The following is a 57,671-nucleotide window of genomic DNA, read 5'->3' as shown; positions in this document are numbered from 1 at the left end:
ACCAGCAGGGCGAGCGCCACGAGCACGGAGCGCCGGCGTCCTCGGCTCCGCACCCGGGCGACGGTGCGCACGGCGTCCGCGAGACGGGCGTCTGGTGCCTCCCGCAGGGCGGTCCCGGTCACAGCTCCACCTGCTTCCTGCGGCGGACGAGCCAGATGAAGGGGACACAGCCGATCGCGGCGGTGACCACGCCCACCTGGACCTCGCCGGGCGGGGCGACGACCCGGCCCACGATGTCGGCGACGAGGAGCATGACGGGGGCGAGCACCATGCTGTACGGGAGCACCCAGCGGTAGTCGGGGCCGGTGATCAGCCGGGCCGCGTGCGGCACCGCGAGACCGACGAACCCGCCACCACGGTCGCCGCGCCGCACAGCAGCACCACGGCGAGCGCCGAGACCAGCCGGGCGACGCCCACCCGCTGACCGAGGCCGCGGGCCAGGTCGTCACCGAGTGACAGGGCGTTGAGCTGCGGGCCCAGCAGCAGCGCGAGCAGCACGCCGGCCGCGACGAACGGGGAGACCTGCCACAGCACCTCGGAGTCCCGGGCGGTGAGCGCGCCGAGCTGCCAGAAGCGGAAGCGGTCGTAGCTGTCACGGTCCTGGAGCAGCACCGCGCTGGTCACGGAGGTGAGCACGGCGCTCGTCGCCGCCCCGGCCAGTGCGAGTTTCACCGGGGTGGCGCCCTCCCGGCCCAGCGAGCCGACGCCGTACACGAGGAGGGCGGCGAGCAGCGCGCCGAGGAAGCCGAACCAGATGTACTGCGTGGCGAGGGTGAATCCGAAGAAGCTGATCGAGCACACCACGGCGACCGAGGCGCCCGCGTTGATGCCCAGCAGCTGCGGATCGGCGAGCGGATTGCGGGCGACGCCCTGCATCACCGTGCCCGCGAGACCCAGCGCCGCACCGGCCAGCAGCCCGGCCACAGTACGGGGGACACGGACCTCCTGGACGATCAGCTGGCCCTTCACGTCGAGGTCCGGGTCGAACACCCCGTCCAGTACGTCGCGGAAGGAGACGTCCCCCGAGCCGACGGCGAGGCTCGCCAGCACGGTCAGCAGGAGGAGGGCCACGGCCCCGAGCAGCCCCAGGGCCAGGGCGGGGCGGCTGCGTGTGCGGCGGCGCCCGGGGGTCCCGGCCTCACGTTCCTGTACGCCCTGGAGGACCGGGCCGCTCACAGCCCGTGCACCCGGGGCTGCGGCATGCGGTTGCGCACTGGTTCCTCGCCCTTGTTCCACGCCCCCGGGACGGGGAACACCCGCGAGCTTAAGTAAGGTGAGCCTAACAGTGCCAGGTCAGCGATCCGCTGACGTGCCCCCTGAGGTCCGGAGTACCCCTTGTCGAATGCCGCGCCCATGGCCCCCGGCACCGCCCCCTCCCCCGTCGGCGACCCTCTGGCCGGAGCCGTGCCCCTGGAGTCGTCCGAGCAGCTGCGCGAGATCCTGGGCGAACCGTGGCCGCTCGTCATCGACAAGGTCCACGACGAACTCACCGAGGCGGACCTCGACCTCCTGGCCCGTGCGCCGTTCTGCGCCGTGTCGACCTCCGACGCCGAGGGCAACTGCGACACCTCCCCGCGCGGGGGCGAGCCCGGCTTCACCCGGGTCCTGGACCCGCGCACCCTCGTGCTGCCCGACCTGCCGGGCAACCGGCGCGGTGACAGCTTCCACAACATCCTGTCCAACCCGCACGTGGGTCTGCTCTACCTGATACCCGGCGTCATGACGGTCCTGCGGATCAACGGGCGGGCGCGCATCCTCACGGACGCCCCGTTCTTCGACGAGATGGCAGTCAAGGGCCGGCGCCCCGACCTGGCACTGGTCGTGGACATCGACGAGATATACCTGCACTGCCCGGCCTCGCTGAAGCGCTCCGGCGTGTGGGCCCCGGAGACCTGGGAGGGCGCGGCGGGCTGAGGCCCGGGGCTCGCCGGTCCGGTCCCGGCACACGGTGTGTGCCGGGAACCATGAGGCGGGACCGGCGCGGAACGCGCCGCACTCGTCGGCCGCCTCAGCTGGCGCGGGCCTCCTCCACCGTGCTGACGACCGTGGTGACGGTGGATGCCGTGGCTCCGGCGGCGCCGTCGACCAGCCCGCCGAGTCCCCCGGCGTCGTCGAGCGCTCCGAGCGAGACGGGCTGTCCGGCCGCGCGTGCCACGTCCCCGTCTCCCGGGTGCGGACTGATCGCGGCGATGACCGCGCCGGTGGCGAACGTGAGGACGGCGAGTGCGCTTCGCTTCTTCATGCCGGATCAACGGCTCACGGCCCCGGAAGACACGCCGGATCTCCGCGCCACCCGCACCTTCCCGCCGTGGTCCCACCTCGCCGCCCCGCCGGCTCGGCGCGCTGCCTACGCTGTGCGCATGGTGGTCTACGCCCCGGCGGCGCTTCTTCTTCTCACCTTCTGCGTCAGCGTCGCGCGTGAGCGCCGGAAGTTCAGCAACGCCGTGATCCTGGGACTGGCGGTCCTCTGCGCCCTGGCGGGCCTCCTGTACAGCCTGGTCTCGTCGGGGTCCGTGCCGGCACGGGTCGTGGCGGTGTCGCTGCTGGTTCCGGGTGCCGTGGCCGTCCTCGTCCTGACGTACTTCCTCTTCCTCAACGGCGTACGGATGCTGCGCAAGGAGGGCAGGAGCCCGTCCAACCTGCTGTCGTTGCTGAGCGCCCTGGCGATCCTCGCCGTGCTCGCCCTGCTGGCGGTCGCCGCCGTGCTGCGGACCCCGGTGCTGATCGGGGTGGCGGCCGCGGCCGGCGGGCTGGCGCTCTACTTCTCGTTCCTGTTCCTGTGCTTCGTCTGCTACGCCTTCCTCTACGGACGGCTGCTGGTACGCCGCAGCGCCGATTTCGTGGTGGTGCTGGGGTCGGGGCTCGTCGGCGGATCCACCGTGCCGCCGCTGCTCGCGAGCCGGCTGAAGCGGGGGCGGGAGGTCCACGCCCGGCTCTCCCGGCGCGGCGGTTCCCCCGTGCTCATCACCTCGGGCGGGCAGGGCCCCGACGAGGACCTGCCCGAATCCCACGCCATGGCGGACCACCTGGTGGCCGAGGGCTTTCCGGCTCACCTCATCCGGCGGGAGGACCGGTCGACGACGACGGAGGAGAACCTGCGGTTCAGCAAAGCGATCATGGAGGAGGCGAAACCCGGCTACCGGTGCGTCGTCGTGACGAACAACTACCACGCCTTCCGTGCCGCCCTCACCGCCCGACGGGTCCGGATCCGGGGGCAGGTGGTCGGCGCGCCCACGGCCGCGTACTTCTGGCCCAACGCGACGATCCGCGAGTTCGCGGCGGTCCTGATGGACTACCGGCGGAGCAACGCCGTGATGTGCCTGCTGATCCTCCTCGGCGGAGTGGCCGTCTGGTGGACCCGTCTGAGGTAGGAGCGCCGGCACGCCCCGAAGAGGCTCAGAACCCGCCGCCTCCGTCGAAGCCGCCGCCTCCGAATCCACCGCCGTCCCCGAAGCCGCCCCCGTCGCCGAAGCCACCGAAGCCGGACGAGTCGAAGTCGGAGCCGGAGACGTCACCGCCGCTCCATTCACCGCCCCCGCCGAAGTCACCGCCGCCGTACTCCGCCGCGTACGCCGGGGTGGAGAGCATCGAGCCGAGCATGGTGCCGACCAGCAGGCCGGGCAGCAGACCGCCGCCGAAGTAGCCGCCGGCCCAGGGGCCGTAGGCCGGGCCCGCCTCCCAGTAGGGGCGGCGGCGGCCGTCGCCGACGTCGACCGTACGGCTCATGGGGTCCTCGCCCTCGCGCAGCCGGACCTCGTCCGCGCCGCAGACCGGGACCTCGCGGGCCGCGCCGCCGGACGGCGTCCACAGGACGTCCGCGACCGAGGGGCCGTGGCGCGGGTCGAAGAAGCAGGGCGGGCGGCGTGCCGGCAGCGCGCGGCCGGTGCGCCTGGCCTCCAGGACCGCGAGCGAGAAGCGGCCGTCCTCCAGGGCCTGGGTCACCCCTCGCACGTCGGACGGGTGCTGGGCGTTGCCCATGCGGGACTTGGCGTCGTCGTAGGAGTCGAGCGCACGCTCGTAGTCGACGCGCATCGCGTCGTCGGCGCCCTTCTCCCCCGGATGGAAGTCCAGCCGGTCCAGGGTTTCGCCGTACGCGGTGATGTCCTCGTCCACGACGACCCTGAGCTTCTCCAGGGCGGCCCGCTCTTCCTCCTCCTTCCGCTTCCTGTTGCGGCGGACGACGGCGAAGGCCGCGCCCCCGCCGATCAGGACCACGCCGCCGAGGACGATCAGGCCGCCCACCGGGACGCCGTTCGCCGCGCCGTCGGCGGCGTCGTCACCGCCGGACCAGGAGGCCGGGGCGCTGCCCTTGGCCTCCTTGACGGCCCGGTCGACGAAGGCGTTGAGCTGGGTCGCGGCGTTCGTGTCGGTGCCGGGTGCCTTCACGGCGGTGGTGAGGTTGTCGACCGCCCGGACCGGCATCACCTGCGGGTCGGCGCCCGCGTCGAAGCCGTCGCCGAGGCGGACCGCGTAGACACCGGTGATCCCGGTGTCGGTCCGCAGGTTCCGGAGGAGGTTGTCGGCCGGGTACTCGGACGTCGCCGGCAGGACGGCCACGAAGACCGGCTTGTCGGCGTCGGTGATCTTCTTCTCCAGGGCGGCCTCCTGGGCCGCCGAGAGCTGGCCGGACGCGGCCGGGTCGACGTAGACGGGGCCCTGCCGCAGGGCGCGGGCGGCGTCGTCGATCGTGGCGGGGGCGGCATGGGCGGTGGAGGACATGGCCAGCAGTGCCGCCGAGAGCATCAGCAGCAGGCAGGCCCACAAGGGAGCGAACAGCCTGTTCCGCATACTCCGAAAGTAACCCGGACGGGTGACAAATGCGCCACCCGCCCGGGTCCCTTTCGTGCTGTTACGCGGCTACACGGCGCGGTACGCCGCTCGCAGCTTCGCCACCGCTCCGGTGAGATCGCCGGTGAGCAGCAGGTGGTCGGCCTCGGCGAACGGCTTGGAGACCGCCTGGGTCAGCTTTCCGCCGGCCCGCTGCTGGACCAGGAGCCTCGCCCTGTCGACGATCTCCTTGCCGGCCGCGGTCTTCCCGAGGCCCGCCCGCTCGGCGAGCTGGGCGGCGACGGCGAGGCCGGTGAGCGTGGCCTCACCGCCCGTGGGGACCTTCTTCAGCGTGGTGAGACCCCAGCCGTACGGGAACTGCGGGTCGTACACCGTGTCACCGACGTTGACCGGCAGCTGCGCCTCGGACTTCGGCCAGGTCACCGGGAGCTGTCCGGTGAAGGCCCGCTTGCCGTAGAGGACGTCGGCGACGCCGTCCCCCTCGGTGCCGGGCAGCCAGGAGGCGACCAGCGCGTCGATGTCGCCGAGCCGGTCCCCGATGAGCTGGGGGCGGCCGGAGACGACGAGGACCGCGCACTTCATGGCCGCGCAGACCGTGTCGATCGCCTTCTTGTCGGCGTCGGTGAGCTCCAGGTCGTGTCCGTTGCCGACGTCCCCGATGCCCTCGGCGTACGGCTTCTCGCCGACGACCACCACACCGGCGTCGTAGCCGTCGGTCGGGGCGGAGGCGTCCTGGGAGAAGGTGGCCGACGAGGTGTTCTTCTCGATGCCCTCCAGGATCGTCGTGCCCGTGGTGGTGGCACCGGAGGCCCCCTGCCAGCTGACGGTCCAGCCGCCCGCCTGGTTGCCGAGGTCGTCGGCGTTGGAGCCGGCGACGTAGACCTTCTGCGAGGCCTTGAGCGGGAGCACCGGGCCGTCGTTCTTCAGGAGCACCTGGGACTTGGCGGCTGCCTCACGGGCGACCGCGCGGTGCCCGGCCGAGCCGACGTCGTCCAGGTTGGACGTGTCGGCGTACGGCTTCTCGAAGAGGCCGAGGCGGAACTTCTGGGTGAGGATGCGCGACACGGCGTCGTCGATCCGGGCCTGGCTGATCCGGCCGGCGGTGACCTCGCTCTGGAGCGTCTTCGTGAAGTCCTGGTACGCGGTCGGGACCATGATCATGTCCAGGCCGGCGTTGACCGAGGTGCGGACGTCGCTGGCGTAGTCGCCGGGGATCTGGTCGATGGCCTGCCAGTCGCTGATGACGAAGCCCTCGAAGCCCATCCGGTCCTTGAGCACACCGTTGATCATCTCGGCGTTGGCGTGCATCTTCACCGGGCCGGCGTTGTCGCCGAGGACGTCCAGCGAGGAGTACGACGGCATGACCGTGCCGACGCCCCGCTTCACGGACTCGGCGAAGGGCGCGAGGTGGACGGCTTCGAGCTCCTCGCGGGTGACCTTGGTGACGCCCTGGTCGATGGTGTACGAGCCGGTGGTGGACGAGCCGAACTCCGTGCCGCCATCGCCGACGAAGTGCTTGGCGCTGGCCAGCACCTTGTCGTTGCGGTCCAGGTCCTTGCCGGACGGGCTGCCCTGCATGCCGTTGATGACCGTCTCCATGGCCTCGACCAGGGCGGGGTCCTCGCCGTACGCCTCGTAGGAACGGCCCCAGCGCTCGTCACGGGTGACGCAGACGCAGGGGGCGAAGTCCCAGGGGATGCCGGTGGCGCGGACCTCGCTCGCGGTGACGGCGCCGGTCTTCTCGGCGAGCTTCGGGTCGCGGCCCGCGCCGATGCCGATGTTGTGCGGCATGATCGTCGAGCCGATCACGTTGTTGTGCCCGTGCACCGCGTCCACGCCGTAGATCAGCGGGATCTGGAAGCGGGTGGCCTGCGCGCGCAGCTGGTAGGCGTCCACCATCTTCGCCCACGCCTCGGGCGTGTTCGGGGTGGGCACCGAGCCGCCGCCGGAGAGCAGCGAACCGAGGTCGTACGCGGCGATGTCGCCCTGCGACTTCAGCGCGTTGCGCTCGGCCTGGGTCATCTGCCCGGCCTTCTCCGCGGGGGACATCCGCGCCAGCAGGTCGGCGACCCGCTGCTTCACCGGCAGCTTCGCGTTCTGGTACGGCAGCCCGTGGGCGTCGATGACGACCTGCGGGTTCTCCTTGGGCGCCTTGGCCCCGGTGACGGTGAGCTCCAGCGGGATCGTCTCCGCGGACTCGGCGCCCCTGTCCTTGGCGGTGGCCACGGAGACGGTGTGCGTGGTGCCGGACGCGGTGCCGGCGGGGAAGGTGTGGGTGCCGGTGACCGGGGTGTAGTCCTTGCCGGACTCGGCGCTGCCGCCCTTGGTCGTGTAGGCGACGGTGACGGGCTCCTCGATGGGTACGGAGCCGGTGGTGGCGACGGAGATCCTGATGTCCGCCGTCCCGCCCTCCTTCACCGTGTGCACGGCGGAGTCGACGACGACGCTCGACTTCAGCGCCGGGTCGGCCTTGCCGTACAGCTCGACGGCGTCCATGGCGAAGGAGCCGGGGGCGCCGGTCGGCAGCGTGACGGCGTAGCCCCACATCTCGTTCAGGCCGAGGACCTGGTCGATGCCGCCGACGGGCTGGTAGTCCGCGCGGTAGACGAAGTCCGCGAAGGGGATCTCGACCTGGTGCCAGCCCTCCCAGTCGTCGGTGAAGGAGGTGGTCCACAGCTCGGAGGCGCCGCCGTTCGCGCCGCCGTCCTTGATCTCGAAGTTGATCCGCTTGCCCGAACCGGGCGGCAGGGGCGCGGTGTTCTGGCCGTACCACCAGAAGCGGATGCCCTTGTGGGCGGTCCAGTCCTTCGGGGGCTGGTCGACGGCGAACTCATGGCTGAGTCCGCCCCAGGCGCTGATGTCGTAGGTGCCCTGGAGGACCTTGGAGCCCTCGGGGGCGTCGGCGCGCTCCTTGAACTCCAGCGCCGGGTGGTCGTCCGCGTCGCCGCCCCAGGTGAACAGGGAGTCGGCGGGCGGGTTGCCGAGGGGCACCTCGCCCTCGAAGCGGTCGACGAGGACGGGGGCCGGTTCCTCGGCGTCGGCCGCCGCGCTGGGGACGGCCCCGGCGAGGAGTGAGGCGAGGACGGTGGCCGCGGCGAGCGCGGCGGTCGCCGGTCTCGCGCGATGGCGTGCGCGGGCGTGCGGTGTACGGGGCATGCGCGGCTCTTCTCTGCTCCGGTGGTCGGTGGACGGGGCTACTTCTGCTCGACCCGCACCCAGTCGATCTCCGCCTTGATGCCGCCCTGCGCGACGCGGTCGACGCTGGACTGCGGGAGGCCCCAGTAGGGCTGGGTGACCTTGTTCCAGCCGGCGGGATAGGCCCCGCCGAGGGCAAGGTTGAGGATCACGTACTGGTTGTGGTCGAAGACCCACTTGCCGCGGGTCGACTCCAGCTTCTGGCGGGAGGTCTGCTGGACGACGCGGTCGTCGACGGTGAAGGTCATGCCTTCGGGCGTCCACTCGACGCCGTAGGTGTGCCACTGGTCGCCGCGTCCGCCGTTCGGATACGTCTGCTGCTTGCCGATGTTGCCGTCGGCGGAGTACCCGGGGCCGTGCAGGGCGGAGCTGGTCCAGTCGCCGTAGCCGATGTTCTCCATGATGTCCGTCTCGCCGGAGCCGGGCCAGGAGACCGCCGGGTCGTCGACGTCGCTGCCCAGCATCCAGAAGGCCGGCCAGTACCCGTCGCCGACGGGCAGCTTCATGCGGGCGCTGACCCTGCCGTAGGTGAAGTCGAACTTCGTGTTGGTGTCGACGCGGCCGGAGGTGAAGTCGAACGTGCCGTTGGGCGTGGAGGTGCAGCCCTTGCAGTACTTCGACTCCAGGACCAGGGCTCCGTTCTCGGTCCGGATGTTGGCGGGCGAGTCGACGTACGCCTGGGACTCGCCGTTGACCGGGCCCATCTCCGTACCGGTGCGCACCACACGCCACTTGGAGCGGTCGAGGCCCGATCCGGTGAAGTCGTCGAAGAACTTCGTGGTGTACGCGCCGCCGGGGTTCGTGGGCAGGGCCGGGTAGGCGGCGTTCGCGCTGCCGCCGGTGCCCCACACCTGGAACTCGTAGAGGGAGTAGCCGAACTGGGCTGTGGAGGGAGCCGGGTTGTAGAAGGAGCGGCGCTCCTTGCCGAGCATCCGGACGTAGCGGCCGGTGGCGGGGGCGGACAGGGTGATCGTGTCGTGGCGGCCCACGGCGTCGCCGGGGGACTTCACGTCGGCGCGCCGGGCGGCGACCTCGGAGGCGGACGGGCGGTGCACGGTGCGCCAGGTCCTGTTGTCGTCGGAGACCTGGATCTCGTAGTCGACGGCGTAGGCGGCCTCCCAGTACAGGTCGAGGCTGCTGATGGTGGAGGTGGCACCGAGGTCGACGCCGACCCAGCGGTCCGCGTTCCAGTCGGAGGACCAGCGGGAGCGGTCCGCCTTGAGGTCGGCGGGCCAGCCGCCGTCGGTGACGTAGGCGGGTGAGTTGCCGGCGTGCTGGTAGAGGTTCCCGAAGGCGGGGTGGTTCAGGGCGAGGTTGGCGCGGGTCGTGGACGCGGGGGCCGGCTCGCCGCCGTACACCTGGAAGGAGAAGAGCGAGTAGCCGTAGGGGGTGGCGCGCTCCACGCCACGCATCCGGACGTAGCGGCCGGTGACCTCCTGCGGGTAGGTGTGGGCGGTGACGGTGCCGCCGGTGCCCTCCGTCTCGGTGTAGAAGGGCGTCCAGTCCGTGCCGTTCCTGGAGACCTCCAGGACGTACCGCTTGCCGTAGGCGGCCTCCCACTCCAGCTTGACCTGGTTGATGCGGATCGTGGCGCCCAGGTCGATCCGTATCCAGGCGTCGTCGGCGAAGTTGCTGGACCAGCGGGTGGCGGCGTCGCCGTCGGCCGCGGCCCCCGGGGCGACCCCGGCGTTCTCGCTGCCGGACGCGGTGACCGCGCCCGGGTTCGCGGTGTAGGCGGACGCCGCCCTGTCGGTGTCCCAGGCCGCAGCGGCGGCCCGCACCGCGGGGTCGGGGGCGGGGGCGGCGAGGGCCATGGGGGTGGTGAGGGCGATCAGGGCGGCGGTCGTGGCGAACAACGTCGTACGTGAGGGCATGTGGGGGTGCTCCGATACGGGTCAGTCGTTGCGGGATTCACGGGTCAGGTGGATCGTGTCGCGGTACCACTTGGCGCTGTCCTTGAGCGTCCGCGCCTGCGTGTCGTAGTCGACGCGGACGATGCCGAACCGCTTGTCGTAGCCGTACGCCCACTCGAAGTTGTCCATCAGCGACCAGGCGAAGTAGCCCCGGACGTCGGCACCCTGGGCGCGTGCCTCGGCCAGGGCGGCGATGTGGTCGGCGAGGTAGGCGGTGCGGTCGGCGTCGGGCACGGTGCCGTCGGCGGCGACGGTGTCGTCGAAGGCGGCGCCGTTCTCGGTGATGACGGTCGGCAGCGCGTAGTCGCGCTGGAGCCGCAGCAGGAGATCGGTGAGCTCGGTGGGGGTGATCTCCCAGTCCATGGCGGTGCGGGGCAGGTCGCGCTCCACCCCGCGCACGACGGGGAGCCCGTCGGCGTCGGTCGGCGATCCGTCCTCGGTGACTCCGGAGAACAGGGCGCCCCGGTAGAAGTTGACGCCGAGGACGTCGAGGGGTGTGGCGATGGCCTCCAGGTCGCCCTCCTGGACGGGCAGTTCGATGCCCTGGGCGGCGAGGTCGTCCACGACGTCCTGCGGGTAGCGGCCGTGGACGACCGGGTCGAGGTACAGGCGGGTGCCCATGCCGTCGGCGCGGCGGCAGGCCTCCCGGTCGGCCTCGCTGTCGGTCTCCGGGGTCGCGGTGCCGAGGTTGAGGGTGATGCCGAGTTCGAGCGGGTTGGCGCCCGCGGCCTCGCGCATCTGCCGGGCGGCGAGGCCGTGGCCGAGGAGCAGGTGGTGGACGGCGCCCATGGCGTCGCCCATGTCGGTGCGGCCGGGGGCGTGCGCCCCGTAGGCGTATCCGAGCATCGCCGAGCACCACGGCTCGTTGAGGGTGGTCCAGTGCTCGACCCGGTCACCGAGGGCCTCGTAGGCGAGCATGGAGTACTCGGCGAACCGCAGGGCGGTGTCGCGGGCCGGCCAGCCGCCCGCGTCCTCCAGCTCCTGCGGCAGGTCCCAGTGGTAGAGCGTGATCCAGGGCGTGACGCCCCTGCCCCGGAGCTCGTCGACCAGCCGCTTGTAGAAGTCGAGGCCCTTGGAGTTGGCGGGGCCCCGGCCGCCGGGCTGGATGCGCGGCCAGGCGAGGGAGAAGCGGTAGGTGTCGACGCCGAGGCCCGCGATCAGCTCCACGTCCTCGGGCATCCGGTGGTAGTGGTCGCAGGCCACGTCGCCGTGCTCCGCGTGGTGCACGGCGCCCGGGACACGGCAGAAGGTGTCCCAGATGGAGGGGGTGCGGCCGTCCTCCGCCACGGCGCCCTCGATCTGGTACGAGGAGGTGGCCACGCCCCAGCGGAAGTCCGCGGGGAGTCCCTGGACGGCGGCGGGCTGCAGGCTGCTGCGGGGCGTGACGAGATTCATGGGTCTCCGTAACTCCGGGTGTGCTGTGGGGTGGTGAGCGGTGGTGCGGTCAGTGGTGCAGCCAGCAGGCGACCTCGCGGTCCTGGCCTGCGTCCGGCGCGGCGAGGACCGGCACCCGTGCGGAACAGGCGTCGAAGGCCTTGCCGCAGCGGGGATGGAAGGCGCAGCCGGCGGGCATGGCGGACAGGTGCGGGGGTGAGCCGGGGATGCCGGTGAGCTCGCGCCGGGGGCCGTGCAGCGCGGGGAAGGAGTGCAGCAGGCCCTCGCTGTAGGGGTGGCGCGGGTCGCGGTAGATCTCGGCGGCGCCCGCCTGCTCCACGATCCGTCCGCCGTACATGATCGCGATGCGGTCGGAGAACTCGATGAGCAGCGAGATGTCGTGGGTGATGAACACGACGGAGAAGGAGAGGCGTTCGCGCAGTTCCACCAGCTTGCGCAGGATCTGCCGCTGCATCACGACGTCGAGTGCGGTGGTGGGCTCGTCCATGATGACGATCTCGGGCTCCAGGGCGAGCGCCATCGCGATCATCACGCGCTGGCGCATACCGCCGGAGAGCTGGTGCGGATAGGCGGCGAGCCGGTCCGCGGAGATGCCGACGAGGCCGAGCAGTTCCTCGGCGCGCGCGGTCCGCTCGGCGGCCCGCATGCCGGGGCGGTGCGCGGCGAGCACGTCGGTGAGCTGGCTGTGGACCGTGTGCACCGGGTTCAGCGAGTTCATCGCCCCCTGGAACACGATCGACAGCTCCTGCCAGCGGAAGGCGCGCAGCTCGTCGGGGCTCAGGGCGAGGATGTCGACGGCCTCACCGCCCGGCCGGTGGTAGTGGACGTCCCCGCCGGTGATCACCCCGGGCGGGGAGAGCAGCCGGGTGACGGCGTACGCCAGGGTGGACTTGCCCGAACCCGACTCCCCCGCCAGGCCGAGGACTTCACCCCGGTGGAGGGTGAGGTCGATGTCCCGCAGCGCGCGGACGCCGGTCTCGCCGGTGCCGTAGTCGACGTTCAGGCCGCTGATGGTGAGGATCGGCTCGGCGGTCATGCGCTGTGCTCCTTGCTGGGCGTGCCGGGCGATTCGGGGGTGCCGGACGGCGCCGGTTCCGTGGGGGTGCCGGACGGCGCCGGTTCCGTGGGGGCGCCCTCGCGGGCCACGGGGGTGAACGCGGGCGGCTCGGACGCACCGGGCGACCGGGGCTCGGCGGTGCGGACCACGGGGGTGAAGCCGACCCGCATCCGGACCTTCCGGGAGGAGCCCGTCGCGGTGCGCAGACGCGGGTTGACGAACTCGTCGATGCCGAAGTTGATGAGGGAGAGCGCCGTGCCCAGCAGGGCGATGCACAGACCGGCCGGGACGAACCACCACCAGGCGCCCTGGGCCAGGGCCTGGTTGGACTGCGCCCAGAAGAGGACGGTCCCCCAGTTCCAGTGGGAGATGTCGGCCACGCCGATGAAGGCGAGGGTGATCTCCGAGAGGACGGCGAAGATGACGGTGCCGACGAAGCCGGAGGCGATGACGGCGGTGAGGTTCGGCATGACCTCGAACAGGATGATCCGCCAGGTGGACTCGCCCGTGGCGCGGGCGGCCTCCACGTAGTCGCGGCGCCGCAGCGACAGGGTCTGGGCGCGCAGCACGCGGGCGCCCCAGGCCCATGAGGTGAGGGCGATGACGGCGGCTATCAGCAGGTCCCCGGTGTCCTCGACGAAGCTCGCGATGATGATGATCAGCGGCAGGCCGGGGATGACGAGGAAGATGTTGGAGAGCATCGAGAGGACCTCGTCGGCGGCGCCGCCGAGGAATCCCGCGCTGACCCCGATGAGCACGGACAGCACGGTCGCCAGGATGCCGGCGAGGAATCCGACGAGCAGCACGCCCCGGGTGCCGACCAGGATCTGGGAGAGGACGTCCTGTCCCGTCTGGGTCGTCCCGAACCAGTGCTCGGCGGACGGCGGTTGCAGCAGCTGGTCGCTCATCGCGTCCGGGTCGTACGGGGCGAGCCAGGGGCCCGCCACGGCGAGGAGCACGAAGAAGGCGAGGATCAGCAGCCCGATGCGGGTCTTCCCTCCGCGCAGGAAGCGGAACCTCACCCGGCCCGCGGCGGCGGGGGTGGGCGGGTCGTCCAGTACGGCGACGTCGGTGGCGGTGACGGACACAGTCGTCAGGCCTCCTTACGAGTGCGGGGGTCGAGGAGGGCGTAGGCCATGTCGGCCAGCAGGTTCGCGGCGAGCACGGAGAGCGTGATGATCAGGAAGACGCCCTGCATGAGCGGGTAGTCCTTGGCTCCGACGGCCTGGAAGAGCTGGTAGCCGATGCCCGGGTAGGAGAAGACCATCTCGACCAGCAGGGTGCCGCCGACGATGAAGCCCAGCGAGAGGGCGAAGCCCGAGATGTTGGGCAGGACGGCGTTGCGCGCGGCGTAGGAGAACATCACGCGCCGCTCGGAGAGCCCCTTGGCCTGCGCCACCATGACGTAGTCCTCGGAGGAGACCGTCACCATCATGTTGCGCATGCCGAGGATCCAGCCGGCGATGGCGCTCAGGACGATCGTCACCCCGGGGAGCACCCCGTGGTAGAGGGCGCTGGAGATGAACGGCCAGTCGAAGGCCGGGACCAGGGAGTTGTCGTATCCCCCGGCCGCCGGGAAGATCTGCCACTTGACCGCGAACACCGCGATGGCGATGAGGCCGAGCCAGAAGTAGGGGATGGCCGAGATGAAGGTGGTCACGGGCAGCAGCCCGTCCAGCCAGGAGCCTCGCCGCCAGCCGCTGTAGACGCCGATGCCGGTGCCGAGCAGGAAGCTGATCAGGGTGGTGATCCCGACCAGGGCGAGCGTCCAGGGCAGCGACTGGGAGATCACCTCGCCGACCGGGGTCGGGAAGAAGGTGAAGGAGAGCCCGAGGTCGCCGTCGAGCAGATGGGACCAGTAGTCGGTGTACTGCGCCCAGACGGACTGCTTCTCGTCGAGTCCGAACAGCGCCTTCAGCGAGGCGATGGCGGTGGTGTCGAGCTGCCCCTGGTACCGGCTCATCAGGGCGTCGACGGGGTCGCCCGGCATCATGCGCGGGATCAGGAAGTTGATGGTGATGGCGGCCCACGCGGTGATCGCGTAGAAGGCGAACCGCTGGAGGATGTACTTCACTTCGCTGCTCCCTCGGCGGTGGTGCCGTCGTACAGCCAGCAGGCGGCCCACTGGCCGTCCGCCAGGTCGAAGCGCGGCGGCAGCTCGGTGCGGCAGCGCTCCATGGCCTTGGGGCAGCGGGGGTGGAAGCGGCAGCCGGCCGGCGGGGTGATCAGTGAGGGCGGCTCGCCGCTCCCGGTCTCCTCCTGCGCCTCGGTGTCCGCCACCCGGTCGGGGTCGGGTGCGGAGGCGATGAGCAGCTGGGTGTAGGGGTGTGCGGGGTGCTGGGTGACGGTCTCGCTGTCGCCGCCCTCGACGATCCGGCCGGCGTACATCACCAGGGTCGTGTCGGCGAAGTAGCGGGCGGACGCGATGTCGTGGGTGATGTAGAGGATCGCCAGGTGCAGGCGCTCCTTGAGGTCGCGGAGCAGGTTGAGGACGCCGAGCCGGATCGACACGTCCAGCATCGACACCGGCTCGTCGGCGAGCAGCACCTGGGGGTCGGCGCCGAGCGCGCGCGCGATCGCGACGCGCTGGCGCTGCCCTCCCGACAGCTCGTGCGGGAACTTGTCCAGATACTGATGAGGAGGAGTCAGCTGGACGCGTTCGAGCAGAGCGGTCAGGTTCTTCTCCAGGTCCGCCTCGCCGTCCCCCGCCCTGCCGTGGATCTTCAGGGCGCGGGTGAGGTGGTAGCGCACGGTGTGCACCGGGTTGAGCGAGGCGAAGGGGTCCTGGAAGATCAGCTGGACCTGCTTGACGTATCTGCGGAAGGACCGGCCACGTCCGGCCTTCACCGCCGTGCCGCCCAGCTCGATCTCCCCCGCGGTGAGCGGGTACAGCTGGGCGAGCAGCCGCGCGACGGTGGATTTGCCCGAGCCGGACTCCCCCACCAGAGCCGTGACGGTGCCGCGCCGGAGCTTCAGCGAGACGTCGTCGACGGCGTGGACGGTACGGCGGCTGCGGGCGAGGAGGTCCTTGCCGGTGCGCCGTACGGGGAAGTGCTTGGTGACTCCGCGTGCTTCGAGCACCACATCGTTCGTGGTGCGCACGTCTGCGGACTGTTCGGTGGTCATGGCCGGTTCTTCCCGTGCTTACTTGGCGGGCTTCAGGTTCAGCACGACTTCCAGCGCGTCCTGCTGGGTGTGCTGCGGGGCTGCGTAGGGGTCCGCCTCGGTCGGCCAGCCCACCCAGTTCTTCGTGGAGTACTCGGCGCCGATGGGGGCGGCGGCCGTCGGGATCACCGGCGCCTGCTCGACCATGATCTTCTGGAGGGCGTTGATGGCCTTGGTGCGCGTGGCGTCGTCCGTGGCGTTGGCGTACTCCTTCAGCGCGGCGGTCGCCTCGGGGCTCTTGAAGCGGCCGAAGTTGCCGAGCTGGGAGGCCTTGCCGATGGGCTGGAGGATCGCCCCGTCCATGATGTTCTGGTACATGTCGTACGGGGTGGCGCCGCTGTTGGTCCAGTGCAGGGTGGCGTCGAAGTTGCCGACGGCGACATCGTTGGTCCAGGCCTCGGCGGTCTGGGTCTTGACCTTGGCCTCGATGCCGAGCTGCTTGATGCTGTCCTTGATGATCGAGAGCCCGGTGATGTAGTCGTTCCAGCCGGCCGGGTCGGTGAAGGTCAGCTTCACGGGCTTGCCGCTCGGGTCCTTCAGGACGCCGCCACTGAGCTTGAAGCCGGCCTCGTCGAGGATCTTCTTGGCCCCCGCGACATCGGGCTTCGTGGTGGCGCTCTTGTACTCCGGCGCGAGGAACGGCTCACCGGCGGGCAGCGGGATGCCGGTCGGGTTGGTGATCTCCGGGTAGAGCGTCGCCTGCGCCTGCACGTGGATCGCGTTGCGGTCGACGACCATGGCCATCGCCTTGCGCAGCGCCGGGTTGTCGAACGGCTTGCGGGCGGTGTTGAACCACAGGCCGTGGATGCCGAGTCCCGAGGGGAACCAGAGCTTGTGGTTCTTCGGGTCCTTGGCGACGTACAGCTGCTTGTAGTTCGGCATGAAGACGAACGACCACTCGAGCTTGCCGTTGGCCAGGGCCGTGGTCGCGGCGCTGTTGTCGTTGTACGTGCTGTAGCGCAGCTCCTTGACCTTGGTCTCGCCCTTCCAGTAGGTGGGCGTGGCGGTCAGGGTGGTGGTCTGCGGGGTGAAGGTCTTCAGCTTGTACGGGCCGGAGCCGACCGGGGTGCGGTTGGGCCAGGTCTCGGGGTTCTCGACCTTCTCCCAGATGTGCTTGGGCACGACATAGGTCGAGATGATCTTGTTCTGGTTGACGAACTGGGATTCCTTGAAGGTCAGGACGACCTTCTCGCCCTCGACGGCGATGCCGTCGTACGGGATGCCGTTGCCGTTGAGCGCCGGGTGCTTCTTCAGCAGCTCGAAGGTGAACGCGACGTCGGCGGCGGTGAGCGGCTTGCCGTCGGCCCACTTGGCCCGCTTGTCGAGGGTGAAGGTGAGCTTGGTGAAGTTGGACTCCCAGTCCCACGCGGTCGCGAGCCAGGGGTCGGCCTTGTCGGTGGGGCGGATCATGTTGGTCATCGCCAGCGGCTCGTAGATCATGTACCGGTAGCCGAGCGTGGCGCTCGCGGAGGTGGCGAGGAACGGGTTGCTGTTGTTCGTCTGCGGTCCGTCCGGCTTGCCGATGGTCAGCACGCCGGAGGCACCGGCTCCGCCTCCCTTGTTGGCGCCCGAGTTGGCGGACGAGCAGCCCGCGGCGAGCGCGACCACGGCAGTGGCGACTGAGAGCGCTCTCAGAGTGTGACGACGGCGTACGGACATGGCGACTCCAGGAGGACTGCGGGTCTGGGAGATCCGGTGTGGACAGCGCTCGACGCGCCGGGCGGGTGGTGCGGGTGCCGGTGGCGGCTGGTTCGGGGATGCGGACGGGTGACCGGCGGGGAGGCCGGGTCCGTTACGGCGCCGAGTGGCGCACGACCAGTTCGGTGGGCAGCACGACCGGTCCGTCCGGTACGGCGGTGCCGCCGAGGTGGGAGAGCAGCAGGCGGGCCGCCGCCTCGCCCATCTGCCGGGTGGGCTGATGCACGGTGGTCAGCGGGGGTTCGGTGTGTTCGGCCATCGGGATGTCGTCGAAGCCGACCACCGCGATGTCGTCGGGTACGCGGCGGCCGGCGGCTCGCAGGGCCCGCAGGACACCGGCCGCGCTGATGTCGTTGTGCGCGAAGACGGAGTCGAACTCGGTGCCCGACGCGAGGAGTTCCTCCACTGCGAGACGGCCCCGGCGTTCGGTGAAGTCCCCGTCCACCACCAGTTCGGTGGGCAGGACGGATTGGAATCCCGCGAGCCGGTCGCGTACGCAGCCGAAGTGCTTCGGCCCCGCGACGACCAGGGGTCTCGTGCGTCCCGAGTCCCGCAGATGGCGGGCGGCGGACGCGCCCCCCTCGTGATTGGTGGTCACGACGGAGGGGAATTCCGGGTGGTGGCCCCGGTCGTCGATCAGCACGATCGGCAGTCCGGACCTGTGCAGCGCGGTGAGCTGGTCGAGCGTGTTCTCGGGTTCCACGACGACGAGGCCGTCGAAGGCGCGCGCCGACACCTGGGTGGTGAAGCGCTCGACGGACTCGGCACCCCGGTTGCAGGTGAAGAGCAGCAGCCCGTAGTCGGCGGCCTCGACGGTGTCGACGACTCCCTGGAGCACCTCGCCCATCCACGGCCAGGTGAGCGAGGGCACCAGCATCCCGACCGTACGGCTGCTGCCGCGGGCCAGCCCGACGGCGCCCGAACTCGGCACGTAACCGAGGTCCGCGATCACTTCACGAACGCGGGCGGCCGTGGAACCGTCCACGTCGCCCTTGAGGTTGAGGACCCGCGACACCGTCGTCTTGCTGACGCCGGCCTCACGGGCGACATCGGCGATGGTGACGCGCATCGGAGCCTCCAGGGGCAAGGCAGGACAGGGGTACGGAACGGGCTTCGGTACCGGTTCCGCAACCGGTACCGGAACCGGTACCGGCGTTGCGGCTGGAGTTAACCCCGCTGGAACAGAGGCGTCAATACTTCACACCGAGATTGGTCCGTACCCATGCTCGAAGCAGCTTCGGAACACGATGCGTTCACCTCTTGAACAAGCGAACCTCTTGACGAGGCCGCGTAGGCGCAGTTCACCACCGGCTCGTCCGGCAACACCGCTCCACCCTGCCCGGAGAGGGAGCAGGCCGTGATCCGGACGCGAAGGACGGCCTGGGTTCCTGGGAGCGAGACCGGACGCCGGACACCGGCGACGACATGCCGGCCGGGCAGCGGATCCGCATCGCGGCTTCTCGATCGCACACGATGCGCAGGAACGGCTTCCGCTCACCGGACGGGCCGAACAGCTCACTCCCGAGAGCTGACGACGGTCGACTCGTCGTGGCACGCACCGGCCTCGTTGATCCACGGCGGTCTGCTCGACGACGGTTACGGCACGCGCGACGCACGGTCAGCGCGCACGACGCGGACAGCGGGCACGGCCGGGCCGACCGCGGGATCGAGCAAAGCCACGGCCTTACACCTGCAACAGGTCCGGGGGTGCGACGCCGGACGTACGGCGCCTCGACGGGGGACGTCGTGACACGGCGGCGGGCGAGCGTCCGGACGTGACCGGCCGGTCCACCGCGAGGGCCCGGGTCCGGACCCGCACCGGAGCCGCCGGCGCGACACGGCGGCTCCGGCAGGGGACGGCCGGTCAGTGGGCGAGGTCGGCCTTGAAGGTGTTGCTGGCGTAGTCCATGGAAACGCTGTACTCCGTGCCGTCCTTGACGTCGGTGGCAATGACCCGCCACTTGCCCAGGTCGCCCGACTTCGTGAACTCCTTCCAGGAGTTGCAGGTCGTGCCGCCGGAGGACGGGTGGAAGCACACCCGCACGGTCAGCAGGCCCGCATTGCCCCAGTCGGTGAACCTCACGTTGATGTCGTTGCACCGTGAGGTGGTGGTGTACCGGCCGAACCTGTGCTCGGACTGGTCCGTTCCCATGTTCCAGGTCTTGCTGACCGCGCCGCCGTAACAGGTCGCGGCAGCCGCATTCGACGCGGTTCCGACCGTGAGTCCGCCCGCCGCCATGACCAGTCCGCCCGCGACCGCCGCCGCCCGTTTCGTCGCTCTCCTCATGCCGTGTTCTCCTCTGACTGCCGATACGCGGAGTTCCGCACGAGGCGCCCGGGAGACCGATCCCCGGGCGCCTGTTCACCGCGTCAGCTTCTCCACTTCCGTCCTGGCCGGCCAGGCCGTTGCGCTCTGCCGCAACAGCCCGGGTCAGGAGCCGGTTCAGGCTGCGCCGGATCAGGGAGCGAGTCCGTCGACGTGCGTCACGAGGCGGAGGAAGGAGTCATGGCGTGGCCGCCCGTGCCCCGCCCCGCCGGTTCCGGTACGGCCGCCCCACCCCCCTCGCCCGCTCAGGGAGGCCACGCACGCACGAGGCCGTCGCGGTGGACAACAGGGCCCACCGGCGGGGGCGTTCAGGCGGCGCGCCCCCGGAGCGCTCCGTGATCCGCGCCGCCGGCCGGCGCTCCCCCTCCGTCACGCCGGGAACGTGCGACGGAGGAGGGTCGAGCCTAGACTGGAGTTCGAGGCTCGACCCAACACTGGCGCTTGCAGGACGTGTTGAACGCGCGCCGTGAAGCGTGCGGTTCGCCGATGGACCTCGAAGGCCGTACGGCCCCGGCGGAACCGGGGCCCGGCCCACAGCCATGGAGCATGTGACGGTGCCTCCCGGCCCGGCGGCCCGTCCTCCCTCTGCATGATGCCCCGGCGCGGACCGCTGCGGCGGGACAGCGGGGCCGCGGGCCGTCCCGATGCCGTGGCCCGGCGGTCCGGGGAAGATCCGTCGGTGCCTGCCCGGGAGACGGCGCGTGCGAGCCCCGTCCGGGGCCTTCCACGACCTCGTGCACATGTGTGGCCGGCGGGAACGGCCTCGTGCATATCGGTGGGCCGTCGGATCACCACCGAGGCCGCCGGTGCGGCCTTTCCCCCACGTCCGGAGGAGTTGATCAGGATGCCTGAAGTCATCGGTGCCATCAGGGACAAGTGGCTCGCACTCGGGGGCCCCGGAGGAACTCTGGGCGAGCCGCTCGATGTCGAACAGCCCACCTTCGACGGGGTGGGCAGGTTCGAGGAGTTCCAGCGCGGCACGGTCAGCTGGCATCCGCAGATCGGAGCCTTCGCGGTCTGGGGAATGATCCGGGACGTGTGGTCCGGGCTCGGCCGGGAACAGTACGGCTACCCCGTCACCGACGAGTCCGTCTGCCCGGACGGACGCGGACGCTTCAACCACTTCCGCGCCATGCACACCCCCGGCAACCCCGAATCCTCCATCTACTGGACCCCCGAAACAGGCGCCCACCCCGTCTACGGAGACATCCGACGCAAATGGAGCGAGCTCGGCTGGGAGACATCCCCCCTCGGCTACCCCAACGCCCCCGAAACCGACTGCTCCGTCGGCGGAGGCCGACGCCAGACCTTCGAAGCCGGAACCGCCGTGTGGCACCCCGACCACGGCACCTTCACCGTCCACGGCCTCATCGCCGCGACCTGGGCCGCCGCCGGAGCCGAACAGTTCGGCCACCCCGTCACCGACGAGACCGGCTGCCCGGACGGACGCGGACGCTTCAACCACTTCCGCGCCATGCACACCCCCGGCAACCCCGAATCCTCCATCTACTGGACCCCCGAAACAGGCGCCCACCCCGTCTACGGAGACATCCGACGCAAATGGAGCGAGCTCGGCTGGGAGACATCCCCCCTCGGCTACCCCAACGCCCCCGAAACCGACTGCTCCGTCGGCGGAGGCCGACGCCAGACCTTCGAAGCCGGAACCGCCGTATGGCACCCCGACCACGGCACCTTCACCGTCCACGGCCTCATCGCCGCGACCTGGGCCAACGCCGGAGCCGAACAGTTCGGCCACCCCGTCACCGACGAGACCGGCTGCCCCGACGGACGCGGACGCTTCAACCACTTCCGCGCCATGCACACCCCCGGCAACCCCGAATCCTCCATCTACTGGACCCCCGAAACAGGCGCCCACCCCGTCTACGGAGCCATCCGGGACCGCTGGGCGGGTCGCGGCTGGGAGAGGAGCTCGGTCGGATACCCCCTCGAAGCGGAACACGACCGGGCCGGCCTCCCGGGCCGGGAGCAGAACTTCGAGCACGGCCGGGTCACCTGGACACCGGAGACCGGTGCGTTCTTCGACCCGCTGGCGCTCAGCGCCCCCATCGAGACGGGCGGGCTCGCCGCGCTCGGCGGCTGGATCGCGGTGACCGTCAACGGCGACGGCTCGACCCGTTGGCAGGGCCACGCCCACGACAGCGGAGCGGACGGCTACGACTTCGGCATGTCCGCCGTCCTGCGGGCGTCGTCCGGTCGCGCTCTGGCCTTCGCCCACTCGGGGCACGTGGGAGGCACCTTCACCTCCGGGTCGCGCGACCACGACTGGGACCAGACCGTCCCACCGCACCCCGTCGTGACGGCCAATCTCGGCGCGTTCAGCGACGGACAGCTGGAGACCCACCTGGACTACTCCAGCGACATCGGCAGCACCCTCGAAGGCGCCCTCGAATGGCTCGTCAAATGGGGTGTGGGCAGCGCTCTCGGGCCGGTCGGCGCCGTGGTGTTCGTCGGGCTGGAGGTCGGGTCGCTCATCGCCACCGGATCGCTGGTCCCGGGGGCACGTCTCGCGGGAGGCATCCTCTGGATGGCCGGGCCGGCGAACACCCTCCTCGCCATCGCCGCCGAGGGGGTCGCCTCCCTCGGCAGCCGTACGCGTGAACTCACCCAGGAGGAGTACGACTGGGCGGATTCGAGGGTGTTCAGCGGTTCCCTCCCTCCGAGGGACCAGATCATCCTGACCGACACCATCGGCGGTGGGGACCGGGCCTTCACCTTCCCGCGCTACGACGGGAAGGTGACGCTCAACATGGGTGCCGGCGCGTTCGACGATCCGCGCCAGGGGACCCCGGGGGCGCTCGGGCAGACCTTCGTCCACGAGCTCGTACACGCCTGGCAGATCCGCCACATGTCGATGGAACTGAGCCTGCTGGCCGACGCCTTCGCGTCCAAGGTGTGCGAGGCCACCGGTGGCAATCCCTACACCTACGGGCCCGCGGGCCAGCCGTACGCCGAGCTGAACCTGGAGCAGCAGGCCCAGGTGGTCAGCGACTGGTTCGCCGGCCGGGCACCGGCCGGCACGAATCAGACGGGTGTCCCCGCCGACGTCAACAGCCCCTACTTCAGGTACATCACGGAGAACATCCGCACCGGTGCCGTCTGACCCGGGCCGGACCGGACCACCACAGGACGGAGGCAGTCATGCCACGGACCAACCCCCATCTCGGGAACGAGAACGCCTTCGGCCCGTCGCACGAGGCACGTGGCTGGCAGGCGGGATACGACGCGGGGATCGGCTCGCCGGACGGCGTTCCCCCGACGCCCCTGGTCCGTGTCGGCGGCTTCATGGACGCGTTCGCCGAGGGCGCCTCGGCGGGCAACGCCGACGGCGGGGCGGAGGGCTGGCGGCTGCGGGCCGTACGGGAGGAGGGTCCCGGCGCCGTGGCCCGTCCGCCGGGCACGGAACCGGTGGACAGTGGTGAGAGCGGTGGCCGGGCCCCGGACTTCCCGCTCGCGTGGCGGAGCGTGGGGCCGTTGCCGCTGCTGCCGATGCTGACGCACAGCGCGCCCGAGGCGCAGGCCACGTGGACCGCACAGCTCGCGGGCCTGGCCCTGCGACGGGCCCTCGCGGCGGAGGGCGGTGCCGAGCTCCTCTACCTGCCGGTCTGCCTCCAGCCCGAGCACACCCTCACCGGTGACTCCGTGCTCGACGCCGGCTACTGGCACGGGGAGACGTCCGGCTCCTTCGACACCGCGGCCCGGGAGGCCGCCGAGCACGCGCTGGTGCGCGTCCCCCACTTTCCGGGGCTGGTCCGCTACCGCCCCGAGGACGACCACAACTTCTGGGAGTGGCTCCCCCTGGCACAGGGGGACATGTCACTGCTGTGAGGGATAAGGCCGCTCGTGGTCCCGCTGCCCCCTGAGGGGTACCCCGGGGCACGAGCGGCCGGGGCGGCACTAGTCGGTGGGCTCCACCCCGGCCCGCAGCAGGCCGAAGGTGTACGCGTCCTCCAGTGCCTGCCAGGACGCGGCGATGACGTTCTCGGCCACGCCGACCGTCGCCCAGTCGCCGTTGCCGTCGCCGGTGGTGATCAGCACGCGGGTGGTGGACTCGGTGCCCGTGCGGCCCTCCAGGATGCGGACCTTGTAGTCGATCAGCTCCATCTTGGCGAGCTGCGGGTAGATCCGCTCCAGGCCGACGCGGAGCGCCCGGTCCAGTGCGTTGACCGGGCCGTTGCCCTCCGCGGTGGCGACGATCCGCTCGCCCTTGGCCCAGAGCTTCACGGTCGCCTCGTTGGCGTGGGTGCCGTCGGGGCGGTCCTCGACGATGGCCCGCCAGGACTCGACGCGGAAGTAGCGGCGCGGCCGGCCCTCCACCTCGGCGCGCAGCAGAAGCTCGAAGGAGGCGTCGGCCGCCTCGTAGGTGTAGCCCTTGAGTTCGCGCTCCTTGACCCGCTCCACGACCCGGCCGACCAGGGCGCGGTCGTCCCCCAGGTCGATGCCGAGCTCCTTGCCCTTGAGCTCGATCGAGGCGCGGCCCGCCATGTCGGAGACGAGCATCCGCATGGTGTTGCCCACGCGTTCGGGGTCGATGTGCTGGTACAGGTCGGGGTCGACCTTGATCGCGGAGGCGTGCAGTCCGGCCTTGTGGGCGAAGGCGGAGACACCCACGTACGGCTGGTGGGTGGAGGGCGTGAGGTTGACGACCTCGGCGATGGCGTGGGAGATCCGGGTCATCTCGGCGAGCGCGCCCTCGGGCAGGACGGTCTTGCCGTACTTGAGCTCCAGCGCGGCGACGACGGGGAAGAGGTTGGCGTTGCCCACCCGCTCGCCGTAGCCGTTGGCGGTGCACTGAACGTGCGTGGCGCCCGCGTCCACGGCGGCCAGGGTGTTGGCGACGGCGCAGCCCGTGTCGTCCTGGGCGTGGATGCCGAGCCTGGCGCCGGTGTCGGCGAGGACGGTGGAGACGACGGCCTGGATCTGGGCCGGGAGCATGCCCCCGTTGGTGTCGCAGAGGATGACAACGTCGGCGCCGGCCTCGTGCGCGGTGCGCACGACCTGCTTGGCGTACTCGGCGTTGGCGCGGTAGCCGTCGAAGAAGTGCTCGCAGTCGACGAAGACCCGGCGGCCCTGCTCCGTGAGGTGCGCGACGGTGTCGCGCACCATCTCCAGGTTCTCTTCGAGGGTGGTGCGCAGGGCCAGTTCCACATGGCGGTCGTGGGACTTGGCGACGAGCGTGATCACGGGGGCGCCGGAGTCCAGGAGCGCCTGTACCTGCGGGTCCTCAGCGGCCTTGCCGCCCGCCCTGCGGGTGGCGCCGAAGGCGACGAGCCGGGCGTGCCGGAAGTCGATCTCCTGCCGGGCACGGGCGAAGAACTCGGTGTCACGGGGGTTGGCACCCGGCCATCCGCCCTCGATGAAGCCCACGCCGAAGTCGTCCAGATGCCGGGCAATGGTCAGCTTGTCCGCGACCGTCAGGTTGATGCCTTCACGCTGCGCACCGTCGCGGAGCGTGGTGTCGAAGACATGGAACGTGTCGTCGGGGGCCGTGGCCGTGGTGGTCATGCTGATCTGACTCCTGTCGGGTGAGCGGATCCGGAAGACTCGGCTCCACTTGCCCCCATCATCTCGCGTGCCTCGCTCCGGCCGTGGTGGGGGCCGGAAAACGAAAAAACCCCTCGCGGGTGCGAGAGGTCTGCGCGCGGGTCTGGGGCACGATGTCCGTTCCGTACGTGGTGGTACGGGACGGTCACTGCGGACCGGCGCGCCTGCTGCCGATAATCATGGCGAACGAGGACACGGCAGCAGTCTGGCACAGGGGCACTCCCGGGTCCCCGGGTGTCTCAGGATGCGGGCGTGACGTCCGTCGCACCGGTGGAGGGACGCCCGTGCCCGAGCGTCTCGTCAACGTACCGGCTCATCTCGTCGAGGACCCGCTGCCGCCCGGTCCCCGGGATGCCGACGGTGACATGGACGCTGAACCCGTCCATCAGCGCCCGCAGCCGGGTCGCGGCCCGGTCGGTGTCGGCCGTGCGGAACTCGCCGCGCGCCACGCCGTCGGCCAGCAGCTCCACCAGATCGCGGTGCCAGGCGTCCTCGATCGCGGCCTGCCGGGCGCGCGCGTCGTCGTCGGCGTCCTGGGAGCGGTTCCAGACCTCCAGCCAGAGCGTCCAGTGCGGGTCCCGGTGGCCGTCGGGGACGTACAGCGCGATGTAGGCGCCGAGGCGTTCGCGCGCGGTGCCGGGCCCGGTGAGCAGGGCCCGGCGTTCGGCCCCGAGCCTGGCCTCGCTCCACTCCAGGGTCTGGAGCAGCAGCTCGTCCTTGGTGCGGAAGTAGTAGAGGAGGTGCCCGCTGCTCATGTGGACCTCGCGGCCGAGCCCCGCCATGGTCAGCCCGTCGAGTCCGCGTTCGGCGACGGTGGCCATGACGGCGGCGAGCACGTCCTCCCGGGGCGGGGCGATGTTGCGGCGGCGCGGGGTAGCGGTCACGGGTGTCAGATCCTGGGCTGTTGCTGCGTGATGCAGTGGATGCCTCCACCGCCGGCAAAGATCGTACGGGCGTCGACGAGCGTCACCGTACGGTCCGGGAACAGTTCGCCGAAGACGGCCGCCGCCTCCTCGTCCCTCGGGTCGTCGAAGGCGCAGAGGACCACGCCGCCGTTGCAGAGGTAGTGGTTGATGTAGGAGTAGTCCACCCACGCGCCGTCGGCGTCCCTGAGCACCGTGGGCGCGGGCACCTCGACCACCTCCAGCGGGCGGCCCCGGGCGTCGGTGGCGGCGCGCAGGACGCGTACCGTCTCGCGGGTGATCAGGTGGTCGGGGTGGGAGGGGTCGGGCTGGACATGGGCGACGACGACACCCGGACGGGCGAAGGCGGCGACGATGTCGACGTGCCCGAGGGTGCCGTACGTGCCGTAGTCCCCGGCCAGCCCGCGCGGCAGCCAGATGGCCTTCTCGGTGCCGAGCCGGGCGTGGATCTCGTCCTCGACGGCCTGCCGGGTCCAGCCGGGGTTGCGTTCCTCGCCCAGCTGCACGGTCTCGGTGAGCAGGACGGTGCCCTCGCCGTCGACGTGGATGGCCCCGCCCTCGTTGACCAGCGGCGAACCGTGCACGGGGACCCCGGCCAGCTCGGCGACGCCGCGCGCGATGTGCCGGTCGTGCTCCCAGCGGGCCCAGCCCTGGGCGCCCCAGCCGTTGAACGTCCAGTCCACGGCGGCGAGCCGGCGGCCGTCGGTGACGAAGGTGGGGCCGATGTCGCGCATCCAGGCGTCGTCGAGGGGGCGTACGGCGGTCTCGATGTCCGGGCCGAGGAGCTCGCGTGCGCTGTCCTCCTGGCCGGGTCCCACGACCACGGTGACGGGCTCGAAGCGGCGTACGGCGCGGGCGACGGCGGCCCAGGCGCGTCGCGCCTCGTCCAGCTCGTCCCCGTCGGCGAAGGTGGGGTTGGGGCCCGGCCAGGCCATCCAGGTGCGCTCGTGCGGGGCCCACTCGGGCGGCATGCGGAAGGTCATGGCGGTCCTAGAGGAAGTAGAGGCGGTTGAGGGTGACTGACTCGGCCGCCGGTGAGCGCAGCGGGTCGCCGTCGAGGGTGACCAGCCCGGTGTCGCCGTCCACGGAGACCTGTCCCGTACGGGAGTTGAGGCGCAGGTCCGCGGGGCCGATGCCGCGTGTGCCCCGGACCGCGACCCTGCGGCGGCGGGTGGGCATCAGGTCGGAGCCGAGCTGGGTGGCGGCCTCCGCGACGAAGGCCACGGAGAGATCGGCGGCCGTCGCCCCGTACGCGCCGAACTGCGGTCCGAGGACCAGGGGTTCGCAGGTGTCCGTGGCGGCGTTGGGGTCGCCGGTGACTCCGTACGCGGGAAAGCCGGACTTCAGGACCAGCTGGGGCTTCGCGCCGAAGAACTCGGGCCGCCAGAGCACGATGTCGGCGAGCTTGCCCGTCTCGACGGAGCCGACCTCGTGCGCGATGCCGTGGGCGATGGCGGGGTTGACGGTGAGCTTGGCGATGTAGCGCAGCACCCGGGCGTTGTCGTCGCCGGGGCCGTCGCCCTCCATCGGGCCGAACTCTGCCTTCATCTTCGCGGCCATGGCGAAGGTGCGGCGCACGGTCTCCCCGGCCCGCCCCATGCCCTGGGCGTCGGACGAGGTGATGCCGATGGCACCCAGGTCGTGCAGCACGTCCTCGGCGCCCATGGTCCCGGCCCTGATCCGGTCACGGGCCATGGCGGCGTCACCGGGCAGATCGGTCTTGAGGTCGTGGACGGAGACGATCATCCCGTAGTGCTCGGCGACCGCGTCGCGGCCGAAGGGGAGCGTGGGGTTGGTGGAGGAGCCGATGACGTTCGGGACGCCCGCCATCTTCAGGACGTTGGGCACGTGCCCGCCGCCGCAGCCCTCGATGTGGAAGGCGTGGATCGTGCGGCCTTCGAGCACGCTCAGGGTGTCCTCGACGGAGAGGCACTCGTTCAGGCCGTCGCTGTGCAGGGCGACCTGGACGTCGTACTCCTCGGCGACCCTCAGCGCGGTGTCCAGGGCGCGGGTGTGGGCGCCCATGTCCTCGTGGACCTTGAAGCCGCAGGCTCCCCCCTCGGCGAGCGCCTCGACCAGCGGCGCCGCGTGGGAGGACGAACCGCGGCCCAGGAAGCCGATGTTGACGGGCCAGGCGTCGAAGGCGTTGAACGCGTGGCGCAGGGCCCACGGGGAGTTGACGCCGACCCCCCAGACCGGGCCGAACTCCTGGCCGATGATCGTGGTGACGCCCGACGCGAGGGACGCCTCCATGATGCGCGGCGAGAGCAGGTGGACGTGGGGGTCGACCGCTCCGGCGGTGGCGATCAGGCCCTCGCCCGAGACGATGGTCGTGCCGGTGCCGACGACCACGTCGACCCCGTCGAGGGTGTCCGGGTTGCCCGCCCTGCCGATCGCGGCGATACGGCCCTCGCGGATGCCGACGGAGACCTTGCGGATGCCCAGCACGGCGTCGATGACCAGCACGTTGCTGATGACGACGTCGCAGGTCTCCCGGACGGCCGCCGCCTTGAGGTGCAGGCCGTCGCGGGCCGTCTTGCCGAAGCCGGCGAGGAACTCGTCGCCCTGCTTCTGGGAGTCGGACTCGACGCGGACGGTCAGCCCGGAGTCGCCGAGCCTGACCCGGTCCCCGGCGCGCGGCCCGTGCACGGAGGCGTACTCGTAGGGGTCCATCAGCTCTCCTCCCCCGCCCCGAGGTAGCCGCAGGCCGCCGCTCTGCGCAGGGCCTCCGCCCTGGCGCCCGGCGCGTCCAGCGGGCCGTCGACGAGTCCGGCGAAGCCGATCGCGATCCGGTCCCCTCCGATGGGCACGAGCGCCGCTTCGGCGGTCTCGCCCGGACCGAAACGGACGGAGGAACCGGCAGGAACGCCCAGCCGCATCCCGTACGCCGCCGCGCGGTCGAAGTCGAGCCGGGGGTTGGCCTCGAAGAAGTGGAAGTGGGACGTCACGCTGACCGGGACGGTCGCGGTGTTGCGGACGGTGAGCCGCACCGCGGGCTCCGGCCCGGGCGTGGCGGGGCCCGGGAGCAGCGCTCCGGGGGCCTCGCCGCCGAGCGTGGAGCCGCCGAAGGGGGCGCTGACGACGGCGAGCCGGGAGCCGTCGTCGAAGACGGCCTCCACCTGGACCTCGGTGACGACGTCGGCAACACCGGGCAGCACGTCGTCCGGCCCCAGCACGGCGCGGGCGGCCTCGACCGCCTCGGCCAGCCTGCGGCCGTCCCTGGCCGCCTCGCAGACGGTGTCCGCGATCAGCGCGGTCGCCTCGGGGACGTTGAGCCGCAGGCCACGGGCGCGCCGGGCCCTGGCCAGCTCGGCGGCGCCGAAGAGCAGCAGCCGGTCGCGTTCGGTCGGGGTCAGTCGCACGTCACGCACCTCCTGGTTGGAGCAGCACTCTAACCATGTTTTGAGCGGCGCTCAAAACTCGGGGCGGGCCCGGGCGCGGCGAAGGCCGCGCCCCCGGTGAGGGGCGCGGCCTTCGCCGTACGGATGCGGTGACTAGCCGAGCTCGTGCATCCAGCCGTGGGTGTCCTCGGCGATGCCGCGCTGGATGTCCAGCAGGCGCTCGCGCAGCTTGAGGGTGACCTCGCCGGGGGTGCCGTCGCCCTGGGTCCACTCGCCGCCCGCGGACTTCACGGTGCCGACGGGGGTGATCACGGCGGCCGTGCCGCAGGCGAAGACCTCGGTCAGCGTGCCGTTCTCGGTGTCGGCGCGCCACTGGTCGATGGAGACGCGGCCCTCCTCGGCGGTGTAGCCGAGGTCGCGGGCGACGGTGAGGAGGGAGTCACGGGTGACGCCGGCGAGCAGCGAGCCGGTGAGGGAGGGGGTGACGATCCGCTTGCCGCCGCCCTCCTGCCCGTACACGAAGTAGAGGTTCATGCCGCCCAGCTCCTCGACCCACTTGTGCTCGACGGCGTCGAGGTAGGCGACCTGGTCGCAGCCCTGCGCGGCGGCCTCGGCCTGGGCGAGGAGGGAGGCGGCGTAATTGCCGCCGGTCTTGGCGTCGCCCATGCCGCCGGGAACGGCGCGGACCCGGTCCTGGGAGAGCCAGATGGAGACCGGCTTCACGCCGCCCGGGAAGTAGGCGCCGGCGGGCGAGGCGATGACCAGGAAGAGGTACTGGTTGGCCGGGCGGACACCGAGACCGACCTCGGAGGCGATCATGAACGGACGCAGGTAGAGGGACTCCTCGCCGCCATGCGCCGGGACCCAGGCCTGGTCCTGCTGGACCAGGACGTCACACGCCTCGATGAAGGTCTCGACCGGAAGCTCGGGCATCGCGAGGCGGGCCGCGGAACGCTGGAAGCGGGCGGCGTTGGCCTCGGGGCGGAAGGTGGCGACCGTGCCGTCGGGCTGCCGGTAGGCCTTGAGGCCCTCGAAGATCTCCTGCGCGTAGTGCAGGGTCATGTTGGCCGGGTCCATCGACAGCGGGCCGTAGGGGACGAGCTGGGCGTCGTGCCAGCCGCGGCCCTCGGTCCAGCTGATGGTCACCATGTGATCGGTGAAGTAGCGGCCGAAGCCGGGGCTGGCCAGGATCGCCTCGCGCTCCGCGTCGGACAGCGGGTTCGAGGAGGGCTTGAGCTCGATCGTGGGCGTCGTCATGAGTGCGTGTCCTTCACCGGTCTTGTGTGTGATGGACCGCGCTCACGCCCGTTTGCGCCCGGCAGCGGCCGGACGTTTTGTAGGACGTCCGAGCTCTGCCGCGAGCCGCGGCCCCGCGTTCGATTATCTCCCGGGGGCGGCCCTGTACGAAATGGTGTGAATGCGAGATGTCGTTCACGGTGACGCGCACGGCGTCGCGAGAACGCGGTCCAGGGGTCGATGGTGGCACCCGGGGACCGCGAGGAGAAGCCGCCGGGTGCGATGTGCGACCCGGCGGCTTCGAAGTGGAGACGTCGGGTCAGCTCGCTACTCGTACCGCGAGCGCGTCGCCGATCTCGTCGGTGGTGCGCGCGCTCTGCCCGTCACGCTCCGCGAGGTCGGCGGAGACGGCCTCCTCGATGCGCACGGCCTCGGCCTCGTAGCCGAGGTGGCGCAGCAGGAGGGCGACGGAGAGGATCGTGGCCGTCGGGTCGGCCTTGCCCTGGCCCGCGATGTCGGGCGCGGTGCCGTGCACCGGCTCGAACATGGACGGGAAGGCACCCGTCGGGTTGATGTTGCCGGACGCGGCCAGGCCGATGCCGCCGGTCACGGCTGCGGCGAGGTCGGTGAGGATGTCACCGAAGAGGTTGTCCGTGACGATGACGTCGAAGCGCTCGGGCTGGGTGACGAAGTAGATCGTCGCGGCGTCGACGTGGATGTAGTCGGTGGTGACCTCGGGGAACTCCTCGGCGACCTTGTCGAAGGTGTTCTTCCACAGGTGGCCGGCGTACACGAGGACGTTGTTCTTGTGGACCAGCGTCAGCTTCTTGCGGGGGCGCGCGGCGGCACGCGCGAAGGCGTCACGCACGACGCGCTCGACACCGTGGGCCGTGTTGACGCTGACCTCGGTGGCGACCTCGTGCTCCGTGCCGGTGCGCAGGGAACCGCCGTTGCCCGTGTACGGGCCCTCGGTGCCCTCGCGGACGACGACGAAGTCGATCTCGGGGCGTCCGGCCAGCGGCGTCGCGGTGTTCGGGAAGAGCTTCGACGGCCGCAGGTTGATGAAGTGGTCGAAGGCGAAGCGGAGCTTCAGCAGCAGACCGCGCTCCAGGACACCGGACGGGACGGACGGGTCGCCGATCGCTCCGAGCAGGATGGCGTCGTGGCCCTTGAGGGCTTCGAGCTCCGCGTCGGGAAGGGTCTCACCGGTGCGGTGCCACCGCTGGGCGCCGAGGTCGTACTCCTTGGTCTCCAGCTTCACATCCTGCGGGAGAACAGCGTTGAGGACCTTGAGGCCCTGGGTGACGACCTCCTGGCCGATACCGTCGCCGGGGATCACTGCGAGATCGATGCTGCGAGACATGCATGCACCCTAGCCCTCCGTCCCACCCCATGACATCCGACGTCCACGATACGGACATCTGGAGGGCGTGCGCACGGGGCGGGACGCCGGACTCAGTGACCCGTCGATCCGCCGTTGTCCCGGCGGTCGAGGGCGCGCTGCAGGGCGGCGGCGGCGTTCTTGCGCTCCGGCTCGGCGGAACGGGGGGCGCGGCGGACGCGGCGGACGGTGGTCTCGGCCATGACGGATCGACTCCTTGAGATCGCGTGGATTTCGAGATCGGGATTTCGCACAACAGATGTCGAGATCGGGATTTCGAGGCGCCGGAAGGGGCGGGGAGCGGACGCCGCAGGGATTGCCTGCTTCGGGGCACGCGCTCACGACCGCCGGTCGCTGGTCATGCGAGTCGTTCGGCTCCTACAAAGCTAGGACAGCGGGAGCCATCTGTCTCTACAGATACTCGGACTTCCTACTATCTGAGACGGCGCGGTCCGCGAGCCCCGCCGGCGGCGGCCGTCACGGGGTCCCTCGCGGGCTCAGAAGTCCACGGTGAGCTGGGCCCGCACGTGGGCGCGGAGCACGCCGGCCATGTCCGTCGCGCAGTCGCTGAGCAGCCACTGCACCTGGAGGCCGTCCATCAGGGCGATCAGCTGCCTGCCCGAGGCCGCCGGATCGATCCCGTCCCGCAGCGCACCCTCGTCGCGCACCTGTGCGTACGCCCGCTGGGCGCCCGCGACGGAGTTCTCGTAGCGGCGTACGAAGTAGCCGTGCGCGGGGTGGTCGGCCGCCGTCGCCTCGGCGGAGACGACCGAGAACAGCTCGACTATCCCGCGCCGGGTGGAGTTCAGCACCGCCAGCTCGGCGAACCGGCGCAGCCGTTCGACGCCCGTGGTGCCGCCCAGCGAGAGCCACTCGTCGTCCACCTCGTCGCGGTGCTCCAGGACCGCGAGCAGCAGCGCCTCCTTGGTCGGGAAGTGGTGCAGCAGCCCGGTGTGCGAGATGCCGCTGCGGGTCGCGATCACCCGGAGCGACGCACCCCGGTAACCCGCCTCGCCGAACAGGGACATGGCCTGATCGAGGATCTCGCGCCGCTTCGCGCGGCCCTTCGCGTAGCCGCGCCGCGCTTCGGCCGTCACTCGCCACTCCCCGGTCCGCCGGCGCGGGTCGGGCCGGCTGTTCGGTGCATCGGATTCGTCCTCCGACCTCCCGGAGATACTTACCAGGTGGTCGGTATTGACTCTATGGTGAAGACGAACGATTCGCGAAAGGACCCACCGTGGCCCCCTCCCTGCCCTATCTCGACCCCGAGCTGTCCGTCGCCGAGCGGGTGGGCGACCTCCTCGGCCGCATGACCCTGGCCGAGAAGACCGGTCAGATGCTCCAGCTGAACGCCAAGGACGGGGTGCGCCACCTCATCGAGGACCTGCACGCGGGCTCGATCCTCCACGCCTCGCCCGAGCGCGTCCTGGAAGCCGCCGCGCTGACGGAGCGGACCCGGCTGCGCATCCCGCTGCTGGTCGCGGAGGACTGCATCCACGGCCACTCCTTCTGGGAGGGGGCCACGATCTATCCGACGCAGCTGGGCCTGGCCGCGACGTGGGACCCGGAGCTCGTGGAGCGCGTCGCCAGGGCCACCGCCGTCGAGGTCGCCTCGACGGGCGTGCACTGGACGTTCTCGCCGGTGCTCTGCATCACCCGGGACCTGCGCTGGGGCCGGGTCAGCGAGACCTTCGGCGAGGACCCCTTCCTGATCGGCGAGCTGGCCTCGGCGATGGTGCGCGGCTACCAGGGCGAGGGACTGGACGACCCCACGGCGGTCCTGGCCTGCGCCAAGCACTTCGCGGGGTACTCCGAGACGCAGGGCGGCCGTGACGCGAGCGAGGCCGACATCTCCCGGCGCAAGCTCCGCTCCTGGTTCCTGCCTCCGTTCGAGCGGGTCGCCCGCGAGGGCTGCCGTACGTTCATGCTCGGCTACCAGTCCATGGACGGGGTGCCCGTCACCGTCAACGACTGGCTGCTCAACGAGGTGCTGCGCGGCGAGTGGGGCTACACCGGCACACTGGTCACCGACTGGGACAACGTCGGCCGCATGGTGTGGGAGCAGAAGATCTACGCCGATCACACCCAGGCCGCGGCCGCGGCCGTCCGCGCGGGCAACGACATGGTGATGACCACCCCGCAGTTCTTCGAGGGCGCCCAGGCCGCGGTGGCCGCGGGCACCCTGGACGAGGCGGAGATCGACGCGGCGGTACGGCGCGTGCTGACCCTGAAGTTCGAGCTCGGCCTCTTCGAGAACCCGCGCCACCCGGACGCCGCCCGGCAGGCCGCGGTCATCGGCAGCGCCGGCCACACCGCGCTGAACCTGGAGGCCGCCCGCCGCTCCCTGGTGCTGCTCACCAACGACGGCACCCTTCCGCTGGCCGGCGGTCTCGCGGCGGGCGGGGACGGCCGCGCCCTCGCCGCCGCGGGCTCGGCTCCCCGTACGGTCGCGGTCGTCGGGCCCAACGCCGACGACGCGCAGACCCAGCTGGGCGACTGGGCGGGCTCGTCCGGCCAGGCTGACTGGCTGCCGGACGGCCATCCGCGCGCCATGATCCGTACGGTGCTCGACGGCTTCCGGGAGCACGTTCCGGACGGCTGGAGCGTCACCCACGCGCGGGGCGCGGAGATCCTGTCCGTGGGCCCCGACCCGGAGGGGGCGTTCTTCCCCGACGGACAGCCCCGCCCCGAGGTGGTCGTCCCGGCCGAGCCCTCCGAGGCCCTGATCGCCGAGGCCGTGGCCGCCGCGGAGGCCGCCGACTTCGTCGTCGCCGTCGTCGGCGACCGTATCGAGCTGGTCGGCGAGGGGCGCTCCACGGCGACCCTGGAACTCGTCGGCGGCCAGGTCGCGTTGCTCGACGCGCTGGCCGCGACCGGCAAGCCGCTGGTCGTCGTGGTCATCAGCTCCAAGCCGCTGGTGCTGCCGCCGTCCGCGCACGGCGCCGCGGCGATCGTGCACGCCTTCAACCCGGGCATGCAGGGCGGCCGGGCGGTGGCCGAGCTGCTGCTCGGGCTCGTCGAGCCCTCGGGCCGGCTGCCCGTCTCCTTCGCCCGGCACGCGGGCCAGCAGCCGACGTACTACAACCAGATCCGGGGCCAGCACGGCTCCCGCTACGCCGACCTGACCCAGCGGCCGGCCTTCGTGTTCGGCGAGGGCCTGAGCTACTCGACCGTGGAGTACTCCGGTCTGGAGGTGCTCACCGCGAGCGTCGGGGAGAGCGACACACTGCGGGCCCACGTCACCGTCCACAACACGGGGACGCGGCCGGCCGTGGAGACCGTGCAGATGTACGTCAGCGACACCGTGACCTCGGTGACCTGGGCCGAGAAGGAGCTGAAGGGCTACCGGCAGATCACGCTCGCCCCTGGCGAGGCCCGCGAGGTGCTCCTCGAACTGCCGGTCGCCGACTGCACCCTGGTGGACGCGGCGGGCCGGCGGGTCGTCGAGCCGGGCGCCTTCGAGCTGCTCGTCGGCCCGTCCTCCGCCGACGACGCGCTCCTGCGGGCGAGCTTCACCGTGAAGGGCTGAGGCCGCTCGTGGACACCCGGCACGTGCGGCAACGTGCCGGGGGCGGGAGCCGACGGCGGCCGGCCTCCGCGGGGACGTGGCGGGCAGCCGCCGCCCGGACGGGAGCGGGTCCTTACGCGGGCGACAGCGTGGTGCGGGTACCGCGGCGCCACACCTCGCGGAGATTGAGGGTGTCGCCGATCGTGACGGTGGGATCGCCGTCCACGAGCAGCAGGTCGGCCCGCAGGCCCTCGGCGACACGCCCACGGTCCTCCAGGCCGAAGCGACGCGCCGGGGTGAGGGTCGCAGCGCGCAGGGCCTGGACCGGGGTGAGCCCGGCGCGGACGAGGTACTGGAGCTCCTGGTGGACGCTCGCGCCGTGGACCATGCCGCCGAGGAACGGCAGGGGCATGGGGGCCGCGTCGGTGCCCGCCATCAGGTCGACGCCGGCGTCGTGCAGGGCCTTGACCGAGGCCAGGACCTCCTCCAGCTTCCCCTGGGGATAGCGGTTGTAGCTGCTGTTCAGGGTGTTCGTCCACGCCTCGTCCAGGCGTGATCCGACGCGCGGGTCCTCGGCGAGCGACGAGCCGGTGATGCCCGTCATGGAGGCGTTCAGGACGACGCAGGGGACGACGAACGCACCGGAGGCGGCGATGAGTTCGATGATCTCCTCGGTGTGCGGCCGGTCCATGAACAGGTGGGCGAAGCCGTCGACGCCGGCCTCGACCGCCATCCGTGTCGCGTCGACGGTCAGGGTGTGGGCGATGGCGAGCATCCCGTGCCGGTGGGCCTCGGCGACTCCGGCGGTCAGGGTCGCCTGGTCGAGCATGGGCAGACCGGGGTGGCCCTCGACCGTGCCGTCGTCGACCATGAACTTGATGTAGTCCGAGCCCGCGGCGACCAGCCGGGGGATGAAGGCGACCGCTTCCTCGGGGGTGGTGGAGAACGGCATCAGGGGCATCTCACGCGGAGCGGGCCGCTCGCCGTGACCTCCCGGTTCTCCGTGACCTCCCGGCTTGAAGCCCTTGGGCATGAGTTCGCTGGGGTGGCCACCGGGAGGAGTGATGCCGAACCCCGCGGAGCGGACATCGGCGAGGGAGTCGTTCTCCGTGATGTGCGCGCGCCTGTCCCTGGTGTTCAGGCCCTGCATCTCCAGTTCGGTGGTGATCCCGAACCGCAGCGCCAGCGCGAGAGCCTCGTCGGAGGTGTGCACATGGGCGTCGAACAGGCCGGGCAGGAGTGTGCCGCCCCGGGCGTCGACGATGTCCGCCCCGGTGGGCGGCTCGCCTCCGACCGCTGAGATCCGCGTGCCGTCCAGCACCACGGTGGTGGCCTCCAGCACGTGCTCACCGTCGAAAACCCGGCCGTTGATGATGGCTGTGATCATGACTCTCTCCTCACGGGCGGGCACGTCGCTCCGCTGGTGCCGAGTTCTCCCACCACGTCGACCACATTAATGCAAACTGCAAGTCCATGCACTTTTGCATGCATCTGCTGCCTGCAGATACATGCGATAAACTGCGGGGGTGACCAACAAGGACGCCTCAACGCCGCAGGGCCAGGACCTTCTGGACGCCGTCGGCACGGCCTTCGCCCGGTTGCGGCGACGCACGATGCAGGCGCCGGTGGACCCTCCGACGGGGCCCAAGGACCTGAAGCGCAACCTGGTCCTCAACATCGTCGACGAGGCGGCCGAGGCGGGGACGGAGATGACGGTCGGCGGGCTCGCCGACCACCTGCTGGTGGATCCGTCGGTGGCGAGCCGCATGGTGAGCGACTGCATCTCCCACGGCTACCTGGTCCGCGCGGCCTCGCAGCAGGACGGCCGCCGTACGGTGCTCCACCTCACCGATGAGGGCACCGCCCTCCTCCGTCGCTTCCGCGACCAGCAGCGGCAGGCATTCGAGTTCATCACCCGCGACTGGCCCGAGTCCGAGCGGCTCGAACTGGCGCGCCTCCTGCTCAAGTACGCGGACTCCACCGCCCGGCTGCCCGCGCCGGGCACCGCGGGCGGACCGCCGGTCACGCCGTAGGACGGCCCGCTCGCGCGGGAGCCGGGGCCGGAAATGGAAACCGCCTCCCGGCAGGCGGGGGGAGCCGGCCGGGAGGCGGAGTTCGGTGCGGGGCGCCCTCGACGGGCGCCCCGGGGGGCGTCAGCCCTGGTGGGGGTAGGTGTACTCGGTCGGCGGGACCAGCGTCTCCTTGATGGCGCGGGTCAGCGTCCAGCGCTGCAGGTTCTGCGGGGCGCCCGCCTTGTCGTTGGTGCCCGAGCCACGGCCGCCGCCGAAGGGCTGCTGGCCGACGACGGCACCGGTCGACTTGTCGTTGATGTAGAAGTTGCCCGCCGCGTAGCGGAGCTTCTCCATCGTGTACGCGGCTGCCGCGCGGTCGCCCGCGATGACGGAACCGGTCAGCGCGTAGTCGGAGACCGACTCCATCTGCTCCAGCATCGCGTCGTACTTCTCGTCCTCGTAGACGTGCACGGCGAGGATCGGGCCGAAGTACTCCGTGGTGAAGACCTCGTTGGCCGGGTCGTCGCAGACGATGACGGTCGGGCGCACGAAGTAGCCGACGGAGTCGTCGTAGGTGCCACCGGCGATGACCGTGCAGGACGGGTCGGCCTGGGCGCGGTCGATCGCGGCCTTGTTCTTGGCGAAGGAACGCTCGTCGATGACGGCGCCCATGAAGTGCGACAGGTCGGTGACGTCACCCATGGTGATGCCGTCGACCTCGGCCGCGAACTCCTCCTTGAAACCGGAGTTCCAGATGGAGGCGGGCACGTACGCACGGGAGGACGCCGAGCACTTCTGGCCCTGGTACTCGAACGAGCCACGGGTCAGCGCGGTCTTCAGGACGGCGCGGTCGGCGCTGGGGTGCGCGACGACGAAGTCCTTGCCGCCGGTCTCGCCGACCAGACGCGGGTAGGTGCGGTAGTTGGCGATGTTGTTGCCGACCGTCTTCCACAGGTGCTGGAAGGTGGGCGTCGAGCCGGTGAAGTGGATCGCGGCCAGGTCGCGGTGGTTCAGCGCCACCTCGGAGACGGCGATGCCGTCGCCGGTGACCAGGTTGATGACGCCCTTGGGCAGCCCGGCCTCCTCCAGGAGACGCATGAGCAGCACGGCGGCGTGGGTCTGCGTCGGGGACGGCTTCCACACGACGACGTTGCCCATGAGGGCGGGCGCGGTGGGCAGGTTGGCCGCGATGGCGGAGAAGTTGAACGGCGTGATCGCGTAGACGAAGCCCTCCAGCGGGCGGTGGTCCATGCGGTTCCACACGCCGGGAGAGTTCGCCGGCGGCTGCTCGGCGAGGATCTGGCGCGCGTAGTGCACGTTGAAGCGCCAGAAGTCGACGAGCTCACAGGGGCAGTCGATCTCGGCCTGCTGGGCGGTCTTGCCCTGGCCCAGCATCGTGGAGGCGGCCAGCGTCTCGCGCCAGGGGCCGGAGAGCAGCTCGGCGGCGCGCAGGATGATCGCGGCGCGGTCGTCGAAGGACATGGCGCGCCAGGCCGGGGCGGCGGCGAGGGCCGCGTCGATCGCGTCCTGCGCGTCGGCCTCGGTCGCGGCGGCGCCGGTGCCGATCACGGACTTGTGGTTGTGCGGCTGCACGACGTCGAAGCGGGCTCCGCCACCCATCCGCTTCTCCCCGCCGATGGTCATCGGCAGGTCGATGGGGTTCTGGCTGAGCTCCTTGAGCTTCGCCTCCAGACGGGCGCGCTCCGCGGTGCCGGGGGCGTAGGAGTGGACCGGCTCGTTGACCGGCGCGGGGACCTGGGTGACGGCGTCCATGAGTGCCTTGTCTCCTTGGTTGGGATGGGTGGTCGGCCGGGCAGGTCGAGCCTGGTTCAGCCGGGGTGCAGCCCTTGGTTCGAACCTCGGTTCAGCTGTTCGGCTCAGCCCTTGGTGAGGATGGACCGGCCGAAGAACAGCAGGTTGGCCGGCTTCTCCGCGAGGCGGCGCATGAAGTACCCGTACCAGTCGGTGCCGTACGCCGTGTAGACGCGCATCCGGTGGCCCTCGGCCGCGAGCCGGATGTGCTCCTCGCTGCGGATGCCGTACAGCATCTGGAACTCGTACTCGTCCAGTTTGCGCCCGGCCTGGCGCGCGAGCTCCTGGCCGATGGCGATGAGACGGGGATCGTGGGAGCCGATCATCGGGTAGCCCTCGCCCTGCATCAGGGTCTTCAGGATGCGGACGTACGCCTTGTCGATCTCCGGCTTGCTCTGGTATGCGACGGAGGCGGGCTCCTTGTAGGCGCCCTTCACCAGACGGACCCGGCTGCCCGCGGCGGCCAGGCGGCGGGCGTCGGCCTCGGTGCGGAACAGGTAGGACTGGATGACGCAGCCGGTCTGCGGGTAGTCCTTCCGCAGCTCCTCGTGGATGGCGAACATCGAGTCGAGGGTGGTGTGGTCCTCGGCGTCCAGCGTGACCGTGGTGCCGATCGCGGCGGCGGCCTCGACGACGGGGCGGACGTTGGCGAGGGCCAGCTCGTGGCCGCCCTCCAGCGCCTGGCCGAACATCGACAGCTTGACGGACATCTCGGCGCGGGTACCGAGGCCGAGCTCCTTGAGCCGGCCGATCAGCTCCAGATAGGCGTCACGGGCGGCGGCGGCCTGCTCCGGGGTGGTGATGTCCTCGCCCACGACGTCGAGGGTGACCTCGAGGCCCTTGTCGGCGGCGTCCTGGACGACCGGAACGACCTGGTCGACGCTCTCACCGGCGATGAAGCGGTCGACGACCTGCTTGGTGCCCGGCGCGGCCGAGATGAAACGACGCATCGTGTCGCTGCGGGACGCGGCGAGAATCACGGGACCCAGCACGGGGCACCTCCACGGAGTACGAATGAGGCCGGACCGGCGGATACATAAACAGACCGGGACGGCACGGAGAACCACTCTGAAATCTAGGGATCCCCGTACACCCGTGCCATCGACAGCTGTCACGCATCCGTGTACTGGATCTCAGACATATGTCTGAAGGGGTGCGAGAATGGCGGGGTGAAAGGCGATTACCAGGAGCTGGTCGACGAGATCTCCGCGCTGCTCAGCGCACCCGCGACCCTGGAGAACCGCGATTTCGGCCTGGTCGCCTTCGGAGCCCATGACAGCGACGACGACACGGCCATGGACCCGGTCCGCACGCGTTCGATCCTGACCCGGCGCTCCACCCCGGCGGTCCGCGCCTGGTTCGAGGGCTTCGGCATCACCCGTGCGACGGGCCCGGTCCGCATCCCGGCCGCCCCCGAGGCCGGGGTCTTCCGCGACAGGATCTGCCTTCCCGTACGCCATCGGGGTGTCGTCCTGGGCTATGTGTGGCTGCTGGACGCGGACCCCGGGCCCACCGACGAGCAGCTCACCGCCGCGATGGACGTGGCGGTCAGGATCGGCGCCCTGCTCTCCGACGAGGAGCGGGCCGGCGCGGACCTGTCCCGGGAGTTCGGCGCGGTGCTCGTCGCGGGGCGCGGATGGCAGCGCGACATGGCGGTGGCCGCCCTGCACGAGGCCCTGGGCGCCGACGCCGACGGGCTGCACACGGTGGTGTGCGTGACCCCCTGGCCCGGCGAGACCCCGTCCGTGCGTACGGTGCCCTCGGCGGCGGCCCTCGCCACCGCGGCCGGACCGGGCGGCGCCCACGCCCTGGCCGCGCTGGTCCGGCTGCGCGCCCCCGACGCCCTCGACCCGGCGACGACGGCCGCCACCCGGCTGCGCACCACGGCGGGGCCCGCCGCGACCGGCGGGATCGCCGCACCCCGCCGGGGCCTGACCGAGCTGGCCGACTCCTGGTACGAGGCACTCTCCGCGGCCCGCGCCGCCGCGGCGGAACCGCGCCACGGCCCGGTCGCCGACTGGTCCGCCATCGGCCCGTACCGCCTGCTCGCCGCCCTGCCCCACGTCCCGGACACCGCGCCCGACCACGCCGTCCGCACCCTGCTGACCCCTCCCCACGCGGAACTGGCCCGCACCGCCGAGGTGTTCCTCGACCGCGCCGGCCAGGCGAGCCGCACGGCCACCGAGCTGGGCATCCACCGCCAGACGCTCTACTACCGCCTCGCCCGCGTCCAGCAGCTCACCGGCCTCGACCTCAACGACGGCGAGGACCGGCTGCTGCTGCACATGGCGCTGAAGCAGGCCCGGCTCTGAGCGGGTTCCCGCACGGAGAGACACGGAACGGCCCGTGCCCGGCCGCAGATCGAGATCTGCGGCCGGGCACGGGCCGTCGTACGACCGGGGATCAGTCCGTGAGGTTCACCGAGCGGGCCGACGCGGCACCGATCTCGTCGGCGATCTCGGTCAGGACCGACTGCGGGATGGTGTCGTCGACGGTGAGGACGACCAGCGCCTCGCCGCCCGCGTCCTTGCGCGAGACCTGCATGCCGGCGATGTTCAGCCCGGCCTCACCGAGGATCTTGCCGACCGCGCCGACGACGCCGGGACGGTCCTCGTAGCGCAGGACGACCATGTGGTCGGCGAGCGCCAGGTCCACGTCGTGCTCGCCGATGGCGACGATCTTCTGGAGGTGCTTGGGGCCGGCCAGCGTGCCGGAGACCGCGACCTCCTCACCGCTCGACAGCGTGCCGCGGACGGTCACCACGTTGCGGTGGTCCGGCGACTCGGAGCTGGTGGTCAGGCGCACCTCGACACCGCGCTCCTGCGCGAAGAGCGGGGCGTTGACGTAGCTGACGGTCTCGTCGACGACGTCCTCGAAGACGCCCTTGAGCGCGGAGAGCTCCAGCACCTTCACGTCGTGCTGGGTGATCTCGCCGTAGACCTCGACGTCGAGACGGGCCGCGACCTCGCCCGCGAGGGCGGTGAAGATCCGGCCGAGCTTCTCGGCGAGCGGCAGGCCGGGGCGCACGTCCTCGGCGATGACACCGCCCTGGACGTTGACCGCGTCGGGCACGAGCTCACCGGCGAGGGCCAGGCGCACGGACTTGGCGACCGCGATGCCCGCCTTCTCCTGCGCCTCGTCGGTGGAGGCGCCGAGGTGCGGGGTGCAGACGACCTGGTCGAACTGGAACAGCGGGGAGTCCGTGCAGGGCTCCTTGGTGTACACGTCCAGACCGGCGCCGGCGACGCGGCCCTCCTTGAGGGCGGAGGCGAGCGCCTCCTCGTCGACGATCCCGCCGCGCGCGGCGTTGACGATGCGCACCGAGGGCTTCACCTTGTGCAGCGCCTCGTCGCCGATCAGGCCGAGCGTCTCGGGGGTCTTGGGGAGGTGCACCGTGATGAAGTCGGAGACCTGGAGCAGCTCGTCGAGCGTGAGGAGCTTGACGCCCATCTGCGCGGCACGCGCGGGCTGCACATAGGGGTCGTACGCGACGATCTTCATGCCGAAGGCCGACATGCGCTGAGCGACCAGGACACCGATGCGGCCGAGGCCGACGACACCGAGGGTCTTCTCGCTGAGCTCGACACCCGTGTACTTGGAGCGCTTCCACTCGCCGTTCTTCAGGGCGGTGTTGGCCTGCGGGATGTTGCGCGCGGTGGCGACGAGCAGACCGCAGGCCAGCTCGGCGGCGGTGACGATGTTGGACGTCGGGGCGTTGACGACCATCACGCCGGCCTTGGTGGCCGAGGAGACGTCGACGTTGTCCAGACCCACGCCGGCGCGGGCGACGACCTTGAGCTGCTTCGCGGCGGCGATCGCCTCGGCGTCGACCTTGGTGGCGGAGCGCACCAGGATGGCGTCGACGTCGGCGATCGCGGGGAGGAGTTCGGCGCGGTCCGCGCCGTTGCAGTGCCGGATCTCGAAATCCGGACCCAGAGCGTCGACCGTGGCGGGCGACAGCTCTTCAGCGATGAGTACGACAGGTTTCGAGCTCACGTGTGTCCTCACAAGTCCAGTGCGGACGGCCGTCCCGACGGCCGCAGGCGGTGGAGGGGCTAGCCGCGTGGAAGACGCACGACACTGTGGGCCCTGACGCGTGTATGTGTTGGTGAGAAGTGTAGTCATGCGGCCGGGCACACACTGCGCCCCGGTGGAAGGATCACCCGCACGGGGTGGACGGTCTGTACAGACGTACGGCCGCGCTTACCCGCCACGCGCCTCGCCCCCGCAGTGACACGGGGGTGAGGCCGGCCGTGCGCCGGGGGACGGGCCCGTGCGGGCCCGCCCCCCGGCAGGGACTCAGGCGTCCTCGTTGTCGACCCAGCTCATGAGCTTGCGGAGCTCCTTGCCGGTGGTCTCCAGCAGGTGGTCGCTGTCGGCCTTCTTGTACTCGTTGTACTTGGGCAGACCGTTGTGGTACTCGGCCATCCAGTTCTTGGCGAAGGTGCCGTCCTGGATCTCGGCGAGGACCTTCTTCATCTCGGCCTTGGTGGCGTCCGTGATGATGCGCGGGCCGGTGACGTAGTCGCCCCACTCGGCGGTCTCCGAGATGGACCAGCGCATCTTCTCCAGGCCGCCCTCGTACATGAGGTCCACGATGAGCTTCAGCTCGTGGAGGCACTCGAAGTACGCGATCTCCGGCTGGTAGCCGGCCTCGGTCAGGGTCTCGAAACCGGCCTTGACCAGGGCGGCGGTGCCACCACAGAGGACGGCCTGCTCACCGAACAGGTCGGTCTCGGTCTCCTCGGTGAAGGTCGTCTTGATGACGCCGGCGCGGGTGCCGCCGATGCCCTTCGCGTAGGAGAGCGCGAGCTCCAGGCCCTTGCCCGAGGCGTCCTGCTCGACGGCCACGATGCACGGGACGCCGCGGCCCTCCTCGTACTGGCGGCGGACGAGGTGGCCCGGGCCCTTCGGAGCGACCATGCAGACGTCGACGTTGGCCGGCGGCTTGATGAAGTCGAAGCGGATGTTCAGGCCGTGGCCGAAGAACAGCGCGTCGCCGTCCTTGAGGTTGTCCTTGATGGACTCCTCGTAGACCTGGGCCTGGATCGGGTCCGGGACGAGGATCATGATGACGTCGGCCTCGGCGGCGGCCTCGGACGGGGTCACCACGCGCAGGCCCTGCTCCTCGGCCTTGGCCTTGGACTTCGAGCCCTCGTGCAGACCGACACGGACGTCGACACCCGAGTCACGCAGCGACAGCGCGTGGGCGTGGCCCTGGCTGCCGTAGCCGATGACCGCGACCTTGCGGCCCTGGATGATGGACAGGTCGGCATCGTCGTCGTAGAACAGCTCGGCCACTGGGTCTTCTCCTTGGTGTGCAGGTGTTGCGTCCCACCGTACGGCGGGGTGCGTGGGGTTCGTTGCCGGGTCTCGCCATACGAGCGGCGAGGGGACCCGGAGGGTTACGCCGTGCGGTCGAGTGCGCGCAGAGAACGGTCGGTGATCGAGCGCGCGCCGCGCCCTATGGCGATGGTGCCGGACTGGACGAGCTCCTTGATGCCGAACTGCTCCAGCATCTTGAGCATGGCCTCCAGCTTGTCGGCGCCCCCGGTCGCCTCGATCGTGACCGCCTCCGGGGAGACGTCCACGGTCTTGGCGCGGAACAGCTGGACGATCTCGACGATCTGGGAGCGGGTCTCGTTGTCTGCGCGGACCTTCACCAGGACGAGCTCCCGCTGGATCGCTGCGGTGGGCTCGAGTTCGACGATCTTCAGGACGTTGACCAGCTTGTTGAGCTGCTTGGTCACCTGCTCCAGGGGCAGGCCCTCGACGTTCACGACAATGGTGATGCGTGAGATGTCGGGATGTTCGGTGGTACCGACCGCGAGCGAGTCGATGTTGAAGCCGCGCCGGGAGAACAGAGCCGTGATCCGGGCGAGGACACCGGGCTTGTTCTCGACCAGGACGGAGAGCGTGTGCTTGGTGGACATGGAGTCTGTCTCTCTCTGTCTCTCAGTCGTCTTCGTTGTCGCCGAAGTCGGGGCGGACGCCGCGCGCTGCCATGACCTCGTCGTTGGAGGTGCCGGCCGCGACCATCGGCCACACCATGGCGTCCTCGTGGACGATGAAGTCGATGACGACCGGGCGGTCGTTGATCGCGTTGGCCTCGGCGATGACCTTGTCCAGGTCGGCCGGGTCCTCGCAGCGGATGGCGTAGCAGCCCATGGCCTCGGACAGCTTGACGAAGTCCGGCACGCGGGTGCCCTTGGCGGCGTTGCCGTCGGCGTCCGGGCCGGAGTGCAGCACGGTGTTGGAGTACCGCTGGTTGTAGAACAGGGTCTGCCACTGGCGGACCATCCCGAGCGCGCCGTTGTTGATGATCGCGACCTTGATCGGGATGTTGTTGAGCGCGCAGGTGGTGAGTTCCTGGTTGGTCATCTGGAAGCAGCCGTCGCCGTCGATGGCCCAGACGGCGCGGTCCGGCATGCCGGCCTTGGCGCCCATGGCGGCCGGGACCGCGTAGCCCATCGTGCCCGCGCCGCCGGAGTTGAGCCAGGTGGAGGGCTGCTCGTAGTCGATGAAGTGGGAGGCCCACATCTGGTGCTGGCCGACGCCCGCCGCGAAGATCGTGCCCTCGGGGGCGAGTTCGCCGATGCGCTGGATGACCTGCTGCGGCGAGAGGCTGCCGTCCTCCGGCAGGTCGTAGCCGACGGGGTAGGTCTCGCGCCAGCGGTTGAGGTCCTTCCACCAGGCGCTGTAGTCGCCGGTGTTGCCCTCGGTGTGCTCGGCCTGGACGGCCTGGACGAGGTCGGCGATGACCTCCCTGGCGTCACCGACGATCGGGACGTCGGCGGCGCGGTTCTTGCCGATCTCGGCCGGGTCGATGTCGGCGTGGACGATCTTGGCGTACGGGGCGAAGCTGTCCAGCTTGCCGGTGACGCGGTCGTCGAACCTGGCCCCGAGCGCGACGATCAGGTCGGCCTTCTGCAGCGCGGTGACGGCGGTGACCGAACCGTGCATGCCGGGCATTCCCACGTGCAGCGGGTGGCTGTCGGGGAAGGAGCCGAGCGCCATCAGCGTGGTGGTGACGGGCGCTCCGGTGAGCTCTGCCAGGACCTTCAGCTCCGCGGTGGCACCGGCCTTGATGACGCCGCCACCGACGTACAGCACCGGGCGCTGGGCCTGGGTGATGAGCTTGGCGGCCTCGCGGATCTGCTTGGCGTGCGGCTTGGTGACCGGGCGGTAGCCGGGCAGGTCCAGGGTCGGCGGCCAGCTGAAGGTGGTCTTCGCCTGGAGGGCGTCCTTGGCGATGTCGACGAGGACGGGGCCCGGACGGCCGGTGGAGGCGATGTGGAAGGCCTCGGCGACCGTGTGGGCGATGTCCTCGGCGCGGGTGACCAGGAAGTTGTGCTTCGTGATCGGCATCGTGATGCCGCAGATGTCGGCTTCCTGGAAGGCGTCCGTACCGATGGCGGCGGAGGCCACCTGGCCGGTGATCGCGACCAGGGGCACGGAGTCCATGGCCGCGTCCGCGATCGGGGTGACCAGGTTGGTGGCACCGGGACCCGAGGTGACCATGCAGACGCCGACCTTGCCGGTCGCCTGGGCGTAACCGGTGGCCGCGTGACCGGCACCCTGCTCGTGGCGGACCAGGATGTGACGGACCCGGGTCGAGTCCATCAGCGGGTCGTACGCCGGGAGGATGCACCCGCCGGGGAGGCCGAATACGGTGTCGGCGCCGACTTCCTCGAGAGAACGGATGAGGGACTGCGCGCCCGTGAGGTGCTCAACGGAGGCGGAGGCCTGTCCGCCGTTACGGGCCCGCGGCTGCGGGTGCTGGGCCCCGGTTGCCTGCTCGGTCATCGGCATTCTCTTCTCGAAGCTGAGGGTTTATGCGGTGTTTTTGTGGGGTTTTGAAAGGTCCCGGTGCAACAAAAAACCCCTCGTGCCGTGAGGCAAGCGAGGGGAGCGCGCCGGTGCGGTCTGCAAGGTGTCCATGAGTGACCCTGCTTCAGCCGACGCGCTTTCCAAGTACGAGAATTCGGGTGCGCATGGCATTGACCCTCTCTCCGGCACGCGTACGGTGTCAAGTGGGTGGGACGGGAGTCTCATTATGTGAGCGGCTCTGGAGCGGGATCGAGCCGCCCGCCAGCACGGGCTGAGCGGCCGGGCCGATGCCCGGGACGGGGTACTGCCCCCGGATCAGTGTGCGCCGCAGACGGTACTCGTCCAGGGGCCCGTTGAAGGCCATCCCCTGGCCGTGCGTGCACCCCATGGCCCGCAGCGCCCGCACCTGCTCCGGGACGTCGACGCCGTCGGCCACGGACTGCATGCCGAGATCGCCCGCGATGCGCAGCAGCCCGCTGGTGATCTTGTGCAGCCTCGCCGACTCGACGACGCCCTCCACCAGGCACCGGTCGAGCTTCAGTACGTCGATGGGGAGACGGCGCAGGGCGTTGACCGCCGCATAGCCGCTACCGAAGCCGTCGAGCGCGATCCGCACGCCGAGGCGCCGCAGGGCCACCAGGCGCTGTTCGAGCTCGTCGAAGGAGATCCGGGGGTCGCTGTCGGCGACCTCGATCATCAGGGCACCCGAGGGCAGGCCGTGCCGGGTCAGGAGCGCCTCGACGGAGCCCGGCGGCAGTGTCCTGTCCAGGAGCCTGGCGGCCGACACACGGACGGAGACGGCGACCGGATGCCCGGCCCTGGCCCGCTCGGCGGCCTGCTCCACGGCCTCCTCCAGCAGCCAGCTGCCCAGCTCCGCCGCGCGGTCGCTGCCGTCGGACACCCTGAGGAACTCGGCCGGCGTGAACAGGATGCCCTGGGAGGAGCGCCAGCGCGCCTGGGCGGAGACGGCCGCGACCGTCCCGCTGGCCAGATGGACGACGGGCTGGTGCAGCAGGGCGAACTCGCCCTCCCGCAGGGCGGTGCGCAGCCGGGCCGCGAGCTCGGAGCGGCGCACCACGTCGGCCTGCATCTGGGGGGCGTACAGCTCGACCCGGTCCTTGCCGCCCGCCTTGGCGCGGTACATGGCGAGGTCGGCGTTGCGCATGAGGTCCTTGGGCGTGATGGAGGGCTCGGCGAAGGCGACCCCGATGGAGGCGGCCACCCGCACCTCGGACGTGCCGATCCGGTACGGCTGGGAGAGCCTGAGGCGGAGCCGGTCCGCGATCTCGTGGACCTGGCACTCCCGGGCGGCCTGGTCGCGGGTGCCGTCCCCGACGATGAGAGCGGCGAACTCGTCGCCCCCGAGGCGCGCCGCGGTGTCCGAGGTGCGGACGGAGTCCTGGAGGCGCCTGGCGGCCTGGATGAGCAGCTCATCGCCCGCCTGGTGGCCGATGCTGTCGTTGACCGCCTTGAAGCCGTCCAGGTCGATGAAGAGCACGGCGGTGCCCGGGTCCCCGGCCCGCCGGCCGCCGAGCGCCTGCCCGACACGTGCGGTGAACAGGGCCCGGTTGGGCAGGTCGGTGAGGGGGTCGTGCTCGGCGTTGTGCTGGAGCTGCGCCTGGAGTCTGACCCGCTCGGTCACATCGCGGCTGTTGAGCAGCAGCCCGCCCTGGTGGCGGTTGACCGTGGACTCGACGTGGAGCCAGTCGCCCGTGCCCGATCCGAAGCGGCACTCGATCCGGGTGGTGGGCTCCTCCCGGGGCGGTGCCGCGAGGAAGCGCCGCAACTCGTGGACGACTCCCCCGAGGTCGTCGGGGTGGATGATCGACGCCAGCTCCGTGCCGACGAGGTCCTCGGCGTCGCGGCGGTAGACCCCGGCCGCCGCCGGGCTGACGTAGCGCAGGACCCCGCTGGGCTCGGCGATCATGATGACGTCGCTCGACCCCTGGACCAGGGAGCGGAAGTGGTTCTCCTTCTGCGCGAGTTCCTGGGTGAGCGAGATGTTGTCGAGGAGCATGATGGCCTGCCGGACCACCAGGGCGAGCACGACCGTGCAGCCGGTGAGGACCACCACCCGGTCGACCCTGCGGCCCTCGACCACGTTGTACAGGATGCCGAGCGTGCAGACGGCGGCGGCCAGATAGGGCGTGAGCGCGGCGAGGGACCCCGCGATCGGGCGGCTCAGGGTGGGCGCCGGCTCCGGAACCTCCTCGACAGCGTTGTCCTCCCTGCGGCCGACCCCCCAGGGTGCGTACGCGAGGAGCAGGGAACCGGCGAACCAGCCCGCGTCCAGCAGTTGGCCCGACGCGTACGCCGAGCGGAGCAGCGGGGCGGTGAACAGGGCGTCGCAGAGCACCGTCAGGGCGAGGCCCGCGATGGCGGTGTTCACCGACGAGCGGTTGGTGCTGAAGCGCCGGAAGTGCAGGGCGAGGACCATCGAGACGAGCACGATGTCGAGGAGCGGGTAGGCCAGCGAGAGCGCGGCCCTGGCCACGCTCTCCCCCGCCGCGTTGGCCACCTCGGCGGTGTGGGCGAGGGCGAGGCTCCAGGAGAGCGTCAGCAGCGATCCGCCGATCAGCCAGGCGTCCAGCACCAGGCAGACCCAACCGGCCCTGGTGAAGGGCCGTTTGGCGAGGACGAGCAGCCCGACGATGGCGGGCGGCGCGAAGCAGAGGAAGAACAGGTCCGCGAGGGACGGGGTGGGCACGGGGCTGCCCAGGACCACCTCGTACCACCCCCAGACCGCGTTGCCTCCGGCTGCCATGGCCGAGGAGAGCGAGAAGAGGAACCAGGCCGGCCGGAACCGGATGCCCCCCGCGCGGGCGTAGAGGAAGCAGGACACCGCGGCGATGAGCGCGGCGACGCTGAGACCGAAGTCGCCCATGAACAGGGCGAGTGCGGGTGAGCCCCAGCCGAACGCGGCTCCCACCGCGTATCCGGCGCAGACCGCGGCGAGGACGAGCCGGGAGCGCAGCCCCGCGCTTCGTCCGGCGGTGGCCGTGCGTCCGGAGAGCAGGGCTCCGGGGGCGCTCACCGGAGAGCTCCGCGGCCCGGCCGGGATGTCCCCGGCACGGCTGGCCACCCCAGGCCGTCCCGCCCGGTCGGACCGTCTCTCCACTGGCCGCACATCGCCCGTCGCCCCCTCGCGTTCCGCTGCCGCCCCGGCGCCGTCCCTTCCACGGCGCAGCCCTCTTGTGGACGATACACCAGAGCCGTCACTCAGGGACATAGCTTCTCTACTCTCCGTGACGACCTGGGGAGTTGCCGGTACCGCGTGCGTCCGGGCCGGTTCGCAGCGTGGTCAGCCGGTGGTGAGTACGACGTTGGCGACCGGCTCTCCGGCGGCGAACCGGGTGAGCTGTCCGGCGAGCAGCCGCTTGGCGCGGGGCAGGAACGCGGAGGTGCTGCCGCCCACATGGGGACTGATCAGCGTGTGGGGAGCATGCCAGAGCGGGTGGCCCGCGGGCAGGGGTTCTGGGTCGGTCACGTCGAGCGCGGCACGCAGCCGCCCGGACTCGAGTTCGGACAGCAGGGCCTCGGTGTCGACCACGGCCCCCCTCGCGACGTTCACGAGCAGCGCCCCGTCCGGCATCGCGGCGAGGAAGTCGCGGCCGACCAGCCCCTGTGCGGAGGGGTTCAGCGGGGTGGACAGGATGACGACGTCGGCATCGGGCAGCAGCGCGGGCAGTTCGTCGATCGCGTGTACGGGGCCGCGCCCGGTTGTCCGTGCGGAGCGTGCGACGCGCACCACCCGCGCGCACTCGAAGGGCGCGAGCCGGTCCTCGATGGCCGCGCCGATCGACCCGTAGCCCACGATGAGGACGGACTTGTCGGCGAGGGCGGGATAGAAGCCGGACCGCCACTCCTCCTTGTCCTGGCCGTGCACGAAGCCGGGAATCCCGCGGAGCGAGGCCAGCACCAGCGCGAGCGCGAGCTCCGCGGTCGACGCCTCGTGGACCCCCTTGGCATTGCACAGCCGCACCCCCGCGGGCAGCTGCCCGAGGCCGGGTTGCACGTGGTCGATGCCCGCGGAGAGGGTCTGGACGACCTGGACCGCGCCCATCCCGTCGAGCGGGCGGACCGCGACCTCGGAGCCCTTCATGTATGGAACGACATAGAAAGCGCAGTCGGACGGGTCCGCCGGGTACTCCCGGCCGCCGTCCCAGAAACGGTAGTTGAGACCCTCGGGGAGTCCGTCGATGTCCTCGGCCGCGAACGGCAGCCATACGTCGTTGGCAGATGCGGAAGTCATGGTCAGGAGGCTATGCGAAGGCCCGGGAGCGGCAGAGGTTAGTTTGGGGTGCTGGTGGGCCCGTGATCATGGGCCGAGGGAGGGTTCGGGGAGTTGGAGCGCAGGACTATCGGTGCGGCGGCGCTGGCCGTGGGTGCGGTCGGGCTGGGCTGTATGCCGATGAGCTGGGCCTACAGCACGTCGCAGCAGCGCGGTGACCGTTCGGTGCGCACGGTGCACGCGGCGCTGGACGCGGGCGTCCAACTGCTCGACACGGCCGACATGTACGGACCCTTCACCAATGAACTGCTCGTCGGGAGGGCGCTCAGGGGCCGCCGCTCCGAGGCGTTCCTCTCCACCAAGTGCGGCCTGCTGGTGGGTGATCAGCACATCGTGGCCAACGGGCGCCCCGGCTATGTGCGGCGGGCCTGCGACGCCTCGCTGCGGCGGCTCCAGACCGACGTGATCGATCTGTACCAGCTGCACAGGGCCGATCCCGAGGTCCCGGTCGAGGAGACCTGGGGCGCGATGGCCGACCTGGTGTCCGCGGGCAAGGTGCGGGCGCTCGGGCTGTGCGCGGTGGGCGCGCGTGCCGGGCGGGGGCCGGGGGCGCGGATGCACGACGGAACCATTCGGCAGCTGGAGCGGGTCCAGCAGGTCTTCCCCGTGAGCGCGGTCCAGGCGGAGCTCTCCGTCTGGTCCCCCCAGGCGCTGGACGACCTGCTGCCGTGGTGCGCGGCCCGGGGTGTGGGCGTGCTGGCGGCGATGCCGCTGGGCAACGGCTACCTCACGGGGACGCTCAAGCCGGGCCAGGGTTTCGAGCCGGACGATCCCCGGGCCAGGCATCCCCGCTTCACCGCGGAGATGATGGCGGCCAACCAGCCGGTGGTGGTGGGGCTGCGGAGGATCGCGGAGCGGCACGGTGCCACTCCGGCGCAGGTTGCCCTGGCCTGGGTCCTGCGGCAGGGCCGCCATGTGGTGCCGGTGCCCGGCGCGAAGAGGGAGCGGTGGGCCGTGGAGAACGCGGGAGCCGCGGAGCTGGTGCTCACGGACCGGGACCTCGCCGAGATCGCCGGGCTGCCTCGCGCCCGGGAGTCGTGGGACTGACTCCGCGGCGGGAGAATGGGCGGGGACCGGGAACCTCACGGGGAGCGGCGGGGTAGGAACAGTAGTCGTGCGACTGTCGAAAGGATCGGTGCTGTGCCAACACCCGTGCTGCGCAAGGGGGCGGTGGCCCTGCTCGCCTCGGCCTCCCTCCTGCTGTCCGCCTGCTCGTCCGGCGGCGACCCGGCGGCCGACGGCTCCTCGTCGCCCTCGGCGGGCGCCACATCGGCGCCGGCGGCCTCCGCGAGCCCGTCGGCGGACCTGGCTCCGGCCAAGGGGTCGGTCGAGGTGGTGAAGACGCTCGCGGACGGCCTCGCCTCGCCCTGGGGCCTCGCGGCACTGCCCGGGGGCGATCTGCTGGTCTCCTCGCGCGACGAGGCGACGATCACCCGGATCGACGGGGAGAGCGGCAAGAAGACGCTCCTCGGCTCGGTGCCCGGGGTCGCGCCCGACGGCGAGGGCGGTCTCCTCGGCCTCGCCGTCGCTCCGACGTACGGCGCGGACCATCTCGTCTACGCGTACTTCACCACCGAGTCGGACAACCGCGTCGCCCGCCTCCTGTACGACGAGAAGAAGCCCGCCGGGCAGCAGCTGGGAGCGCCGGACACCGTTCTGCGGGGCATCCCGAAGGGCTCCATCCACAACGGCGGGCGGATCGCCTTCGGTCCCGACCGCATGCTGTACGTCGGCACGGGCGAGACGGGTGACACGGGCCTGGCCCAGGACAAGTCCTCGGTCGCGGGCAAGATCCTGCGGATGACGCCCGACGGTGAGCCGGTGCACGGCAATCCCGAGGGCGACTCCCTGGTCTACACCTACGGGCACCGCAATGTGCAGGGCCTGGCCTGGGACGGCGAGAAGCGGCTCTGGGCATCGGAGTTCGGCCAGAACACCTGGGACGAGCTGAATCTGATCGAGCCCGGCAAGAACTACGGCTGGCCGGACGTCGAGGGCGAGGAGGGCAAGGAAGGGTTCGTCGACCCGGTGGCCCAGTGGAAGACCTCCGATGCCTCGCCGAGCGGCATCGCGTACGCCGGGGGGTCGATCTGGATGGCGGGGCTGCGGGGCGAGCGGCTCTGGCGGATTCCCCTGTCGGACAAGGCGGACGGTGAGCCGCTGGCCGCCCCCCAGGCGTTCCTGGAGGGGAAGTACGGCCGGCTGCGCACGGTGCTCGCGGCGGGTGGCGACCTGCTCTGGCTGGTCACGAGCAACACGGACGGCCGAGGCGCCCCGAAGGCGGGTGACGACCGCGTCCTGCTCCTGAAGGTGCGGTAGCGGTCCGGCGGGAGGTCCGGTCCTCCGGGGCCTCCCGCAGAGCGCGCGGGGAGGTCCCGGAGGCCGCGGTACTCCCGGAGGTCCCGGCCCTCCGGACCGGCCGGGGCTCAGCCCACGGTGTACAGCCGGAAGCGGTGCGCGAGGGCCGCCGCCTCGCCCCGGCTGGAGACGCTCAGCTTGGCCAGGATGTTGGAGACGTGCACGCTCGCGGTCTTCGGGGAGATGTAGAGCTCCTCCGCTATCCGGCGGTTGGTGTATCCCGCCGCCACCAGCCGGTGCACCTCCTGTTCGCGCGAGGTCAGCCCGAAGGACTCGATCACGTCCACGGCGGGGCCCGGTTCGGCGGAGGGCTCCTCCTCGTCCGCGGCCTCGTCGCCGGGCCCCGCGAGCGCGATGCGGGCCCGGCCTGCCAGCAGTTCGATGCTCTCGGCGAGCGGTCTCGCCCCGAGCCGTGCCGCCACCGCGTGCGCCTCGCGCAGGAGTCCCGCCGCGGGCGTCCGCTCGCCGGTGGCGGCGAGGATCGACTCCGCCCAGCGGACCCGGATCTGGGCCAGCTCGTAGGGTCGCTGGAGCGGGCCGAACGCCTCTGCGGCGCGGCGCCAGTGGTCCGGGGTGTCCTCGCCCTCGGCACGGGCGAGCTCCGCCTCGACCAGCAGCCCGTAGGCGGCCCACACGGGCACCAGCATGGGCAGTTGCCTCAGATGGGCGCGGACGCGCTCCAGGATCGCGGGCCGGCCGGGATCGGTGGCGGGCAGCCCGCGCGCGTCGGCCTCGGCCGACGCGACGGTGTGCAGGAGCGGCAGGGAGTACCGCTGGGTCCCCGGCGGCAGACCGGTCTCGGACTGCGCCTCGAACGCGGCCCGTGCGTCGGGCAGTCTGCCCTGCTGGGCGGCGAGCGCGACGGCGTGCCGGACCGGGCTGATCAGGTGCTGCGGCTGCGGGTCGTGGAGGCCGAGGTGGCGTCGGTTCAGGTTCAGTTGCTCCTGTGCCTCGTCGAAGTCGCCGCGGGCCAGGGCGAGATCGGCGCGGCGGGAGGCGACGAGCCCGTGCGCCTTGCGGGACCTGGCCAGCGGGGCGGCCACGTCGATGGCGGCGCGGCTCTCCTCCCAGTGCCCGAGGGAGAAGTACGACTGGGCCTGGTTGGCCCGGACCCAGGCCTCGGAGTCCGGGAGTCCGTGGGTGTGGCAGATCTCGATGCCGTGGTCGGCGGCCGAGACCGCCTCCAGGGAGCGGCCGGTGGATTCGAGCGAGGAGGGGAGGTTGATGCTCGCCCTGCTCATCACGCCGACCAGGTGCAGTTCCTCGGCCCGGTCCCGGACGGCGTACATCTCCGCGAGGCCGTCCTCGACACCGCCCGCGTCCATGGTGAGCCAGCCGCGGGTGAGCCGGGCGTGCAGTTCGATGGACTCCTCGCCGACCAGCCGGGCGTACTCCACGGCCCGGTCGGCTGCCTTCAGCGTCTCGGGGCCGGGCCGGTGCAGGGCGCCCCAGCTGGCGGCCGCCGCCAGCACGTCGGCGTGCACCGCGGAGGGGCTCATGCCGCGCACCAGGTCCTGGGCCGTGCTCAGTTCCTGCCAGCCGTCGCCCCGGGAGAGGCTCTGCATCAGATAGGAGCGCTGCACCCAGAACCACGCGGCGCGCAGCGGGTCCGTGCCCGTGTCCAGGATGCGCAGGGCCTTCTTGGTGAGGGTCAGGGCGCGTTCGCGGTCGCCGCCGAAGCGGGCGGCCACCGCCGCCTCGGCCATCAGGTCGAGGTAGTGCAGCGCGTCGGTGCGCGGTTCGCAGCCGCAGGCCGGGTAGACCTCGGCGTAGTCGAGCGGACGCAGGGTGGCGCGCACCTCGTCCGGGACGTCGTCCCAGAGCTCCATGGCCCGCTCCAGCAGCCGGAGCTGCTCGGAGTAGGCGAAGCGGCGCCTGGCCTCGACGGCCGCCTGGAGCACGGCGGGCAGCGCCTTGACCGGGTCGTGCGCGGCGTACCAGTAGCTCGCGAGGCGGGCGGCGCGTTCGTCGGCGCGCACGAGGGCTGGGTCGGCCTCCAGCGCCTCGGCGTAGCGGCGGTTGAGGCGGGTGCGTTCGCCCGGCAGCAGGTCGTCGCTGACGGCCTCGCGGACCAGGGAGTGCCGGAAGCGGTATCCCTCGCTGTCGGGCGCGGGCAGCAGCAGGTTGGCGCCGACGGCGGCCCGCAGCGCACCGTCGAGCTCGTCCTCGGCGAGCCCGGCGACGGCGGCGAGGAGCGGGTGCTCGACGCTGGAGCCGCCCTCGGCCAGGACGCGGGCGATCCGCTGGGCGTGCTCGGGCAGGGCCTCCACGCGTACGAGCAGGAGGTCGCGCAGCGAGTCGGAGAGGCCGGAGCTGTCCCCGCAGCACTTCACGCTGCCGGCGAGTTCCTCGACGAAGAAGGCGTTGCCGTCGGAGCGTTCGAAGATGTCGTCGACCAGAGCCGCGTCGGGGAGCACCGCGAGGATGCCGGTGAGCTGCCGGCCGACCTCGGCGCGGCTGAACCGGTCGAGTTCGATGCGGCGGACCGTGCGGAGCCGGTCCATCTCGGCCAGCAGCGGGCGCAGGGGGTGGCGGCGGTGGACGTCGTCGGCGCGGTACGTGGCGATCACGACGAGCCGGCCGCTGCGCAGGGTGCGGAAGAGGTAGGCGAGCAGATGGCGCGTGGAGGCGTCGGCCCAGTGCAGGTCCTCCAGGACGAGGACAACCGTACGGGTGGCGGAGACGCGCTCCAGCAGCCGGGCGGTGAGCTCGAAGAGGCGGGCGGTGCCGTGCTCGTCGTTCGATGCCCGCTCGGCCTCGCCCAGTTCGGGCAGCAGCCTGGCCAGCTCGCCCTCCTGGCCGGCCACGGCTTCGGCCAGTTCCTCCGGCAGTGCCCGGCGCAGGGCGCGCAGCGCGGTGGCGAACGGGGCGAAGGGCAGGCCGTCGGCGCCGATCTCCACACAGCCGCCGACGGCCACCACCGCCTCACGGCGGCAGGCCGCCGTGAGGAACTCCTCGACCAGCCGGGTCTTGCCGACCCCGGCCTCGCCGCCGACGAGCAACGCCTGCGGCTCACCCGCGCGGGCGCGGGTGAGCGTATCGGTGAGCGCGGCGAGCTCACCGGCACGGCCGACGAAGACAGGGCTGACGGTATTGGTCTCCACGCCGCTGAGCATCGCATAGGAGTACGACACCCCGGCCCTCGTTTTCTGCCGGGCGTCCATCGCTACGCGGCATGGACGAAGCCGCTCCGCTCCGCTCCCACCCGCCCTCCGGTTTCTTCGCGCCGTGCCCGGCGGGCGGCACGACGGGCCAGCACGGCCTGGCGGACGGTGCGCTGCTGGTCGGCGCGGCGGATCAGCTCGGCGACGTTGAGCTGGTGGAGTTCGTACGCGTACATGGTGTTCTCCCTGGTGCGGAACGCGAGTGGGGCACGGCTCGTTGCCGTGCCCCCACTCTCGTCCGCCAGGGGGTGCCGCCACATCGGGCGACTGCCGCATCTCCGCGTGCGGGGGGCCTTAGGCCCGGGTGACGGATGCCTTAGGCGGCTGCCGCCGGGTCCTCAGCCGGCCGCGGAGGGCAGGGAGACGATGAGGTCGAAGTACATCGCCACGGAGATCAGCACGCCGAGCACGCCCAGTGCGACGCCCGCGCGGGCGACGGAGCGGACCCATCCGGCCTGCGGGCGTTCGGAGGGGGCGCCGAAGGCTGGGCGGACCAGGACGAAGACGCCGACGATCAGGGCGAGGAGGGCGAAGAGCCCGTTGACCAGGGCCGTGCTGTGCCAGGCGTCGCCGTAGATCTCGGAGATCTGCTGGGCCGCGCTGCCGCCGCCCGAGGTCTTGATCTGGCCGATCAGGGTCTCGCGCTCGGCGGCGACCCGGCCGGTCCACGCTCCGGTGAGGGAGACGATGCCGAGCCCGGCGGCCACGACGGCCGC

43 protein-coding genes and 1 pseudogene (2 of these 44 only partly in view) are annotated in these 57,671 nt (G+C 71.4%); 9 read left to right on the top strand and 35 right to left on the bottom strand.

The window, feature by feature from the left end:
• Nucleotides 1–122: the start of a FecCD family ABC transporter permease gene (locus AMK10_RS06250; RefSeq protein ID WP_073745566.1), read on the bottom strand. The gene continues 952 nt to the left of window position 1, outside the view; the window shows 122 of its 1,074 coding nt (coding positions 1–122); it begins with the start codon at nucleotides 120–122; its stop codon lies beyond the left edge, outside the window.
• Nucleotides 119–1,176 (bottom strand): annotated as a pseudogene (locus AMK10_RS06245) (FecCD family ABC transporter permease). The gene AMK10_RS06250 and the pseudogene AMK10_RS06245 overlap by 4 nt, the downstream one beginning before the upstream one ends.
• A 159-nt stretch (nucleotides 1,177–1,335) precedes the next feature.
• Between AMK10_RS06245 and AMK10_RS06240 the strand changes: the two are divergent.
• Nucleotides 1,336–1,914 carry an MSMEG_1061 family FMN-dependent PPOX-type flavoprotein gene (locus tag AMK10_RS06240; RefSeq protein WP_073745564.1) on the top strand — a complete coding sequence of 193 codons (579 nt, stop codon included), beginning with the start codon at nucleotides 1,336–1,338 and terminating at the stop codon, nucleotides 1,912–1,914.
• A gap of 94 nt (nucleotides 1,915–2,008) precedes the next feature.
• Here AMK10_RS06240 and AMK10_RS06235 read toward each other — a convergent pair whose 3' ends face one another.
• On the bottom strand, nucleotides 2,009–2,242 hold the full coding sequence (locus AMK10_RS06235) for a hypothetical protein (RefSeq protein ID WP_073745562.1): 234 nt from the start codon (nucleotides 2,240–2,242) through the stop codon (nucleotides 2,009–2,011).
• Between the two features lie 118 nt (nucleotides 2,243–2,360).
• Here AMK10_RS06235 and AMK10_RS06230 point away from each other — a divergent pair, with 118 nt between their 5' ends.
• On the top strand, nucleotides 2,361–3,371 hold the full coding sequence (locus AMK10_RS06230) for a YdcF family protein (RefSeq protein WP_073746087.1): 1,011 nt from the start codon (nucleotides 2,361–2,363) through the stop codon (nucleotides 3,369–3,371).
• A 25-nt stretch (nucleotides 3,372–3,396) separates the two neighbouring features.
• On the opposite strand, the gene AMK10_RS06225 is transcribed toward AMK10_RS06230, so the two are convergent.
• The 11 genes from AMK10_RS06225 to AMK10_RS06175 all read right to left on the bottom strand — a co-directional run bounded on the left by AMK10_RS06225 (nucleotide 3,397) and on the right by AMK10_RS06175 (nucleotide 19,498).
• Nucleotides 3,397–4,788, bottom strand: a complete 1,392-nt coding sequence (locus AMK10_RS06225) for a hypothetical protein (protein ID WP_073745560.1) — start codon at nucleotides 4,786–4,788, stop codon at nucleotides 3,397–3,399.
• Between the two features lie 69 nt (nucleotides 4,789–4,857).
• Nucleotides 4,858–7,944, bottom strand: coding sequence for a glycoside hydrolase family 3 N-terminal domain-containing protein (locus AMK10_RS06220; protein ID WP_073745558.1), 3,087 nt, complete (start codon nucleotides 7,942–7,944; stop codon nucleotides 4,858–4,860).
• A gap of 38 nt (nucleotides 7,945–7,982) precedes the next feature.
• Nucleotides 7,983–9,857 (bottom strand): discoidin domain-containing protein, encoded by a 1,875-nt coding sequence (locus tag AMK10_RS06215; protein WP_073745556.1) that lies wholly within the window; start codon nucleotides 9,855–9,857, stop codon nucleotides 7,983–7,985.
• A gap of 21 nt (nucleotides 9,858–9,878) precedes the next feature.
• A complete protein-coding gene (locus AMK10_RS06210) occupies nucleotides 9,879–11,291 on the bottom strand; it encodes a GH1 family beta-glucosidase (RefSeq protein ID WP_073745554.1) in 1,413 nt (470 codons plus the stop codon).
• Between the two features lie 49 nt (nucleotides 11,292–11,340).
• Nucleotides 11,341–12,327 (bottom strand): ABC transporter ATP-binding protein, encoded by a 987-nt coding sequence (locus AMK10_RS06205; protein WP_073745552.1) that lies wholly within the window; start codon nucleotides 12,325–12,327, stop codon nucleotides 11,341–11,343.
• On the bottom strand, nucleotides 12,324–13,436 hold the full coding sequence (locus AMK10_RS06200) for an ABC transporter permease (RefSeq protein WP_079180620.1): 1,113 nt from the start codon (nucleotides 13,434–13,436) through the stop codon (nucleotides 12,324–12,326). The genes AMK10_RS06205 and AMK10_RS06200 overlap by 4 nt, the downstream gene beginning before the upstream one ends.
• Nucleotides 13,437–13,441: 5 nt before the next feature.
• Complete coding sequence (locus tag AMK10_RS06195) at nucleotides 13,442–14,422, bottom strand: ABC transporter permease (RefSeq protein ID WP_073745550.1); 981 nt, start codon at nucleotides 14,420–14,422, stop codon at nucleotides 13,442–13,444.
• Complete coding sequence (locus tag AMK10_RS06190) at nucleotides 14,419–15,474, bottom strand: ABC transporter ATP-binding protein (RefSeq protein WP_073745548.1); 1,056 nt, start codon at nucleotides 15,472–15,474, stop codon at nucleotides 14,419–14,421. The genes AMK10_RS06195 and AMK10_RS06190 overlap by 4 nt, the downstream gene beginning before the upstream one ends.
• An 18-nt stretch (nucleotides 15,475–15,492) precedes the next feature.
• Nucleotides 15,493–17,172: an ABC transporter substrate-binding protein gene (locus tag AMK10_RS06185; RefSeq protein WP_073745546.1), complete on the bottom strand. Its 1,680-nt coding sequence runs from the start codon at nucleotides 17,170–17,172 to the stop codon at nucleotides 15,493–15,495.
• A 133-nt stretch (nucleotides 17,173–17,305) separates the two neighbouring features.
• Nucleotides 17,306–18,280 (bottom strand): LacI family DNA-binding transcriptional regulator, encoded by a 975-nt coding sequence (locus AMK10_RS06180; protein WP_073745544.1) that lies wholly within the window; start codon nucleotides 18,278–18,280, stop codon nucleotides 17,306–17,308.
• 795 nt (nucleotides 18,281–19,075) lie between these two features.
• Nucleotides 19,076–19,498: a hypothetical protein gene (locus tag AMK10_RS06175; RefSeq protein WP_073745542.1), complete on the bottom strand. Its 423-nt coding sequence runs from the start codon at nucleotides 19,496–19,498 to the stop codon at nucleotides 19,076–19,078.
• An 883-nt stretch (nucleotides 19,499–20,381) separates the two neighbouring features.
• Between AMK10_RS06175 and AMK10_RS06170 the strand changes: the two genes are divergently transcribed.
• Entirely contained in the window at nucleotides 20,382–22,658 is a 2,277-nt protein-coding gene (locus tag AMK10_RS06170) for a hypothetical protein (protein ID WP_073745540.1), read from the top strand.
• Nucleotides 22,659–22,696: 38 nt separating this feature from the next.
• A complete protein-coding gene (locus AMK10_RS06165) occupies nucleotides 22,697–23,383 on the top strand; it encodes a hypothetical protein (RefSeq protein ID WP_073745538.1) in 687 nt (228 codons plus the stop codon).
• 69 nt (nucleotides 23,384–23,452) lie between these two features.
• Here AMK10_RS06165 and cimA read toward each other — a convergent pair whose 3' ends face one another.
• The 9 genes from cimA to AMK10_RS06125 form a co-directional block, all read right to left on the bottom strand.
• On the bottom strand, nucleotides 23,453–25,060 hold the full coding sequence (cimA, locus tag AMK10_RS06160) for a citramalate synthase (protein WP_073745536.1): 1,608 nt from the start codon (nucleotides 25,058–25,060) through the stop codon (nucleotides 23,453–23,455).
• A 278-nt stretch (nucleotides 25,061–25,338) separates the two neighbouring features.
• Nucleotides 25,339–25,983 (bottom strand): TetR/AcrR family transcriptional regulator, encoded by a 645-nt coding sequence (locus AMK10_RS06155; RefSeq protein ID WP_073745534.1) that lies wholly within the window; start codon nucleotides 25,981–25,983, stop codon nucleotides 25,339–25,341.
• A 5-nt stretch (nucleotides 25,984–25,988) separates the two neighbouring features.
• Nucleotides 25,989–27,005, bottom strand: coding sequence for an agmatine deiminase family protein (locus AMK10_RS06150; protein WP_073745532.1), 1,017 nt, complete (start codon nucleotides 27,003–27,005; stop codon nucleotides 25,989–25,991).
• 7 nt (nucleotides 27,006–27,012) lie between these two features.
• Nucleotides 27,013–28,695 carry an urease subunit alpha gene (locus tag AMK10_RS06145; RefSeq protein WP_073745530.1) on the bottom strand — a complete coding sequence of 561 codons (1,683 nt, stop codon included), beginning with the start codon at nucleotides 28,693–28,695 and terminating at the stop codon, nucleotides 27,013–27,015.
• The gene (gene ureA / locus AMK10_RS06140; protein ID WP_073745528.1) at nucleotides 28,695–29,384 is read right to left on the bottom strand and encodes an urease subunit gamma; all 690 of its coding nucleotides are present in this window, start codon (nucleotides 29,382–29,384) and stop codon (nucleotides 28,695–28,697) included. The genes AMK10_RS06145 and ureA overlap by 1 nt, the downstream gene beginning before the upstream one ends.
• 132 nt (nucleotides 29,385–29,516) lie before the next feature.
• Nucleotides 29,517–30,620: a branched-chain amino acid aminotransferase gene (locus AMK10_RS06135; protein WP_073745526.1), complete on the bottom strand. Its 1,104-nt coding sequence runs from the start codon at nucleotides 30,618–30,620 to the stop codon at nucleotides 29,517–29,519.
• Nucleotides 30,621–30,918: 298 nt separating this feature from the next.
• On the bottom strand, nucleotides 30,919–31,962 hold the full coding sequence (locus AMK10_RS06130; RefSeq protein WP_073745524.1) for a 3-isopropylmalate dehydrogenase: 1,044 nt from the start codon (nucleotides 31,960–31,962) through the stop codon (nucleotides 30,919–30,921).
• A 92-nt stretch (nucleotides 31,963–32,054) separates the two neighbouring features.
• Nucleotides 32,055–32,183, bottom strand: a complete 129-nt coding sequence (locus AMK10_RS38465) for a hypothetical protein (RefSeq protein WP_267079878.1) — start codon at nucleotides 32,181–32,183, stop codon at nucleotides 32,055–32,057.
• A 294-nt stretch (nucleotides 32,184–32,477) separates the two neighbouring features.
• Entirely contained in the window at nucleotides 32,478–33,077 is a 600-nt protein-coding gene (locus tag AMK10_RS06125; protein WP_073745522.1) for a TetR/AcrR family transcriptional regulator, read from the bottom strand.
• A 140-nt stretch (nucleotides 33,078–33,217) separates the two neighbouring features.
• Between AMK10_RS06125 and AMK10_RS06120 the strand changes: the two genes are divergently transcribed.
• Nucleotides 33,218–35,509, top strand: coding sequence for a glycoside hydrolase family 3 N-terminal domain-containing protein (locus tag AMK10_RS06120; protein ID WP_073745520.1), 2,292 nt, complete (start codon nucleotides 33,218–33,220; stop codon nucleotides 35,507–35,509).
• Between the two features lie 112 nt (nucleotides 35,510–35,621).
• Here AMK10_RS06120 and AMK10_RS06115 read toward each other — a convergent pair whose 3' ends face one another.
• Complete coding sequence (locus AMK10_RS06115; protein WP_073745518.1) at nucleotides 35,622–36,875, bottom strand: amidohydrolase family protein; 1,254 nt, start codon at nucleotides 36,873–36,875, stop codon at nucleotides 35,622–35,624.
• A gap of 139 nt (nucleotides 36,876–37,014) precedes the next feature.
• Between AMK10_RS06115 and AMK10_RS06110 the strand changes: the two genes are divergently transcribed.
• Nucleotides 37,015–37,521: a MarR family winged helix-turn-helix transcriptional regulator gene (locus AMK10_RS06110; protein WP_073745516.1), complete on the top strand. Its 507-nt coding sequence runs from the start codon at nucleotides 37,015–37,017 to the stop codon at nucleotides 37,519–37,521.
• A 120-nt stretch (nucleotides 37,522–37,641) separates the two neighbouring features.
• On the opposite strand, the gene pruA is transcribed toward AMK10_RS06110, so the two are convergent.
• Together pruA and AMK10_RS06100 are read right to left on the bottom strand one after the other, a co-directional pair.
• Nucleotides 37,642–39,273, bottom strand: a complete 1,632-nt coding sequence (gene pruA, locus AMK10_RS06105) for an L-glutamate gamma-semialdehyde dehydrogenase (RefSeq protein ID WP_073745514.1) — start codon at nucleotides 39,271–39,273, stop codon at nucleotides 37,642–37,644.
• 104 nt (nucleotides 39,274–39,377) lie between these two features.
• Nucleotides 39,378–40,304 (bottom strand): proline dehydrogenase family protein, encoded by a 927-nt coding sequence (locus AMK10_RS06100; RefSeq protein ID WP_073745512.1) that lies wholly within the window; start codon nucleotides 40,302–40,304, stop codon nucleotides 39,378–39,380.
• Between the two features lie 177 nt (nucleotides 40,305–40,481).
• On the opposite strand from AMK10_RS06100, the gene AMK10_RS06095 reads away from it, so the two are divergent.
• Nucleotides 40,482–41,624: a PucR family transcriptional regulator gene (locus tag AMK10_RS06095; RefSeq protein WP_073745510.1), complete on the top strand. Its 1,143-nt coding sequence runs from the start codon at nucleotides 40,482–40,484 to the stop codon at nucleotides 41,622–41,624.
• A gap of 91 nt (nucleotides 41,625–41,715) precedes the next feature.
• Here the strand turns inward: AMK10_RS06095 and serA are convergent, their stop codons facing one another.
• The 6 genes from serA to AMK10_RS06065 all read right to left on the bottom strand — a co-directional run bounded on the left by serA (nucleotide 41,716) and on the right by AMK10_RS06065 (nucleotide 51,394).
• Nucleotides 41,716–43,308, bottom strand: a complete 1,593-nt coding sequence (serA, locus tag AMK10_RS06090; RefSeq protein ID WP_073745508.1) for a phosphoglycerate dehydrogenase — start codon at nucleotides 43,306–43,308, stop codon at nucleotides 41,716–41,718.
• Between the two features lie 303 nt (nucleotides 43,309–43,611).
• On the bottom strand, nucleotides 43,612–44,613 hold the full coding sequence (gene ilvC, locus AMK10_RS06085; protein WP_073745506.1) for a ketol-acid reductoisomerase: 1,002 nt from the start codon (nucleotides 44,611–44,613) through the stop codon (nucleotides 43,612–43,614).
• Nucleotides 44,614–44,717: 104 nt separating this feature from the next.
• Entirely contained in the window at nucleotides 44,718–45,245 is a 528-nt protein-coding gene (ilvN, locus tag AMK10_RS06080; protein ID WP_014153920.1) for an acetolactate synthase small subunit, read from the bottom strand.
• A gap of 22 nt (nucleotides 45,246–45,267) precedes the next feature.
• The gene (locus AMK10_RS06075) at nucleotides 45,268–47,124 is read right to left on the bottom strand and encodes an acetolactate synthase large subunit (protein WP_073745504.1); all 1,857 of its coding nucleotides are present in this window, start codon (nucleotides 47,122–47,124) and stop codon (nucleotides 45,268–45,270) included.
• A gap of 217 nt (nucleotides 47,125–47,341) precedes the next feature.
• Nucleotides 47,342–50,176: a putative bifunctional diguanylate cyclase/phosphodiesterase gene (locus AMK10_RS06070; RefSeq protein ID WP_073745502.1), complete on the bottom strand. Its 2,835-nt coding sequence runs from the start codon at nucleotides 50,174–50,176 to the stop codon at nucleotides 47,342–47,344.
• A 267-nt stretch (nucleotides 50,177–50,443) separates the two neighbouring features.
• Nucleotides 50,444–51,394: a 2-hydroxyacid dehydrogenase gene (locus tag AMK10_RS06065; protein WP_073745500.1), complete on the bottom strand. Its 951-nt coding sequence runs from the start codon at nucleotides 51,392–51,394 to the stop codon at nucleotides 50,444–50,446.
• A gap of 129 nt (nucleotides 51,395–51,523) precedes the next feature.
• Between AMK10_RS06065 and AMK10_RS06060 the strand changes: the two genes are divergently transcribed.
• Both AMK10_RS06060 and AMK10_RS06055 read left to right on the top strand, forming a co-directional pair.
• Nucleotides 51,524–52,480 carry an aldo/keto reductase gene (locus tag AMK10_RS06060; protein WP_079180618.1) on the top strand — a complete coding sequence of 319 codons (957 nt, stop codon included), beginning with the start codon at nucleotides 51,524–51,526 and terminating at the stop codon, nucleotides 52,478–52,480.
• A gap of 93 nt (nucleotides 52,481–52,573) precedes the next feature.
• Nucleotides 52,574–53,752, top strand: a complete 1,179-nt coding sequence (locus AMK10_RS06055) for a PQQ-dependent sugar dehydrogenase (protein ID WP_073745496.1) — start codon at nucleotides 52,574–52,576, stop codon at nucleotides 53,750–53,752.
• 107 nt (nucleotides 53,753–53,859) lie between these two features.
• Here AMK10_RS06055 and AMK10_RS06050 read toward each other — a convergent pair whose 3' ends face one another.
• The 3 genes from AMK10_RS06050 to AMK10_RS06045 all read right to left on the bottom strand — a co-directional run.
• Nucleotides 53,860–56,907 carry a helix-turn-helix transcriptional regulator gene (locus tag AMK10_RS06050; RefSeq protein WP_198959649.1) on the bottom strand — a complete coding sequence of 1,016 codons (3,048 nt, stop codon included), beginning with the start codon at nucleotides 56,905–56,907 and terminating at the stop codon, nucleotides 53,860–53,862.
• Nucleotides 56,908–56,957: 50 nt separating this feature from the next.
• Nucleotides 56,958–57,131 carry a hypothetical protein gene (locus AMK10_RS37620; RefSeq protein WP_198959629.1) on the bottom strand — a complete coding sequence of 58 codons (174 nt, stop codon included), beginning with the start codon at nucleotides 57,129–57,131 and terminating at the stop codon, nucleotides 56,958–56,960.
• A gap of 162 nt (nucleotides 57,132–57,293) precedes the next feature.
• Nucleotides 57,294–57,671 carry the 3' portion of a hypothetical protein gene (locus tag AMK10_RS06045; RefSeq protein ID WP_382563698.1) on the bottom strand. Its footprint extends 276 nt past the window's final position, so 378 of the gene's 654 nt are visible here — the last part of the coding sequence; its start codon lies off the right edge, out of view; the stop codon is at nucleotides 57,294–57,296.

The sequence above is a fragment of the Streptomyces sp. CB02058 genome, from assembly GCF_001905505.1.
In the GTDB taxonomy this organism is placed as follows: domain Bacteria; phylum Actinomycetota; class Actinomycetes; order Streptomycetales; family Streptomycetaceae; genus Streptomyces.
This window is presented reverse-complemented; position numbering and strand designations above follow the sequence as displayed.

Bases quoted from the DNA above. Each gene is read 5' to 3' on its own strand.
- AMK10_RS06235 (WP_073745562.1), bottom strand. From the start codon at position 2,242: ATGAAGAAGCGAAGCGCACTCGCCGTCCTCACGTTCGCCACCGGCGCG.
- AMK10_RS06230 (WP_073746087.1), top strand. From the start codon at position 2,361: ATGGTGGTCTACGCCCCGGCGGCGCTTCTTCTTCTCACCTTCTGCGTC.
- AMK10_RS06225 (WP_073745560.1), bottom strand. From the start codon at position 4,788: ATGCGGAACAGGCTGTTCGCTCCCTTGTGGGCCTGCCTGCTGCTGATG.
- AMK10_RS06220 (WP_073745558.1), bottom strand. From the start codon at position 7,944: ATGCCCCGTACACCGCACGCCCGCGCACGCCATCGCGCGAGACCGGCG.
- AMK10_RS06215 (WP_073745556.1), bottom strand. From the start codon at position 9,857: ATGCCCTCACGTACGACGTTGTTCGCCACGACCGCCGCCCTGATCGCC.
- AMK10_RS06210 (WP_073745554.1), bottom strand. From the start codon at position 11,291: ATGAATCTCGTCACGCCCCGCAGCAGCCTGCAGCCCGCCGCCGTCCAG.
- AMK10_RS06205 (WP_073745552.1), bottom strand. From the start codon at position 12,327: ATGACCGCCGAGCCGATCCTCACCATCAGCGGCCTGAACGTCGACTAC.
- AMK10_RS06190 (WP_073745548.1), bottom strand. From the start codon at position 15,474: ATGACCACCGAACAGTCCGCAGACGTGCGCACCACGAACGATGTGGTG.
- AMK10_RS06185 (WP_073745546.1), bottom strand. From the start codon at position 17,172: ATGTCCGTACGCCGTCGTCACACTCTGAGAGCGCTCTCAGTCGCCACT.
- AMK10_RS06180 (WP_073745544.1), bottom strand. From the start codon at position 18,280: ATGCGCGTCACCATCGCCGATGTCGCCCGTGAGGCCGGCGTCAGCAAG.
- AMK10_RS06175 (WP_073745542.1), bottom strand. From the start codon at position 19,498: ATGAGGAGAGCGACGAAACGGGCGGCGGCGGTCGCGGGCGGACTGGTC.
- AMK10_RS06170 (WP_073745540.1), top strand. From the start codon at position 20,382: ATGCCTGAAGTCATCGGTGCCATCAGGGACAAGTGGCTCGCACTCGGG.
- AMK10_RS06165 (WP_073745538.1), top strand. From the start codon at position 22,697: ATGCCACGGACCAACCCCCATCTCGGGAACGAGAACGCCTTCGGCCCG.
- cimA (WP_073745536.1), bottom strand. From the start codon at position 25,060: ATGACCACCACGGCCACGGCCCCCGACGACACGTTCCATGTCTTCGAC.
- AMK10_RS06150 (WP_073745532.1), bottom strand. From the start codon at position 27,005: ATGACCTTCCGCATGCCGCCCGAGTGGGCCCCGCACGAGCGCACCTGG.
- AMK10_RS06145 (WP_073745530.1), bottom strand. From the start codon at position 28,695: ATGGACCCCTACGAGTACGCCTCCGTGCACGGGCCGCGCGCCGGGGAC.
- AMK10_RS06135 (WP_073745526.1), bottom strand. From the start codon at position 30,620: ATGACGACGCCCACGATCGAGCTCAAGCCCTCCTCGAACCCGCTGTCC.
- AMK10_RS06130 (WP_073745524.1), bottom strand. From the start codon at position 31,962: ATGTCTCGCAGCATCGATCTCGCAGTGATCCCCGGCGACGGTATCGGC.
- AMK10_RS38465 (WP_267079878.1), bottom strand. From the start codon at position 32,183: ATGGCCGAGACCACCGTCCGCCGCGTCCGCCGCGCCCCCCGTTCCGCC.
- AMK10_RS06115 (WP_073745518.1), bottom strand. From the start codon at position 36,875: ATGATCACAGCCATCATCAACGGCCGGGTTTTCGACGGTGAGCACGTG.
- pruA (WP_073745514.1), bottom strand. From the start codon at position 39,273: ATGGACGCCGTCACCCAGGTCCCCGCGCCGGTCAACGAGCCGGTCCAC.
- ilvN (WP_014153920.1), bottom strand. From the start codon at position 45,245: ATGTCCACCAAGCACACGCTCTCCGTCCTGGTCGAGAACAAGCCCGGT.
- AMK10_RS06075 (WP_073745504.1), bottom strand. From the start codon at position 47,124: ATGCCGATGACCGAGCAGGCAACCGGGGCCCAGCACCCGCAGCCGCGG.
- AMK10_RS06065 (WP_073745500.1), bottom strand. From the start codon at position 51,394: ATGACTTCCGCATCTGCCAACGACGTATGGCTGCCGTTCGCGGCCGAG.
- AMK10_RS06050 (WP_198959649.1), bottom strand. From the start codon at position 56,907: ATGCTCAGCGGCGTGGAGACCAATACCGTCAGCCCTGTCTTCGTCGGC.
- AMK10_RS37620 (WP_198959629.1), bottom strand. From the start codon at position 57,131: ATGTACGCGTACGAACTCCACCAGCTCAACGTCGCCGAGCTGATCCGC.